The organism is Streptomyces sp. MNU89 (assembly GCF_020982505.1).
Classification (GTDB): Bacteria; Actinomycetota; Actinomycetes; order Streptomycetales; family Streptomycetaceae; genus Streptomyces; species Streptomyces xinghaiensis.
Genome location: NZ_JAJKLL010000001.1, coordinates 166,912 through 219,869, shown reverse-complemented (window position 1 = coordinate 219,869; position 52,958 = coordinate 166,912). Strand labels below are relative to the sequence as shown.

Here is a 52,958-nt window from a genome sequence, read left to right as displayed (position 1 = left end):
TTGGTGGTGGCGAGGAACGGCAGATAGCGGTCCAGCTCGCGGGAGACGACCGCGGGGAAGGCGCCGAACTCGTCGAGCACCGTCAGGAACGTCTCCAGCAGGCCGTCCAGGGCGAAGAACGCGTCCGGGAGGGCCACGCGGCGCACCACGGAGCAGGACACGTCGCCCTCGTTCCACTGGTCGCCGGCGAGCTCGCCGGTCATCGAGGCGTAGCCGCGCAGGATCACCATGAGGCCGCCCACCCGCTCGCAGGAACGGGTGTTCATCTTGTGCGGCATGGCGGAGGAGCCGACCTGACCGGGCTTGAAGCCCTCCGTGACCAGCTCGTGCCCGGCCATCAGCCGGACCGTCTTGGCCAGTGAGGACGGCGCGGCGGCCAGCTGCACCAGCGCCGTCACGACGTCGTAGTCCAGCGAGCGCGGGTAGACCTGGCCGACGGAGGTGAAGGCCCGGCCGAAGCCGAGGTGGCCGGCGACCCGCCGCTCCAGCTCGGAGAGTTTCGCGGCGTCGCCGCCGAGGAGGTCGAGCATGTCCTGCGCGGTGCCGACCGGGCCCTTGATGCCGCGCAGCGGATAGCGGCCGAGGAGGTCCTCCAGCCGGCCGTACGCCACCAGCAGTTCGTCGGCGGCCGTCGCGAACCGCTTGCCGAGGGTGGTCGCCTGCGCGGCGACGTTGTGCGAGCGGCCGGCGATCACCAGTTCCGCGTGCTCGGCGGCGAGACGCCCCAGCCGGGCCAGCACGGAGACCGCGCGGTCCCGCACCAGCTCCAGGGAGAGACGGATCTGCAGCTGCTCCACGTTCTCGGTGAGGTCCCGGGAGGTCATGCCCTTGTGGACGTGCTCATGGCCGGCGAGGGCGTTGAACTCCTCGATCCGGGCCTTCACATCGTGCCGGGTGACCTTCTCGCGTTCCGCGATCGACGCCAGGTCCACCTGGTCGAGCACCCGCTCGTAGTCGGCGAGGGCCTGTTCCGGCACCTCGATGCCGAGATCCTTCTGCGCACGGAGGACGGCCAGCCACAGCCGGCGCTCCAGCGTCACCTTGTACTCGGGGGACCACAGGGCGGCGAGCTCCGCGGAGGCGTAGCGGCCGGCCAGAACGTTCGGGATACGGGGCTTGGAGGTCACGTGACGGCATTCTACGGGCCGGTCCGGCGGGGCCTCCGCCCGCCTCCGCGCCCCGTCCGCCGGCCTCCTCGGTCGGCCTTTCCCGTTCCCGGGCGGCCGCCGCCCGGGAACGGCACCGCCGGGAGCGCGCTCAGAGTTCGTACGGGTACGGCAGGAGGTCGCCGCGCTTGGGCATCAGCCCGTCGCCGGAGGAGCGCCCGGTCAGCCGGCGGCCGATCCACGGCAGCAGATGCTCGCGGGCGAACCGCAGGTCGCTGCTCCGCCGCCGGTACCAGCTCACCGGCTGCACCGGCGGCAGCGGTTCGGTCCAGTCCCGGCGCGGCTCCAGGCCGATCGTCTGCCAGACCGCCTCCGAGACCCGCCGGTGGCCCTCGGTGGTGAGGTGGAGCCGGTCGACGGCCCACAGCCGCGGGTCGCCCAGCGCCCCCGGGCCGTAGAGGTCCACGACGAGGGCGCCGTGCGCCTCGGCCAGTTCGTCGATGAAGCCGAAGAGCTGTTCCATGCGCGGCCGGAAGCGTTCCATCACCGGGCCGTTCCGCCCGGGGCTGCGCATCAGCACCAGCCGGCCGCAGTTGGGGGCGAGCTTGGTGACGGCCTCCTCCAGCCGGGCGCGGACCATGCCCATGTCGCACTTGGGGCGGAGGGCGTCGTTGAGCCCGCCGACGAGGGTCACGAGGTCCGCGTTCATCGCCGCCGCGACGTCCACCTGTTCGTCCACGATCTGGCCGATGAGCTTTCCGCGCACCGCCAGGTTGGCGTAGCGGAAACCGGGCGTCCGGGCGGCCAGGTCCGCCGCGAGGAGATCGGCCCAGCCCCGGTAACTGCCGTCCGGCAGGCGGTCGGACATGCCCTCGGTGAAGGAGTCGCCCAGGGCGACAAAACTGGTGTAGGAGGCATTCATCTGCATGACGCCGGAAATCCTACGCCCGCCGGGGGGCGGGGAGGATGCCGGGCGGGATGAGTCACGGGTCACAGCGGGCCGCGCGATTCGGGTCTATTGTCGCCCGACCGGTACCGGTATGGGTGCTGTTCCCCGGCGCTGTCCGGTACCCCGGGCCGTCCCCGTCGCCGGTCCGTTTCCGCAACCGTCCCGCCGGCCCGCGCCACCCCGTGGCGGGGCCGCCCCGGCGGGACCGATCGGCAAGGAGTGTGCGCTGATGACCGCTGCCGCTGTCGTGGCCGCCCGTACCGGCGGACCGTCCGACGACGACCACCCGCTGCTGGAGCAGATCGCGGGCTGGGTGCTGACGATCGTGCTGGCGATGCTCATCGCACGGTTCGGTCCGCTCTGACCCCGGGGGGACCTGACCCCGGGAGGCTCGCGGCCTGCCCGGCGATGTCCGGCGGAGCGTCAGGAACAGATCGGTCATGAACGCTTTACTTCCAGGTAAACGCATTTTATTGTTTTACGCGGAAGTAACCCGCAGCTTTTCTCTGCCCGGAGTTCCGGGCGGAACAGCCGCGTGGCAGCCTCGCAGCGTCGCGAACCTTCCCGTGCCGCACACGGCGCGCTCGATCCGCTGAGCCCTTGTCGTCCGGACAGCCGGGCCGTAGTGGAGATCCCATGTACCACCCCCACCCCGGTGGACCCGCCGAGGCCGCGCTGGCCCAGCCGCCCCGTGCCCGTGTGCCGCCCGGCCTCCGAGCCGGCGGCACCGGAGCCCGACACCGGCCGGGCCGGCCCCTGGCCGCTGCCGCGGTCGGGCGAGGCGTGCGCGCTCGCCCGCAGGGCCGTGCGCCACACCCTGTCCCGGTGGGGGCTCGGTGATCTCGCGGACACCGCGGAACTCCTGGTCAGCGAGCTCGTCGCCAACGCGCTGCGCCATGCGCACGGCCCCGTCCACCTGACCCTCGTCCGCGGCAGGTCGGTCTGCTGCCAGGTCGGCGACGGAAGCCGGGAACTGCCCCGGGTCCGCCGCGCCACCGCGGACGACGAGGACGGGCGGGGCATGTCGATGGTCGACCTCATGGCCTGCGACTGGGGCGCGGACCGCACCCCCTGGGGCAAGGAGGTCTGGTTCTCCCTCCCCGCTCCGGCCCTTCCCGCTCCGGCCCTTCCGGCCACCGCCGTCCCGGCCCCGGCGCCGCCCGCCGAAGAGCGGGACTGAGCCCGCGCGCCGGCTCCCGGCGCATACCCCGGACGCCTGCCCCGGGCCGGGCACCGCGCCCGGGCGCCCGGCACCCCGGGGCCCAGGCGCCGGCGTTCCCGCCGGACGCCCGGGCCCCCGGTGCTCCGCGATCAGGCGGGCGTGCGCCCGACCAGCTCCCGCAGCACGTCCTCCATGGTGACCAGACCGGCCAGCCTGCCGTCCGCTCCGATCACCGCGGCCAGATGGGTACTGGAACCGCGCATCGCTCCCAGCGCGTCGTCGAGCGGCGTCTCCGCCCGGACCCGGGCGATCGGCCGCATCGCCGCCACCGGGAACGGCAGATCCCGCGGCCGGGCGTCCAGCGCGTCCTTCACATGCAGGTAGCCCAGGATCCGGCGGCCCGAGTCCACGACCGGGAAGCGGGAGAACCCCGACTCCCACGCCAGCTTCTCCAGGCCCTCCGGCGTGATGCCGAGCGGAGCGGCGACCACATTGGCCACCGGTTTGACGACCTCCTGTACGGGCCGCCGGCCGAGTTCCAGGGCATCCCGCAGACGCTCCGTCGACCGCTTGTCCAGCAGCCCGGCCTCACGGGAGTCGGCCACCATCCGGGCCAGCTCGTCGTCCGAGAACGTGGCCGCGACCTCGTTCTTCGGCTCGACGCGCAGCAGCTTCAGCAGCGTGTTGGCCAAGGCGTTGACGGAGAAGATCACCGGGCGGAGCGCCCGGGACAGGGCCACCATCGGCGGGCCCAGGGCGAGCGCGGTCCGCACGGGCGCCGCGAGCGCGATGTTCTTCGGGAGCATCTCGCCGAAGAGCATGTGCAGATACGTCGCCGCCGCGAGCGCGATGACGAAGGAGATGGGGTGCACCAGGCCGTGCGGCACGCCCACCGCGTCGAACAGCGGCTCCAGCAGATGGGCGATCGCAGGCTCGGCGACCACACCCAGCACCAGGGTGCACAGCGTGATGCCCAGCTGCGCGGCGGCCATCAGCGCCGAGACGTGCTGCAGTCCCCACAGCACACTCCTGGCGCGCCGGTTGCCCTCCTCGGCGAGCGGTTCCACCTGGCTGCGCCGGACCGAGATCATCGCGAACTCGGCACCGACGAAGAAGGCGTTCGCGACCAGGGTCAGCAGACCCACGAAAAGCTGGACCGCGGTCATCGGGAGGCCTCCTCGGGGTGCTGTTCGCCGTGTACGGGCAGCGGCGCGTGCAGCAGCACGCGGGCCGCCCGGCGTCCCGACGCGTCCACCACGTCGACGCGCCAGCCGGCCACCTCCACCCGGTCGCCCTCGGCCGGTATCCGGCCGAGCTCCGTGGCGACCAGCCCGGCCAGGGTCTCGTACGGCCCCTCGGGGGCGCGCAGGCCGATCTTCTCCAGCTGGTCGGTACGGGCCGCGCCGTCCGCCGCGTAGAGCTCCCGGCCCTCCGCGTCCGTGCCGGCCGGCGCCAGGTCGGGCGCCTCCAGCGGGTCGTGCTCGTCCCGGACCTCGCCGACGACCTCCTCGACGATGTCCTCCAGGGTGACGACACCGGCGGTGCCGCCGTACTCGTCGATGACGACGGCCATGCTGCGCTTGCCGGAGAGCCGGTCGAGCAGCCGGTCCACGGTCAGCGACTCCGGCACGAGCAGCGGCTCGCGCAGCAGCTCGGTCACCGGATGACGCGCGCGCCGCTCGGCGGGGACCGCCAGGACGTCCTTGATGTGGGCGATGCCGACGACCGTGTCGAGGCTGCCCCGGTAGACGGGGAAGCGGGAGAGGCCGGTGGCGCGGGTCGCGTTGGCGACGTCCTCCGCGCTGGCCTGCACATCGAGCGCCATGACCTGCACCCGCGGGGTCATGACGTTCTCGGCGCTCAGCTCCGAGAGGTTCAGCGTCCGCACGAACAGCTCGGCCGTGTCCGGCTCCAGGGCCCCCTCCTTGGCCGAGTGCCGGGCCAGGGCCACCAGCTCCTGCGGGCCGCGGGCGGACGCCAGCTCCTCGGCGGGCTCCAGGCCCATCCTCCGGACGAGGCGGTTGGCGGAGTTGTTGAGATGGCCGATGAGCGGGCGGAAGGCCGCGCTGAAGGCGCGCTGCGGTGTGGCGACGGCCTTGGCGACCGGCAGCGGGCTGGAGATCGCCCAGTTCTTCGGGACCAGCTCGCCGACCACCATCAGCACGAGGGTCGACAGGGCCGTGCCGGTGACGAGGGCGACGGAGCCCACGGCCCCGTCGGGCACCCCGGCGGCGGTGAGCGGTTCGCGCAGCAGCGCCGCGATGGAGGGCTCGGCGAGCATACCGATGACCAGGTTGGTGACGGTGATGCCCAGCTGGGCGCCGGAGAGCTGGAAGGTCAGATTGCGGACGGCCTTCAGGGCGCTCTCCGCGCCGCGTTCACCGTTCTCGACCGCCCGTTCCAGGCTGCCGCGCTCCAGGGTGGTCAGCGAGAACTCCGCCGCCACGAAGGCGCCGCAGGCCAGTGAGAGGAGGAGAGCCAGGGCGAGAAGCAGGAATTCGATCATCGGGTTCACCTCCTCCCATGGTGGGCCGGGGAACGGAGGATCGCGCGATGGTCACTACTGGGAGGCTCGCCCATGGGCGGACGCTCACACCTTTCGTCATGCGGGCGGGGGGCCGCGAGGCCCGGGGGAACCACCATAGTAAAGGCTCAGCAAAACGGCGGGCGGAGCGGTGGCGAACGCGCTCCGCCCTCCGGGGCCGGGCCCGGCGGTATGGCGGCCCGGGCTCAGCTCTCCGGTCCGCCGCTCTCGCCGGGCGGCGGGGGACCGGGGGAGAAGAGGCGCATCCGCTGGAGCACCCGTTCGGCGGTCGGCTCCGCCATCTCGTCCACGATGCGCCCGTCGGCCAGGAAGAGCACGCGGTCGGCATGGGCGGCGGCGTTGGGGTCGTGGGTGACCATCACCACCGTCTGCCCGAGCTCGTCGACGGCCTCGCGCAGGAAGCGCAGCACCTCCCGCCCGCTCCGGGAGTCCAGGTTGCCGGTCGGCTCGTCCGCGAAGATCAGCTCGGGGCGGGAGGCCAGGGCCCGCGCACAGGCCACCCGCTGCTGCTGGCCGCCGGAGAGCTGGGACGGGCGGTGTGAGAGCCGGTCCCGCAGCCGGAGGGTGTCGATCACCCGGTCGAGCCAGGCGCGGTCCGGCTTGCGGCCCGCGATGTCCATCGGGAGCGTGATGTTCTCGGCCGCCGTCAGCGTCGGCAGCAGATTGAACGACTGGAACATGAAGCCGATCCGGTCGCGCCGCAGCCGGGTGAGATCCCGCTCCTTGAGCCCGGTGATCTCGGTGCCGCCCAGCCAGACCCGGCCGGCCGAGACCGAGTCCAGTCCGGCCAGGCAGTGCATCAGCGTGGACTTCCCGGAACCGGAGGGGCCCATCACCGCCGTGAACCGGCCCCGTTCGATCGTGACGTCCACGGCGTCGACCGCGATGACCGCCGTCTCGCCGGAGCCGAAGGCCTTGGTGAGCGATTCGGCCCGGGCGGCCGGGGGCCGTCCGTCCGCGGAGTCGTGGGTGGTCTCCTGTGCAAGCGTGGGCATGGCCCTCTCCCGGCTCGGTGTGGCGTCCCCCGGAGGTCCCGAGGGTAGGGGCCCGCTGGACGGGCCGATACCCCTTGTTGATGATAGCGCGCAAGTGCTAGCTTGGTGGGGTGGCCAAGACCCAGCTGAACGTCCGTGTGGACGAGACGACCGCCGAGACCGCGCGGCAGCGCGCCCTCCAGCGGGGCGTGAGCGTGAACCGCTACATCGAGGAGCTCGTCCGGCAGGACGCCGGGGAGGCCGGCCGGGCCTTCGTCGAGGCGGCCGCCGACTTCATGAAGCAGTACGAATCGGTCTTCGCGGAGGAGTTCGGCGAGGAGCGCACCCGCCGTTGACCTTCCGTATCGATCTCTCCTGGCTGCTCATGGTGGCCGAGCAGAACACCCCCGGCGATCCGGCCGTGACCGACTGGGGCGCCCTGGTCGCTGCCGTCAGCCGGCACGAGGCGGAGATATTCGGCGTCCCGGTCTACACCGATCCGCAGAGCCGCGCGGCCGCCCTGCTGCAACTGCTGCTCCACGTGCCGGCGCTGGAGCGGTCCAACGCCGTGTTCGCCTCGGCCGTCGCCTACGCCTATCTCATCGCGAGCGGGCTGAAGGTCAGCACCTCGCCGGAGCAGGTCCGCGATCTCGCCCGCCTCGTCAAGGACGGGACCGCCGGTGTGGAGGCCATCGCGGAGGAACTGCGGAGCTGGAGCCTGGCGTAGCCGGCGGCCGGGCAGCGGCTCACCGCGGCGGCCGGTGGCGTGCGGTGAACTCCGCGGCGTCCCAGGTGCCCCCCAGCACGGGGTCGAGCCAGCGGCCGGCGCGGGCACGGAACTCCGCGGGCGGGAGGGCGCCGGCCCCGTGCGGGAGCGCGCCCAGCAGCGGGGCCCCGGCCGCCGCGGGCAGGTCGGCCAGATTGCAGCGCTCCGCCAGGCCCGGCTCGGCCGGCCAGCTGCCCAGGAGAACACCCGTGCAGTCCAGCCCCCGGGTGCGCAGGGCCTCCGCCGTCAGCGCGGTGGCGTTGAGGGTGCCCAGCCCGGCGGCGGCGACCACCAGCACCGGCGCGTCCAGCAGCCGGGCCGCGTCCGCCAAGGTCGCGCCCTCCCCGTCGTAGCGGACCAGCAGTCCGCCCGCGCCCTCGACCAGGACCAGATCGTGGCCGGCGGCCAGTTTCTCCGCCGCCTCGGCGATCTCCGCAGGCCGAACCGGGGGCCGCCCCGCCCGCCGGGCGGCCGTCGCCGGGGCCAGCGGTTCGGGGTAGCGCGCCAGCTCGGCCGTGGTGACGGGGCCGGCGAGGCGGGCGGTCTCCGCCGCGTCCCCCGGCTCACCGGGCGCCACGCCGGTCTGGGCCGGCTTGAGCACGGCGACGGTGCGGCCCGCCGCCAGCGCGGCGGCGGCCAGCGCGGCGGTCGCCACCGTCTTGCCGATCTCGGTGCCGGTGCCGCTGACGACGGTGACGGCCATGATCCCTCGCTCCGTTCCTGCCGCGCCGCGGTGCTGCCGCGCCGCCGTACGAGGGGCGCGCATTCCCGCGCGCCCCGTGTGTTCCGCGCCCCGGCCGCCTCGGCGCGGCCGGGCCGTGCGCGGGGTCAGCCCGCCGCTGCCGCCGCGTACACCGCCGCGCAGATCCGGGCCACGTCGTCCTCGCCGGTGACATACGGCGGCATCGTGTAGACGAGGTCGCGGAACGGCCGCAGCCACACGCCCTCGCGCACCGCGGCGCGGGTCGCCGCCCCCATGTCGATGTCGTGGTCGAGCTGGACGACGCCGATGGCGCCCAGCACCCGGACCTCCCGCACGCCGGGCAGCCGCGCCGCCGGGGCCAGCCCCTCCCGCAGCCCGCGCTCGATCCCGCGCACCTCGCCGCGCCAGTCCCGGGCCAGCAGCAGATCGACGGAGGCTCCCGCGACGGCCGTGGCCAGCGGATTGCCCATGAAGGTCGGGCCGTGCGCCAGCACCGGCACCTCACCGCGCGAGATGCCCTCGGCCACCTCCGCGGTGCACAGCGTCGCCGCCAGCGTCATCATCCCGCCGGTCAGCGCCTTGCCGAGGCACAGCACATCGGGTGCGACGCCCGCGTGGTCCGCGGCGAACAGTTCACCGGTCCGGCCGAAGCCGGTCGCGATCTCGTCCAGGACCAGCAGCACACCGTGTTCGTCGCACGCCTCGCGCAGCACCCGCAGATAGCCGGGGGAGTGGAACCGCATCCCGCCCGCGCCCTGCACCACCGGTTCGACGACGACGGCCGCCAGCTCCTCGGCGTGCCGCGCGACCAGCCCTCGCAGATGCTCCGCGTACGCCGGGTCCACGCCGGCGCCGAAGCCGGGCGGTGGCGCGTCCGCGAAGACCTGCCGGGGCAGCACCCCGGACCACAGGTGGTGCATGCCGCCGTCCGGGTCGCACACGGACATCGGCTGCCAGGTGTCGCCGTGGTAGCCGCCGCGCCAGGTCAGCAGCCGCTGCTTGCCGGGCTTCCCCAGCGAACGCCAGTACTGCAGGCACATCTTGACGGCCACTTCCACGGACACCGAGCCCGAGTCGGCCAGGAAGACGTGGCGCAGCGGCTCCGGGGTGATCTCCACGAGCCGGGTGGCGAGCCGTACGGCCGGCTCATGAGTGAGCCCGCCGAACATCACATGGCTCATCCGGTCCAGCTGCGCGTGCGCGGCTCCGGTCAGCGCGGGGTGGCCGTAGCCGTGCACGGCCGACCACCACGACGACATCCCGTCGACCAGCTCCTCCCGGCCCTCCGCCGGTTCGGCCAGCCGCAGCCGCACACCGGAGGCGGACTCGACGACCAGCGGGTCCGTACGGCCGGGCATCGGGCCGTACGGGTGCCAGACGTGCCGCCGGTCCAGCTCCAGCAGTTCGGCGGTGGACAGCGGCGCCGCCGCGGCGGGCCCGGCCGGGGCGGCCGGCGGTCGCGGGAGCGGCTCAGGCATTGGGCGGCAGATCGGTGCCCGCGCCGCGGCGGCGCACCGCCACCAGGCCGGTACGGGGAGCGCCCGCCGGTGCGGCGGCCGGTGGGGCCGGTGCACCGGCGGGCGCGGCGGCCGGGGCTGCGGCCGGAGCGGCGTCCGCACGCTCCGGGGCGGGCGCCCCGGCGGCCGGGGCCGCGGCCTCCTCCGCCGTCTCCCCGCAGGGCGCGCAGCCGCCGCCGTCGTGTCCGCCGCAGCCCGCCGCGGCCGCGCCCGCCCGGTGCTCCGGCAGGGTCACGGTGTCCGAGCTCTCCACCTCGAAGCCCGCGTCGGCGATCATGTCGAGGTCCGCCTGTCCCGCCTGCCCCTCACTGGTCAGGTAGTCGCCCAGGAAGATCGAGTTGGCGAGGTGGAGCGCCAGCGGCTGCAGGGACCGCAGATGCACCTCGCGGCCGCCCGCGAGCCGTACTTCCACATCCGGGCAGACGAAACGGACCATGGCCAGGATGCGCAGCGCCCGCTGCGGGGTGAGGTTCCATTCCTCGGCCAGCGGTGTGCCCTCGAAGGGGATCAGGAAGTTGACCGGCACGGAGTCCGGGTCCAGCTCGCGCAGGGCGAACACCACGTCGACCAGGTCCTCGTCGGACTCGCCCATGCCCGCGATCAGGCCGGAGCAGGCCGACAGCCCCGCGCCCTGCGCCTGCCGCACGGTGGAGACGCGGTCGGAGAAGTCATGCGTGGTGCAGATGTCCTGGTACGTCGCCTCGGACGTGTTGAGGTTGTGGTTGTACGCGTCCGCGCCCGCGGCCCGCAGCCGCTCGGCCTGACCGTCGGAGAGCAGCCCGAGGCAGGCGCAGACCTCCACGCCCTCGTTCCGCTCCTTGATGGCCGCGATCGTGTCCGACACCCGGTCCACGTCCCGGTCGGTCGGGCCGCGTCCGCTCGCCACCAGGCAGACGCGCTTGGCGCCACCGGCCACACCGGCGCCCGCGGCCGCGGCGGCCTCCTCCGGCTTCAGCCAGGTGTACTTGAGGATCTCCGCCTTCGACCCCAGCCGCTGCGAGCAGTACGAGCAGTCCTCCGGGCAGAGCCCCGACTTGAGGTTGACGAGATAGTTGAGCTTCACCCGCCGCCCGAACCACTGGCGGCGCACCCGCCCCGCGGCCGCCACCACGTCGAGCAGGTCGTCGTCGGACGTCGCCAGCACGGCGAGCGCCTCGTCCCGGGTGGGCGGCTCACGGCGCAGCCCCTTGTCCACCAGCGTTGTCAGCAGCTCCATGGCGGAGATCCTTGCCTACCGGAGGGGCCGCGGCCAAGGAGAGATCCCACAACACCGCAGGATCGGGGTGTGTGTATCGCCACACCGTGTCCCGTCCGGAGCCGGGCTAGGTTTTGGGCACACCCGACAGACGCGAGGGATGGCCGATGCCCCAGGACCAGGACGCCCAGGACCCGTTCGGATGGATCGACGAGGAGGCGGCCGCCCGGCGGCGGGCCGGTCTCGTCCGCACGCTGCGCCCCCGTCCCGCCGCGTCCCCGCTGCTCGATCTGGCGTCCAACGACTACCTCGGACTGGCCCGCCACCCCGCGGTGACCGCCGCGGCCGCGGACGCGGCCCGGCTGTGGGGTGCCGGTGCGACCGGCTCCCGGCTGGTGACCGGCAGCACCGGGCTCCACGCCGAACTGGAGGCGGACCTGGCGGACTTCTGCGGTTTCGAGGCCGCGCTGGTGCTGTCCTCCGGCTACGCCGCCAATCTCGCCGCCGTCACCGCGCTGACCGCGCGCGGCACCCTGATCGTCTCCGACGCCGCCAACCACGCCTCGCTGATCGACGGTTGCCGGCTCTCCCGGGCGGCCACCGCCGTCGTCCCGCACGCCGACCCCGGCGCCGTGGCCAAGGTGCTCGACGGGCACGAGGGCCGGGCCGTCGTCCTCACGGACGCGGTCTTCTCCGTTGACGGCGACGCCGCGCCGCTCGACCGGCTCGCCGCAGTCTGCCGCGAACGCGGGGCGGCCCTGATCGTCGACGACGCCCACGGGCTGGGCGTGCTGGGGAGGGCGGGCGCGGAGCCCCGTACGCCGCCGGGCTCGCGGGCTCACCGGACACGGTCGTGACCGTCACCCTGTCCAAGTCGCTCGGGAGCCAGGGCGGTGCCGTGCTGGGACCGGCCCGGGTGATCGAGCATCTCGTCAACACGGCTCGGGCGTTCATCTTCGACACCGGGCTCGCGCCCGCCGCCGCCGGCGGCGCGCTGGCCGCCCTCCGGCTGCTGCGCCGGGAGCCGGAGCGGGCGGCCCGTGCCCGTGCCGTCGCCGCCTCGCTGCACGAGCGGCTGTCGGCGGCCGGTCCGGCGTCCGTCCGCCCGGACGCGGCCGTGGTGTCCGTACGGGCGCCGTCCCCGGAGGCGGCGCTGCGCTGGGCGGCGGACTGCCGGGCCGGCGGGCTGGCGGTGGGCTGCTTTCGCCCGCCGTCCGTGCCCGACGGCATCTCGCGGCTGCGGCTCACCGCCCGCGCCGACCTGACGGAAGATCAGATCGACCGGGCGGTGGCCGTCATCGTCGCGTCGGCGCCCGCCGGCTGACCTGGCCGCCCCTTCCGCCGGCCGGTCCGCGTTCCGGCGTGGCGACGGCTGCGGGCGGGGCGGCCCGGCGGTGCTCAGCGCACCCGGCCGTAACGGACGCTCTTCGTCCAGATCTTCTCCAGCTTGACGACGGAGCCGGCCTTGGGGGAATGCCAGACCTTGCCGCTGCCGGCGTAGACGCCGACGTGGTAGACGCTGCCGCCGGAGTGGAAGAACACCAGATCGCCCTTGGCCCGCTTCGCGGCGGAGACGCGGCTGGTCTTGTTGTACTGGGCCTGGGCCGTGCGCGGCAGCTTCTTGCCGGCCTTCTTGTACGAGTACAGCGTCAGGCCGGAGCAGTCGAAGCGGTGCGGGCCCGCGGCGCCGTACTTGTAGGGGTCGCCCTTCTGCGCCGCGGCGACCGAGAGCGCCTTCGACCTGGCGGTGGCGGCCTGGGCCTCGGAGGCGGCGCCCGGTGCGAGGACGGTGCCGGCGACCGCGGCGAGGGTGAGCGCCGATACGGCGCCCGCGCGGGAGATGCGCGCGGTGGTGCCGGCGGACTTCCGGCCGGTGCCGGCGGTGCCAGTGGTGCTGGTGGTGCTGGTGGTGCTGTCGTGCGTCTGGACGTGAACGTGCGCGGACATGCGCAACCCTTCGTCAGCCGCCTGTGAAGGATGACCTGTCGGGTTCGGGCAGAACGAAGATGCCCGGCCGCGATCGCGGCTTCACCCCAAGGGCCGGCCGGAGGGTTCCGGCCGGGCCCGGCTTGCCCGGGTCCTCCACTCCTGCCGGTCCAGGGAATCGACCTGTCGCCCGGGACGGTGGCAGGACTCGGCGTCCGCCCGGACCGCCCCGCCTCGGCGGCGAGGGCTTGTCGTCTCAGCGATGGTTACGCACTCCAGGTCGAATTTCGTCACCGATCCGGCCGTATGTGAAAGTTCTCACTCTTGCCCCAACCAGGTGGAATGACCGTGTTGTTGGCGGCCAAACACGGTCCCCGGCCCCGCCCGGACCAGGCGCGATGCCCGGAACGGCCGAGGGTTCACCAACGCCGGGCGCACGCCGAACGGCCCGTCATGTCCCGCGGAGAGTAGCCCGGTCGGGGGAGGCCGGTCGGTGACGCGTGTCACGGGGCGCCGCGGCGTTCCGTCACCCGGGGTTCTCCGGCGGGAGGGTGACGCGCCGAGTCCTGCGTTCCCCGTCGAGGACGCGCAGGGCCCGGGCCAGGGTGGCCGCGTGCAGTTCCGTCTCGCCGCGTGCGTGCATCACGGAGAGCGCGTCGCGCAGCCGGACGGCCCGGTCGACCAGCGCCTGCGCGGCGCGCAGGCTGCCGTAGGTGTCGGTGCCCCGGGCCGGGTTGATCCGTCCCAGCAGGTCGGCCGCCTCCAGGTAACGGTCGATCAGCTCGCCCTCGGCGCGCGTGAGGGCGGGCAGCGGCGGCAGTTCGGGCAGGGACACGGCTCACCCCCGGTCCACGGAGGCGGCGGACCCCTTGCGGTTCGCGACGATCCGGTCGGCGAGTCCGTAGGCGACGGCCTCGCCGGCGGTGAGGATCCTGTCCCGCTCGATGTCCGAGGCGACGCGCTCGGCGGACTGCCCGGTGTGCCGCACCAGCATCTCCTCCAGCATGACGCGGGCGCGGGCCACCTCGCGGGCCCTGATCTCCAGGTCGTCCACCTGCCCCTGCACGGGTTCGGCCAGGGAGGGCTGGCGGAGCACGGCCCGGGAGCCCGGGAGCATCAGCCGCCGGCCGGGCTCCCCCGCGGCGAGCAGCACGGCCGCCTCCTCGGCCGCCTGTCCGAGGCAGATCGTCTCGATGGGGCAGCCGACGAAGAGCATCGTGTCGTAGATCGCGGTCATCGCGGTGAGGGAGCCGCCGGGGGAGTTGATGTACAGGGAGATGCCGCGGTCGGGCGCGGCGTGCTCCAGATGCATCAGCTGGGCGATGACGTCGTTGGCCGAGGTCTCGTCGATCTCGGTGCCGAGGAGGACGATGCGCTCCTCCAGAAGCCGGGAGTACGGGTCCAGCGTGCGGATCCCGCGGCTGGTGCGCTCGGTGAACTGCGGCAGCACGTAGCGGGCGGTCGGAGACTCCACGGCTGCTCCCCCTTCTTCCGTTGCGTGATCGCCGTTCCGGCGAAAATGTACGTCCTGTACGTCTCGTACGATGGGGAGCATGGCTTATGAGATTCCGGTGACGCAAGCCCGCGCGGAGCTGGCCGAGTTGATCAACCGTGTCGTCTACGGCGGTGAACGGGTGGTCGTGACGCGGCACGGCAAGCCGCTCGTTGCTCTGGTATCGGCCGCTGACCTGCAACTTCTGGAGCAGGAAGAGGCCGCCGCGGAAGAGCCGGTGATCAGCACGGTGTCAGCCCTCCGCCCCGGCCTCACGTCCGCTGCGGGCGAACGGAGCCGGTTCGGCATCGCGGCGGAGCACCGCGGCCCGGAGCCGGGCAATCCGCCGGGCGGGCACGGTCATTGACGGGCGCCGGCGGGGGGCCCGGTTGTGCCTCCGGGGCCGGGCCGAGCCGCCGGGAACCACCGCTGGGCCGGGCTGAGGCGGAACGGCGCGCCGCGCCGGGAAGTGGCCCGCACGTTCACCGCCGCCGTCCGGGGACTCATCGTCCGCCCGGCGCCGCCGGCGGGACACCTGCCGGGGAAAGGGAGGGCGCGGGGAAAGGGAGGACGGGGTACGTGGACCGCTGTCCATGGGCGTCCGGACCGGCACGGGCCGGCGCTCCGCAGCGCCGCGCACCCCGCGGGCGGGGAGTCTGTGCACCGCCGGGTTTCCCGGTGCGGTCAGTCCCGGGAGCCGGACCGGTCCTTCTGCTGCGCCTTGGCCTCGTTCGCGTAGAGGTCGACGTACTCCTGGCCGGAGAGCTTCATGATCTCGTACATGATCTCGTCGGTCACGGCGCGCAATACCGCCCGCTCGCGCTCCATGCCCGCGAAGCGGGAGAAGTCCATCGGCGCGCCGAAGCGGATCGTCACCCGGCCGGGCCGCGGCAGCCGGCGTCCCGGCGGCTGGATCTCGAAGGTCCCCTGCATGGCGCACGGCACCACCGGAACCCCCGCCCGGATCGCCATGACGGCCACCCCGACGCGGCCCTTGTAGAGCCGGCCGTCGTGCGAGCGGGTGCCTTCCGGATAGATCCCGAGCAGCTCGTCGCTTCCCAGCACCTTGAGCCCTTCGGTGATCGCGGTCTGCCCGGCCTGCCTGCCCGAGCGATCCACCGGGATCTGGCCGATGCTGCGGAAGAAGGCGGCCGTCAGCCGGCCCTTGAGCCCGGGGCCCGTGAAGTACTCCGCCTTGGCGAGGAAGGTGATACGGCGGTGGAGGATGGCCGGCATCAGGAAGTGGTCCGAGAAGGACAGGTGGTTGCCGGCGACGATCGCGGCCCCGTCCTCGGGCACATGCTCCAGGCCCTGGATCCGGGGGCGGAAGGTCAGCCGCAGCAACGGCCCGAGAAGCACGTACTTGAGCACGTAATAGAACACAGGTCGGCTCCCGACTGCACCGTATCGGCCCTGGGTCGCGTCCCGTGAGGTCCAGGGTGGAAGGAAGGGGATCAGTTTATGGGCAGGTGTTGCCGCGTGTGACCACTTCTGACCGGCCCCCTTCCGGGTCCGTTCGGCACTGGTCACGGGACGTCAGAAGTGCCGACGGCCCGGCCCGCCCGTGTCCGCTCCCGGACGGGCGGACACGGCGCGGAGCCGGGCAGGACGCGGCTCAGACCGTGGCGGGGAAGCGGTCCCACACCCGGTGCCGGGCCAGCAGCCGGACGACGCCGTCCAGGACGTCACGGCCGTTGTCGCCGCCGACCACCCCGTGCGCGCCCGGGTCGATGCCCGCCGCCTCCCAGACCCGCCCGGCGTCCGCCCAGCCGCCGACGGCCTTGGCGTGCCGGTAGGCCTCGGCGGTCATCAGCAGCACCCGCGGGTCGACCGGCGCACCGGCGCCGCCGTTCCCGGCCTTGGCGTCGCGCGCTCCGTGGGCGTCCGCCCCCGCGGCGGGGGCTCCGGCCAGCAGCAGGGCGTCGAACTCGACGGAACGGGCGTTGGCGAACGTGCGCTGGACGGTGACCGGCTCCCCGGCCCCGTCCTCCAGCACGCCGCCCCGGGGAGCGATGACCAGCGGCACCATGCCCCGGTCGAACACCGCCTGCCGGACGGCCCGTACGGAGTCCAGGTCACCGCTCTCCCCGGTGACGATGCCGACGACCCGCCCCGCGACCGGCCACTCCTGCCCGACCTGGGACAGCGCCGGGCTGGGCTCCACCTCGGCCAGGGGCTCGGACGGTTCCGGGGCGGGCAGGCCGAGCCCGTGCGCGACCTCCTCGCAGAGGCGGGGGTCGATGTTGGCCAGGGTGCGCAGGACCCGTTCCTTCACCGTGTTCTCGTAGCACTTGCTCAGCTCGAAGGTGTACGCGGCGATTACATGCTCACGCTCGACCGGTGAGAGGCTCAGCCAGAACTGCCGCGGCTGGCTGAAGTGGTCGTCGAAGGAGGCCGGTGCCTCCCGTCCCCGCGGCGCGGCCGGCACCTCCACCGGCACCTCGGTGTAACCGCCCGCGTCCGCTCCGGCGGTGAACGGGCAGCCGCCGTCGAGGGAGTTGGGCCGGTACGGTGCCACCCCGCGGTGCACGGCGGTCTGGTGCATCCCGTCCCGCAGCATGTCGTTGACCGGCGCGTGCGGGCGGTTGACGGGGATCTGCGCGAAGTTGGGGCCGCCCAGCCGGGAGATCTGGGTGTCGAGGTACGAGAAGAGCCGCCCGGCGAGCAGCGGGTCGTCGGTGACGTCGATGCCCGGGACCAGATGGCCCGGGTGGAAGGCCACCTGCTCGGTCTCGGCGAAGTAGTTCGAGGGGTTGGCGTTCAGCGTCATCAGCCCGATCGGCTGCACCGGTGCCAGCTCCTCCGGCTCGATCTTCGTCGGGTCCAGCAGGTCGATGCCCGCGAAGGTCTGGTCGGGGGTGTCGGGGAAGGTCTGGATGCCGAGTTCCCACTGCGGGAAGGCGCCGGCCTCGATCGCGTCGGCGAGGTCCCGCCGGTGGAAGTCGGGGTCGGCCCCGCCCACGATCTGCGCCTCCTCCCAGACCAGGGAGTGCGCTCCCAGCTTCGGCTTCCAGTGGAACTTCACCAGAGTGGTGCCGCCCGAGGCGTCGGCCAGCCGGAAGGTGTGGACGCCGAAGCCCTCCATCATCCGGTAGGAGCGCGGGATGCCGCGGTCCGACATGTTCCAGAGCGTGTGGTGGGTGGCCTCGGTGTGCAGTGAGACGAAGTCCCAGAAGGTGTCGTGCGCGCTCTGCGCCTGTGGGATCTCCCGGTCCGGATGCGGCTTGCCCGCGTGGATGATGTCCGGGAACTTGATGGCGTCCTGGATGAAGAACACCGGGATGTTGTTCCCGACGAGGTCGAACACGCCCTCGCCGGTGTAGAACTTCACGGCGAAGCCCCGGGTGTCCCGGACGGTGTCCGCGGAGCCCCGGGAGCCGAGCACGGTGGAGAACCGGACGAAGACCGGCGTCTCGGCGTCCTTGGCCAGGAAGGCCGCCTTCGTCACGCCGGCCGCCGTGCCGTAGCCCCGGAAGACCCCGTGGGCGGCGGCGCCGCGGGCGTGCACCACCCGCTCGGGGATGCGCTCGTGGTCGAAGTGGGTGATCTTCTCCCGCAGATGGTGGTCCCGCAGCAGCACCGGACCGCGCGGGCCGGCCTTCAGGGAGTGGTCGGTGTCCGGCAGCCGGAGTCCCTGGGCGGTGGTCAGATACGCGCCGCCCTGCGCCATCGCGGCACGGTCCGCGCCGGTGGCCCGACCGGTGGGGCCGACGGTCTCCGGGCCGCTCTGGTCGGGCTTGGGCGGCAGCGGTTCGCAGGGCTCGGTGGGCTCCTCCAGCGGGGGCGTCTCGCTGCCGGGACGTCCGGGAAGGGGGTGGCGCTGGTCCATCGTTCGTTCCTCCGTGCCTCACGACGACAACGCCTTGCGCGTGACCTGAGGGCGGTGCCCCAAACCCTGTGGCGGCCCGCGGGGTTCGGACGGCCGGCCCTGTTCACCGAGGGGGCCCGTGGGCCCCGGCTCACGGGAGACGCGGGCCGCCGCTCCCCGGGGCGAGGCCCCGGTGATCCGTCCGGCCCATCAGCGTGTGCGGCCCCACACGCCCTGTGAACACACTGGTGCGCATGGCAGCAGAGCAAAAGGTACGTACGCGGCGTACCGGTACGAAAACGTCCGAGCCGCGACGGGAGTCCCGCGCCGGCCCGGTGGAAGCGGCCCAGAACGCGTGCCGCGATCTGGCCGGTCTGATCGGTTACCCGGCGGAAGGCGTGTCCGCGGTGTGCCGGACCGAGGACGGCTGGCGGGTCGACATCGACGTCCTGGAACTCCAGCGCGTTCCCGACACCACCAGCTTGCTCGCCACCTACCAGGTGGATGTCGACCAGGCAGGAGAACTGCTCCAGTACCGCCGGGTCCGCCGCTTCCGGCGCGGTGCGTCGGACGACTGGCCCGCCGGCCACCCCTGAGAGGACCTCCCCTCATGACCACGACCACCTATAACGACGGCATGGTGTGTGTGCCGCGCGCAGGCACGCTCTACGACACCCTCGAACTGATCCTCGATCGCGGCATGGTGATCGACATCTTCCTCCGGGTCTCCCTGGTCGGCATCGAGATCCTCAAGATCGACGCGCGCATCGTGGTGGCCAGTGTCGACACCTATCTGCGGTTCGCCGAGGCCTGCAACCGCCTCGATCTGGAGTCCGACAACCGCAGCCGGACCGTCCCCGAGTTGTTCGGCGGTGGCGCCGGTGTGGCGGGCGCGGTCGGCAGGAAGAAGACGCGCAAGGCCGCCGGATCGCTCGGCGAGAAGGTACGGGACGTGGTCGGCGGCGAATCCGAGGCGGACGAGGGGAACGGGACGGAGGCGGAGGAGCGGCCCGCACCGCGCAAACGCACCGCCTCCCGCCGGCGCACCGAGTCAACGGCGAGCCGCGGCACCACCGGTACCCGCTCGTCGAAGAAGGGCTGAACCGTGAGCGCACCGGGTCTCTACGTCTACGGCGTCGTCCGGGCCGGACGCGCCCTGCCCGCCGGGCGGAGGGGGGTCGGCGACCCGCCCGGACCGCTGCGGCTGATCGGCCACGGCGGGATCGCGGCGGTCGTCAGCCCGGCGCCGCCCGGTCTCCGCGCACGGCGCCGCGATCTGATGGCACACCAGGAACTGCTGCTCGACCTCGCCGCCGGCGGCCCCGTGCTCCCGATGCGGTTCGGAATGGTGGCGCCCGACGAGGACACCGTGCTGCGGGACCTCGCCGCCGGCGAACGGGAGCGGTCCGCCGCGCTGACCCGGCTCGACGGCCGGTGCGAACTCAACCTCAAGGCGTCGCCGGTGGAAGGCGGGCTGGCCGCGCTTCTGCGGGAGGACGAGCGGGTCCGGCGGCTCCGGGACGAGGTGCGCGGCCGCCCGAGTTACCAGGGCAGCCTCCGGCTGGGCGAGTCGGTGGCCGCGGGGCTCGCCCGCCGGGCGAAGACCGCCACCGACCAGGTGCTGCGCGCCTGTGCCCCGCTGGCCGAACAACTCGTCGAGGGCCCCGAGGTACAGGGGTGCGTGCGGAACGTCTCCTTCCTTGTCGGCCGGGACCACGAAGCCCCGTTCCGGGCGGTGGTGGAGCGCCTTGCCGCCGAGCACCGGGACGCGGTGGAGCTGCGGCTCACCGGACCGCTGCCCTGCTACAGCTTCGTCGACCCCGCCTCCGTACCGGCGTCGGCCTGAGATGGGACTCCTGACCGAGCTGGTCCTGCTTCCGCTGGCCCCCGTGCGGGGCGTCGCGTGGATCGCCAACCGCATGACGGACGCCGCGGAGGACGAACTGCACGATCCCGCGGCCGTCCGCGCGCGGCTCGTCGTGCTCAACCAGGCACTGGAGAACGGGGAGATCGGCATGGAGGAGTTCGAGCGCGAGGAGGAACGACTGCTGGATCTGCTGGACCGGCGATCCGGTACGGCCGTGGTAGGAGCGGAAAGAGGAACGGGACACCACTGATGAACGAGAACACCAAATCCGCCCTGGCGGCGGGCGTCGTGGGGGGCTACCTCCTGGGACGCACCCGGAAGGCGAAGCTCGTCCTGGGGCTGGCCTCCTTCCTCGTCGGCCGGGGAATGGGGATCAGCCCGCAGAGCCTCGTCACCGACGGAGTGCGCAAACTGACGTCGTCCCCACAGCTCGGTTCACTGGGCGAGCAGGTGCGCGGGGAACTGCTGGCCGCGGGCAAGGCAGCGGCCGCCGCCGCGGCCAACCGCCGGCTCGACTCGCTGGCGGACGCCATCCAGGAGCGGACCCGCGCCCTCCAGGAGGACACCGAGGAAGGCGAAGAGGAAGAGGAACCGGAGGAGGAAGGCCCCGAGGCCGAGGAGGAAGAGGAGGAGCCCGAGGAGGAGGAAGAAGAAGAGGGCCCCGAAGCCGAGGAGGAGGAAGAGGAAGAAGACGAGGAAGAGGAGGAGCCCGAGGAGGAGGAAGAAGAGGAAGAAGAAGAGGAGCCCGAAGCCGAGGAAAAGCGGCGGCCCCCCAAATCCGGCGGAGAACGGGCACGGGAGAAGCCGGAGGCCCGGAAACCGGCCCAGAAGAAGCCCGCTGAGAAGAAGCCCGCGCGGAAGAAGGCACAGCCGAAGAAGGAAACCGCGGAGAAGCCGGCCGCCAAGAAGCAGGCCGGCGGGGGAGCCCGGAAGAAGGCCCCGGCGAAGAAGGCTCCGGCGCAGAAGAAGCCCCAGGCGAGAAGAGCTCCCGCCAAGAAGAGCGCTCCGGCGAAGAAGACCGCAGCGAAGAAGTCACCTGCTCGCAAGGCCGCGGCGGAGAAGTCGGCCGCCCGGTCCGGCCGTCGGAGGTAGCGGATCATGCCCGAGAAGGACCAGAACGGGAACGGCTCCGGTGTCGAGCGGCTCCGTAAGGAGTTCGGTGACTACCTCGGCGCCAAGTCGCAGCGGTTGGTGGAATCGGCGGGCGGCCGGTTGTCCGATCTCACCGGACGTCTCACCGACGCGGCCGAGAACGGCGGCTCGCTGCCCAAGGTCGGCGCCCGCGTGCTGGGCGGGGAATCCCCGGCGAAGGCATTCATGGGCGAGAAGGCCAAGGGAGTGAAGGACAACGTCGTGGGCAAGGCCAAGGAAGCGGTCGGTGCCGGGGGCGGCGAGAGCAAGGGCAAGAAGAAGCCCGGTGACGTCAAGGTCACGAATATCGTCGAGACCCTCGACGTCGGCCTCTCGCTGCGCACCTGCTACGACTACTGGTGCCAGTTCGAGGACTTCAGCGACTTCATGAAGGGCGTACGCCACGTCTCCAAGTCGGACGAGGTGACCTCGGACTGGAAGGCCAAGGTCGGCCCGTCGACCCGCGGCTGGCAGGCGACGATCGACGAGCAGATTCCGGACGAGCGCATCGTCTGGAACTCCGAGGGCGCCAAGGGCACCACCCGGGGATGCGTCTCCTTCCACGAACTCGCGCCGAATCTGACCCGCATCGTGGTCGTCGTCGAGTACTACCCCTCCGGCTTCCTGGAGAAGACCGCCAACATCTGGCGGGCCCAGGGCCGCCGGCTGCGGCTCGACCTCAAGCACTTCCAGCGGTACGTGACGCTGGGCGCGGAGGAGGAGCCCGAGGGCTGGCGCGGCGAGATCCGCGACGGCGAGGTGGTCCGCAGCCACGAGGACGCGATGGAAGAGGAGAAACGCGAGGGCGAGGAGGGGGAGGAAGAGCAGGAGGGCGAGGAGGAGCCGGAGGGCGAAGAGGGCGAGGAGGAAGACGAGGAGGAAGAAGAGGAGGACGAGGAGGACGAATACGAGGACGGAGAAGAGGACGAGGAGGAGGACGAAGAGGAGGAGTACGAAGCGGAGGACGAGGAAGAGGAGTGAGCGGGCACCATGACCACGACGATTGAGACCCCGCACACGCCGGGTTCCGGCGCCTGCTGCACCTACGGCCCCACCACGGCCAACCTCGCCGACATTCTCGAACGCGTCCTCGACAAGGGCATCGTGATCGCCGGTGACATCAAAATCGACCTCCTCGACATCGAACTGCTGACGATCCGCATCCGGCTCTTCGTCTCCTCCGTCGACACGGCCCGCAAAGCCGGCATCAACTGGTGGGAGACGGACCCCGCGCTCTCCACCCGCGCCCAGCAGGACCGGCTCACCGAGGAGAACCAGGCACTCCGGGACCGGATCGAGGCACTGGAACAGGGCTCCGGGGAGCCGGAGGAGCGGGGCGCCGGACAGAGGGGGCGTGCCCGGGCATGACCGCGATCCCTCCCCGTCCGCCACCGCTCCCGCCGGCGGCACCCCGAGATCCGGGTGGTGCCCGCCGCCCCGGCCCCCGCCGGCCTCCGCCGGGTCCACGCTCACCTGCGTCTTCGTGGTCTGCCGGGGCGGCGATCCCGCCCCGGCCCTCGCCACCACCCCGGCCACCACGGCGGAGGGCCCCTCCGGGCCCTCCCCGTGGGCGCGTTGACGGCGGTCGTCCAGGACGTGCCCGCTGCCGCGTTCTCGGAAGAGGCCCTGCGGAAGCGGCTGTCCGACCCCGGCGAGCTGGAGCTCTGCGCCCGGGCGCACCACGCCGTGGTGGCCGCGGTGGCGGACCACGCGTCCGCGATCCCCTTTCCGCTCACCACCCTCTACCGCGAGGACGGACGCGTCCGCGCGGCGCTGCGCGCCAAGGAGCCGCGGCTGCACGCCGTGTTCGACCGGATCGCGGGACGCGTCGAGTGGGGGGTCAAGGTCTACGCCGCTCCGCTCCCCGCCGCACCCGAGACCGGCGCCCGGACCGCTGCCACCCGGGACCCGGGAACCATCGCGGAAACCGGCACGGCCCCGGACCGGGGGACACCCGCCCCCGGCACCGGCCGCGCCTACCTGGCGCGGGTCCGAGGCCGGCACCGTGCGCGGGAGGAGCGGCAGAACGCCGCCCTCCGAGCGGCCGAGCAGGTGGATGCCGCCCTGCGCGGCATCTCGGCCGCGGCCCGGCGCCTGCGCGTCCACGACGTCCGGCCGGCCGGCGACCCGCGCACCCAACTGCTGAACGCCGCCTATCTCATCGACCGGGACCGCGACGAGACGGTGGCCGCCACCCTCCGGCGGCTGCGCGCGGACCCCGGCACCGCCGGCGTGCACATCGAGGTCACCGGGCCCTGGGTGCCCTACTCCTTCGCGGCCACCGGGGACGGCGACGATGACGGCTGACACGGCGGCCCGGACGGCCGCGACCACCGCGCTCTCCTGGGACGAACGCCCCGAGGGGGCCGCCGGCCCGATCGGCGTACCCCTGGTGGACCTCCTGGACCGGGTGCTTGCGACCGGTGTCGTCCTCAGCGGCGACATCGTCATCGCCATCGCCGAGGTGCCCCTGGTGCGGGTCTCCCTGCACGCGCTGCTCTCCTCGGTCAGCGAGCGGATGCCCGCCCCGTGGCCCGACGAGGGACCGCTGTGAGCGGCGGCCGGCGGATGGACGTCGAGCCCGACACCGTCGCCCGGGACCTGGTGGCCCTCGTCCTCACCGTCGTCGAACTGCTCCGGCAGCTGATGGAGCGGCAGGCGATCCGCCGTGTGGAGGAGGAGGACCTCACCGAGGACCAGATCGAGCGCATCGGGACGACGCTGATGCAGCTGGAGGAGCGGATGGCCGAACTCCGCGAACGGTTCGGGCTGCGCCCCGAGGACCTCAACCTCGACCTGGGCCCCCTGGGAACCCTGCTGCCCCGCGACTGATCCCGCCCCGTTCCCCGTTCCCGCGCCGTGCGGAACCGGGGACGGGGCACTGCCGCGCCGGGCCGGTTCGGCGCGATCTCTCCGGCGACGTCCCGCGGGGCGCTCCGTTGCGGACGTCCTGGGCCGCTGGGTCACTGGGCCGATGAGAACCCGCGGCGAACCACTCGTTCAGACGCTGCCCGGCCGGTGACCGGACGGCTCACCACCGGACCTTGTCGCCCGCCGTCCGCACCGGGGACAACGGCGGGCCCGGGGGCCCCGTACGCCGCCGCGGTGGCTCACCGGCTCCGCAGCGCCACCGCGCCGGCCGTGACCCCGGCCAGCACGATCCAGCCGAACCACAGCCAGCCGCTGCCGCCGAGGGCCGCCGTGTACGCGGTCACCACGACCAGGGCGGCCACCGTGGCGACCGTCAGGGTCTTCACCGATCCGGACATGCCGCATCCTCCTCCCGGCGGTCCCCGCGCGGACGCGCAGACCGCGGCCAGGAGTCCATCGTCACCCCGAAACGGCCTCCGCCGCTACCGACCGCGTGACTGGAGTGACGCCAGGTAGGCGTTGTAGGCGGTCAGCTCCTGGTCGCCGTCACGGTCCGCGGCCCGGTCGGAGCGCCTGGCCTGCCGCTCCTCCGAGCCGTGCCACTGGTAGAGCAGGGCCACCAGCACGATCACCGAGGGGATCTCGCTGAACGCCCAGGCGATGCCTCCCGCCGCCTGCTGGTCGGCCAGCGCGTCGAGCCCCAGCGACACGGGCGGATCGGCGTACGTCCCGACCATCGGCGCCGTCGCCATCATCAGCGCGATGCCGAAGAACGCGTGGAACGGCATCCCGGCGAAGAGCTCCAGCATCCGCATGATGTAGCCCGGACGGTGCGGTCCCGGGTCCACGCCCATGATCGGCCAGAAGAAGGCCAGGCCCACCGCCAGGAAGTGCACCATCATCGCGATGTGCCCGGCCGTGCTGCCCATCAGCCAGTCGAAGAGCGGGGTGAAGTACAGCCCGTAGAGGCTCGCGATGAACATCGGGATGGTGAACGCCGGGTGCGAGATGATCCGCACATAGCGGCTGTGCAGCAGCGCCACCAGCAGCTCCCGCGGGCCGCGGTGGCCGCGCCGCGCCGTCGGCAGGGCCCGCAGCGCGAGCGTCACCGGCGCGCCGAGCAGCAGCAGGATCGGCGAGACCATGCTGATCACCATGTGCTGCACCATGTGCACGCTGAACATGACCATGCCGTACTCGTTGAGCCCGGTGGACATCACCAGCACGATGCTGGCCAGACCCGTGACCCAGGCGACCGTGCGGGCCACCGGCCAGGCGTCACCGCGCCGCCGCAGCCGGAGCACGGCCCAGCCGTAGAGGGCCAGCGCCACCAGGCAGGCGGCGAGGAAGAACGGGTCGCCCGTGAACTCCATGCCCCGGGCGAGGGTGAAGGGCGGCAGGTCCATGGTCATGCCGTGTTCGCCGTGGTCCATCCGCTCTCTCCTCTTGCGCGGGAATACCGCTTTCGCGGGGGTTCCGCGCGATCCGCGCCCTCCGCAGCCACCAGAGTAGAACCGCCCCCGGCCGGAACCCCGGCCGGGGGCGGTCCGGAGCGTCCCGGCCGGTCAGAGCACGGTCTCGGCCTCGGCATACCGCTCCCGCGGCACGGTCTTGAGGGACTCCACCGCCTCGGCTATGGGGATCAGCCGGATGTCGGTGCCGCGCAGCGCGGTGATCCTGCCGAACTCCCGGCGGTGCACGGCCTCGACCGCGTGCCAGCCGAAGCGGGTGGCCAGCACCCGGTCGTAGGCGGTGGGGGTGCCGCCCCGCTGGACGTGGCCGAGGATGACCGGGCGGGCCTCCTTGCCGAGCCGGTGCTCCAGCTCGGTGGAGAGCTGCCGGGCGACACCGGCGAACCGCTCGTGCCCGTAGATGTCCTTGCCGCCGATGTCGAAGTCCATCGAGCCGGCGCGGGGCTTGGCACCCTCGGCGACGACCACGATCGCGAACTTCTTCCCGGCCAGGAACCGCTTGCCGACCCGGGCGGTCAGCTCGTCGATGTCGAAGGGCCGCTCGGGGACGACGATGGCGTGGGCGCCGGCCGCCATGCCGGAGTGCAGCGCGATCCAGCCGGTGTGCCGGCCCATGACCTCCACGATCAGCACCCGCTGGTGGGACTCGGCGGTGGTCTTGAGCCGGTCCAGCGCCTCGGTGGCGACGCCCACCGCGGTGTCGAACCCGAAGGTGACATCGGTGCCGGCGATGTCGTTGTCGATGGTCTTGGGCACCCCGACGATCGGCAGCCCGGCGTCGGAGAGCAGCCGCGCCGCCTTGAGGGTCCCCTCGCCGCCGATCGGGATGACGGCGTCCAGGCCGAGCTCCTCGACATGGCCCCGGGCCCGCTCCACCCCGTCCACCAGATGGGCCGGCTGGACGCGGGACGAGCCGAGGATGGTGCCGCCGCGGGCGAGAATGCCGCCCACCGCGTCCAGGTCCAGCGTGCGGTAGTCGGCCTCCAGCAGGCCCTTCCAGCCGTCGTTGAAGCCGATGACCTCGTCGCCGTGGTCCGCGACGGCGCGGTGCACGACCGACCGGATGACAGCGTTCAGACCGGGGCAGTCGCCGCCGGACGTGAGCACACCAATACGCATGGCGTATCCAAACCTCTGCAACTCAACCGGAGACCGGACGCCGTCGTCCGGTTGGATCCCCGCCACCCTACAAGCGCGGGGTGGCGGGGCGGGGCGTTGTCCGAGGAGCGGACCGGACTGTTCATCCCGCCGTCAACCGGCGCCGGGTCCCCGGCCCGCCCGGCGCCGGCCCCGGCTCAGGCGGGCTGGGTCGCCGCGGCGATCCGCTCCTGGCGCAGCGCCTCGTACCAGCGGTCGTCGGTCGGCGGCAGCGCGTTCACGTCGAGGGCCAGCTTGAGCAGCAGATCGGCGATCTGCGGATTGCGGGCCAGCACCGGCCCGTGCATGTACGTACCGAAGACGGTGTCGTTGTACGCGCCCTCGGTGCCGTCGCCCGTGCCGTTGCCGTTGCCGAAGCGGACCCGGGCGAACGGGCGCGCCGTCGGGCCGAGGTGGGTGACGCCCTGGTGGTTCTCGAAACCCGTCAGCGGCGGCAGGTTCAGCCGGCCGTCGATGTCGGCCAGGACGTCGCCGACGCACCGGGCGGCCTCGCCCCGGGTGCTCACCACGTCCAGCAGACCGAGCCCCGGCTCCTTCTCGCCGAGGTCGTTGACGAACTCGTGGCCCAGGATCTGGTAGCCGGCGCAGACGGAGAAGACGATCGCGCCGTTGGCCACGGCCCGGCTCAGGCCGCCGTCGCGGCGCAGCCGCTCGGCCGCCAGCCGCTGCGGCCGGTCCTCACCGCCGCCGATCAGATAGATGTCGCCGGAGGTGGGCACCGGCTGGTCGCTGCGGACGTCCACGCGGGAGACCTCCAGGCCCCGCTGGCGGGCCCGCCGCTCCACCACCAGGACGTTGCCCTGGTCGCCGTACGTGCTCAGCAGGTCCGGGTAGATCCAGACCAGGCGCAGGCTGCTGTCGCTCATGCTCGCATTCCTCAAGGGGTTGGGGCGGGGTCAGTTGCCCACGCGGCGGCGGAGGTCCTGGAAGGCCGTGTAGTTGGCGATCACCTCGATGCGTCCGGGCGGCGCCTGCCCCACGGCCTCGTCGACGTTCTCGCAGACGCGGAAGTCGAGCCCCGCGACCTCCAGCCGTACGGCCAGGTCCAGCTTGCGGTCGCCGATGACGAAGATCGGGTGGCCGGCGAGCCGGCCGTAGTCGACGTCCCACAGCCAGGAGGTGTCGGTGCCGTCCGCGCCGCGGGCGTTGACGGAGAGGATCACGGGGGTGGGCGGCGGGTCGATGAGGGAGAAGGTCTCCAGCCAGCCGGCCGGGTTCTTGGCCAGCAGCAGCCGCAGGTCGCGGTTCTGGAACTGCACGACGTCGTAGCGGCCGGCGACCGCCTGCACCTCGTACATCCGCTCCAGCGCCACCTGCGGGGGGACCCCGAAGTGCGCGGCGACGGCGGCGGAGGTCGCGGCGTTGGCCTTGTTCGCCCGGCCGGGCAGCCGCAGCCGGATCGGCCAGGCCGAGCCGTGCGGGTCCACCACCTGGTCGCCGGCCAGCGCCCAGCTCGGCATCGGGCGGCGGAAGCCGCACTCGGAGCAGAACCAGTCGTCGGAGGGCCGCTGGAGCACACCGCCGCAGGACGGGCAGGACCAGGCGTCGTCCTTCCAGGCCTGGCCCGCCGCGACCCACACCACGTTGGGGGAGGAGGAGGCGGCCCAGGCGATCAGCGGGTCGTCGCAGTTGGCGATGACCGTCGCCTTGTTGCCGGCCAGGCCCTCGCGCCACTTCTCGGCGAGCATCCGGGTCTCGGCGGCGCGGTCGAGCTGGTCGCGGGAGAGGTTGAGCAGGGCGATGGCCTTCGGCGTGACGTCCCGCGCAACCCCGGCGAGGTACTTCTCGTCGACCTCGATGACGCCGAACCGGGCGTCCGAGCCGCCAGCCAGCGCCGAGGTGATGCCCGCGGGCATGTTCGCGCCCAGCGCGTTCGACACCACGGGGCCGCTGGCGCGCAGCGCCTCGGCGATCAGCCGGGTGGTGGTCGTCTTGCCGTTGGTGGCCGAGACCAGGATCACGTCCAGATGACCCGCCAGGCGGGCCAGCAGGTCCGGGTCGAGCCGAAGCGCGACCTTGCCGCCGATCACGGATCCGCTGCCGCGGCCCACCGCCCGTGATGCCGCTGCCGCGGCCCTTCCCGCCGTCACGGCCAGCTTGGCCCGCGGCGTCAGCGGGTCCGAGTTGCCTGCCATCGTCCTTGCTCCTCCTCGCATCCGGCGCCGCACCCCCGCCACCCGGCCGGCCGGGTGGAACGGCCCCCTCCGCGCCGAATCACCAGCCGGGAGGGATCGGTCGCCGCTCAGCCTATCGAGATCCGGGCGCGGCCCCGAACCTGCCACCCTTCTGCCACCTTGCTGTTACCCGCCGTCCCGGCCCGGACGGGCCCTCCGTACGCTGGCCGCCATGCGACATGGTGCGATTCCCGGCAGTTCGGGCTCCGCCCGGCCGGTGCGGCTGCTGGGGGACCCGGTGCTCCGTACGCCCTGTGCGGAGGTCACGTCCTTCGACGGGGAACTGGCCCGGCTGGTGGAGGACCTCTTCGCGAGCATGTACGCCGCCCGCGGCGTCGGCCTGGCGGCCAACCAGATCGGGGTGCCGCTGCGGGTGTTCGTCTACGACTGCCCGGACGACGAGGACCGCAGGCACCTCGGTCATGTGGTCAACCCCCGGCTGGTGGAGACCGGCGGGGTGGCGGTGACCGGCCCCGAGGGCTGTCTGTCGCTGCCCGGCGTCGAGGCCGGCACGAGCCGCCTCGACCACGCCGTCGTCGAGGGCCGGGACCGCACCGGCGCCCCGGTGCGGGTGACGGGCAGCGGGTTCTTCGCGCGCTGCCTCCAGCACGAGACGGACCATCTGGACGGCGGGCTCTATCTGGACCGGGTCGCGGGTCTGCGCCGCCGCCGGGCGCTGCGGGCGGTCCGGCGCGCGGCCTGGAACCGGGATCCGGACCGGGCCGCGGCACAGGCGGCGGTCCCGGCCGGGCCGGGTGACTGAGCGGCTCCGGGCGGCCGGTCCGTCAGAAGCCGGGCCCGCCCACCCGGTCGTCGGCCTCGGCCAGCTGCCCCCAGAGCAGATCGGCGAGGTGGCGCACCAAGTGGGCGCGGGGAGCGGGGCGTTCCCGCAGCCACCAGTCGCCGGCGGCGTGCATCATGCCGACGATGCCGTGCCCCCAGATCCGGGCCCGCTCGTCGCCGTCGTCGCCGAGGACGACCCGCTCGGCGATGACCTGGGCGAGCTCCTCGCCCATCCGGCGCAGCAGCGGTGCGGAGTGGCGGGTGTCGAAGCCCTGCTCGGAGCTGCTCGGCTCCTCGCCCGGGTGCATGAGGAAGCGGTAGACCTGCGGCCGGGACTCGATGGCCGCAAGATAGGTGTCGAGGGTGCGTTCGACGCGTTCGCGGCGGTCGGCCGCCGGGGCGTCGAGGGCGGCCCGGAGACCGGCGAGCAGCGCGTCGGTGTGCCGGACGGCCAGCGCCCGGTAGAGGCCGCTCTTGTCGCCGAAGTGCCGGTAGAGGATGGGTTTGGTGATCCCGGCCTCGGCGGCGATGGCGTTCATCGAGGCCCCGGGGCCGTCGCGCAGGACCACCCGGTCCGCGGCCTCCAGCAGTTCCTTGCGCCGGCGGCGGGCCGCCCGCTGCTGGTCTTCCCGCTGACTGGTCTCCATGGCGTCTCTCCCACCCCGTCCTTCCGGCTCGGTCCCCGCGACGCAACGTAACACTTCACCCGGGCGGGGACGGGACGGGCGACTGGGCTTGACAGGGTCTACCAGCCGGTAACAGGGTATAGTTACCGCAAGTAACAAGCAGGTGGAGGGGACATGGCAGAGTTCGCGCTCGATCTCGACGACGAGCAGAAGGCCGTCCGGGAGTGGATCCACGGTTTCGCCGCGGACGTGATGCGGCCGGCCGCGGCCGAGTGGGACGAACGCGAGGAGACCCCGTGGCCCGTCATCCAGGAGGCCGCCAAGATCGGCCTCTACTCGCTGGACTTCTACGCCCAGCAGTTCTTCGACCCGACCGGTCTCGGCATCGCCATGACGATGGAGGAGCTGTTCTGGGGTGATGCCGGCATCGGCCTCTCGATCGTCGGCACGGGCCTCGCCGCCGTCGGCGTGCTCGCCAACGGCACCGAGGAGCAGATCGGCACCTGGGTGCCCCAGATGTACGGGGACGCGGACGACGTGAAGGTCGCCGCCTTCTGCTCCTCCGAGCCGGACGCGGGCTCCGACGTCTCGGCCATGCGCACCCGCGCGGTCTACGACGAGGCCAAGGACGAGTGGGTGCTCAACGGCACCAAGACCTGGGCGACCAACGGCGGCATCGCCAACGTCCACGTCGTCGTGGCCGTCGTCGACCCGGAGCTGGGCTCCAAGGGCCACGCCTCCTTCATCGTCCCGCCGGGCACCAAGGGCCTCTCGCAGGGCCAGAAGTTCAAGAAGCACGGCATCCGCGCCTCGCACACGGCGGAGGTCGTCCTGGAGGACGTCCGGGTCCCCGGCAGCTGCCTGCTGGGCGGCAAGGAGAAGCTCGACGAGCGGCTGGCCCGCGCCCGCGAGCGCGCCAAGGGCGGCGGCGAGCGGGTGAAGAACGCGGCCATGGCCACCTTCGAGGCGTCCCGCCCGGCGGTCGGCGCCCAGGCGGTCGGCATCGCCCGCGCCGCGTACGAGGTCGCCCTCGACTACGCCAAGACCCGGGTGCAGTTCGGCCGCCCGATCATCGACAACCAGGGCATCGCCTTCCAGCTGGCCGACATGCGCACCCAGATCGACGCGGCCCGGCTGCTGGTCTGGCGGGCCTCCTGGATGGCGGCCTCCGGCAAGCCCTTCACCGCGGCCGAGGGCTCGATGTCGAAGCTCTACGCGGGCGAGGTCGCCAAGACCGTCACCGCCCAGGCCATGCAGATCCTCGGCGGCAACGGCTACACCCGGGAGTACCCGGTGGAGCGGATGCACCGCGACGCGGCGATCTACACGATCTTCGAGGGGACCAGCGAGATCCAGCGGCTGGTCATCGCCCGGACGCTGTCGGGGATGCCGATCCGCTGACGGATCGGCTCCGGCGGCGCGGCCGGCCGCGGGGTGTTCCGCGGCCCGGCCGGCCCGGGAGAGGGCTCAGGCCGCCCGGGTGATCTCCTCGCGGAGCGCGCGCCGCCACTCCGTGCGGAGCCGGTCGAGCTCCGCGAGATCGGCCGCCGACCACGAGGTGCGGCCCGCCACGAAAGCGCGGATCGCCGCGTTCGCGTGGTCGGCGGCCGGACGCGTGGGGACAGAGGGTCCAGGGGTAGACATGTCCCCCAGAATACGGTCCCGGTGTGACAACCGGTTCTCCACCGGTTTCCGGCCCGCGACCCCGCAAAGAGTTTCCCGGAGACCGGAACCTTTGCCCCGCCCCGGCCGTTCTCCAGAGTGAGGCCCCGCGTTCTCCCCCGTGCGCGGGGCCTCGCCATTGCCCGGAACCGGGTGCCGCGCCCCCCGGGGGGTGCGGTGTTTCACCTGGTCGGAGGCGGTGCGGAGTCCTGGTACGGATTGACCGGCTCGGGCACCGGGCGCACCATCTCCGCGTCGATCGCCACCTCACGGGACGCGGGCCCGGGGTGCCGGCGGCCGGTGACCCGCACCCAGGAGTCGGCGGGTGGCGGAACCGCCCCGCGGACCCTGATTTTCACCGCCCGCGAGTCCGCCGCACAGCAGCTGACCAGCAGTCGGGACAGAAACCACCCCCCGTCCGGTGCGGGTGTGACGAATCCCATGAGCGCCACCGTGCGGTCCTCCAGGCTCCGCGACCGGTCCTGCCGGGCGCGGAGCTGGAACTCGGTCAGCGTCAGCGGCACGGGCGACCCCTCGGGCAGCGGCGGGAAGTTCCGCACCGGCCCCTGGGCGGGCGCACCGGTCTCCCGGGCCGCGGTGTACGCGCCCAGTGCGGGCGGGGTGAAGAACAGCAGGCTGAGCGCGGGGAAGAAGAGCAGCCAGGCGATCCCCGGGCCCCGCGTGTGATCGTGGCCGTGGCCGCCGTCACCGCCGTGGCCGCCCGCCGGCGGCCGCCGGTCGTACGGGAAGCCGTCCCGGGCCGCCGCCACCAGCCCCAGCAGCACCAGGACGACTCCGGACGCCACGAGCGCCGGGCGCAGTCCCTCCTTCACGAACCGCAGGCAGACGTCCGTCAGCAGCGAGATGTGCAGCACCCCCGCGCCGGACAGGACCAGCAGCAGCACCTGGACGTTGCGCCTCACAGCAGCCACCACCCCGTCAGTGCGCTCGCGGCGACGGCCACGACGGCCGTCGCGGTCGAGAACCGGACGGCGAAGGCCCGGCCGAAGGTGCCGGACTGGAGCGCGATCAGCTTCAGGTCGACCATCGGCCCGACCACCATGAACGCCAGCCGGGCGGTGGGGGAGAAGCCGGTCAGCGACGCGGCGACGAAGGCGTCGGCCTCGGAGCAGACCGCCAGGACGACCGCCAGCGCGGCCAGGAAGAGCACCGACAGCCAGGCCGAGTCCGCGAACGCGTCGAGCACCGAGCGGGGCACCGCCACGTTGAAGGTCGCGGCGGCCATCGCGCCCAGCACCAGAAAGCCCCCGGCGTGCAGGAAGTCGTGCTGGAACCCGAGCCGGAACTCCTCCCAGCGGCCACGTCCCGGCCGGTGCCCGCCGCGGCGGGCCGGGAGCCGCAGCCACTCCTCGCGGCCCAGCCGCAGCCAGAGCCAGCCCATGACGGCCGAGACCAGCAGCGAGGCCAGCAGCCGGGCCGCCACCATCTCCGGCGAGCCGGGGAAGGCCACGGCCGTGGCGGTGAGTACGACCGGGTTGACCGCGGGCGCCGACAGCAGGAAGGCCAGCGCGGCGGCCGGCGTCACCCCGCGCCGGATGAGACTTCCGGCCACCGGTACGGAGGCGCACTCGCAGCCCGGCAGCACCATTCCGGCCGCGCTCGCCACCGGTACGGCCAGCGCGGGCCTCCGCGGCAGCATCCCGGTGAACCACCGCTCCGGCACGAAGGCGTTGATCGCCCCGGACAGGGCCGTGCCCAGCAGCAGGAAGGGCAGGGCCTGCACGGCGATGGCTACGCTCACCGTGCGCCACGCCTGTACCGCCGGATGGGTGGCCCACGGTGAGGCGGCGACGATCAGGACGACCGCCGCGGCCCAGCCCGCGAGGGTGGTGGTCCCGGGCAGCCGCCCGGCGAAGCCGGTGAGGGCGCGGCCCGCCGCGCCGCCCCGGAACGGGGGGTCGGGAAGTCTCGCGGCCGGGGGTGTGGACGGCGGTGGCTCCGGGCTCACCAGCTCTTCCGCGCTCTGCACACTGACCTCGAACGTCGGTGACGGGGGGTGCTCAGCGTAGTCACGGAGCGGAGCGGGACCGGGTGGTTCGGCCGGGTTTCAGCCGATCGGGGAGGGCTCCGTGCTGCTGTCCGGAGCCCGTCCGGCGGCCGGGGAACACCGGGGACGGCGGGGAGCGCGGGCGTTCCCGAGCCGGGCCACCATTGGCGTAAAACCGAATACGTTTTTGCCGCATAAGACGGCCGTGATGCGGTAGAAAGGTCATGTGCCCGTCCGGTGTGCATCCCCCGTCGCACCGGACGGGCCACTCTTGTGCCGGGCTCCTCGCGCACGGCCAGGCGCCCTCGCGGCGGTCCCGGAGGCCGTGGGCGGGTGATCGCGCCGCAGGCCCCGCGCGCCCGTGTCTTACGAATCCGTGACCACCGGGCGCGGAGCGGCCCACCGGGCGGTTCCGTCGCCTAGCGTCACGGTCATGCGCGTACTCGTCACCGGAGGAGCCGGGTTCATCGGCTCGCACATCGTCACCGCCCTGGCCGCCGCCGGGCACGAACCCGTCGTTCTGGACAGCCTGCATCCACGGGCCCACGCCGGCCGGCCGCCGGCCGGGAAGGCCCGCCTGGTCCGGGCCGACGTCCGGGACCGGGCCGCCGTCGCCGACGCCCTGCACGGCGTGTCGGCCGTCTGCCACCAGGCCGCGATGGTCGGACTGGGGAAGAACTTCGCCGACGCGCCCGAGTATGTGGGCTGCAACGACCTCGGCACGGCCGTCCTGCTGGACGCCATGGCGGCGGCGGGGGTGTCGCGGCTGGTGCTCGCCGGGTCGATGGTGGTCTACGGCGAGGGCCGCTACGACTGCCCCCGGCACGGGACCGTGCGCCCCGGCCCCCGCGAGCCGGCCGATCTCGGCGCCGGGCGCTTCGAATGCGCCTGCCCGGAGTGCGGTCTGCCGCTGGAGCCCGGACCGGTCACCGAGGACGCGCCGGCCGATCCGCGGAACGTCTACGCGGCGACCAAGCTGGCCCAGGAGCACCTCGCGGCCGCCTGGGCCCGGGCCACCGGCGGCAGGGCGGTCTCGCTGCGCTACCACAACGTCTACGGGCCGGGGATGCCGCGCGACACCCCCTACGCCGGGGTCGCCTCGCTGTTCCGCTCGGCCCTCGCCCGGGGGGAGGCGCCGCGGGTCTTCGAGGACGGCGGACAGCGGCGGGACTTCGTCCACGTCCGCGATGTCGCCGCCGCCAACCTCGCCGTACTGGCGGCCCTGCCCGGCCGCCCCGCGGGGACCTTCCGGGCCTACAACACGGGCAGCGGCACGCCCCGCACCATCGGGGAGACGGCCGCCGAGCTGGCCCGCGCCTGCGGCGGTCCGGAGCCGGTCGTCACGGGGGAGTACCGGCTGGGCGACGTGCGGCACATCACTGCCTCCTCGCAGCGGCTGATGACGGAGCTGGGCTGGCGGCCCGCGGTCGGGTTCGCCGAGGGGATGGCGGAGTTCGCCCGCGCGCCGCAGCGGGAGCCGGTCACGGCGGGGCGGCCGGCAGGGTGACCTCGAAGCGGCAGCCGCCGCGCACGTTGCGCACGGCGGCCCGGCCCGCGTGCGCCTCGACCAGGCCCCGGACGATGGCCAGGCCGAGGCCCGCGCCCGCCGGGGGCCCGTCGCCCGCGGGAGGGGTCCGGGCGTGGGTGCCGCGCCAGCCGGTGTCGAAGACCCGGGGGAGGTCCTCCTCCGGGATGCCGCCGCACCCGTCGGTGACGGAGAGCACCACGGAGGTGTCGTCGCTGCCGCGCCGCGCGGACACCGCGACCGTGCCGTCGGCCGGTGTCCGGCGGATGGCGTTGATCATGAGGTTGCCGAGGACGCGGGACATGGCCTGGGCGTCCACCTCGACGGCCACGGCCTCCTCCCGCTCGCCGACCAGCCGCACGCCGTGCTCCCGGGCCAGCGGGCTCACCCCGTCGAGCGCCTCGCCCACCAGTTCGGCGGCGGAGACCCGCACCGGGCTGAGCGGCAGCGCGCCGGCGTGGATGCGGGAGAGCTCGAAGAGGTCGCCGACCATGGCGTTGAGGCGGTCCACCTCGGTGCGGATCTGCCGGAAGAAGCGGTCCGGGTCGGCCGCCATGCCGTCCTCCAACGCCTCGGCCATGGCCCGCAGCCCGGCCAGCGGCGTGCGCAGATCGTGCGAGATCCAGGCGACCAGTTCCCGGCGGGAGGCCTCCAGGGCCCGCTCGCGCTCCCGGGAGGCCTCCAGCTTCTCGCTGGTGGCCGCCAGCTCGCGGACCAGCGCGTCGATCTCCGCCGTGCCCGGTGCCGCGGGCGGGACGAAGCCGCCGTCCTCGCCGAAGGAACGGGCGGCCAGCGTGAGGGCGTTGCTGCGGGCCACCACCCAGCGGCCGAGCAGGAGGGCGGTGGCCAGGGAGACCACGGCGGCCATGGCGCACACCGTGGTGACCACCCACAGGTCGTGCGGGGAGAGGAACATCGCCCAGGCCACGGCGAGGGTCCCGGCCAGCATGGCGGTCACCGCCACGGCGGCCACGACGGTCAGTGAGAGGGTGAGCGAGCGGTGGCGCAGCAGCCGCAGGGCGAGCGCGCCCGCCAGGCCGGCGGCGGCCGCGCCGAGGAAGGCGAACAGGGCGATCAGCAGGGTGTCGGTCACGGCCGGGTCCCGCTCTCCACCGGCGCCGGGTCCGGCGGCGGGGCGTCGAAGCGGTAGCCGACACCCCACACCGTGGTGATCAGGCGGGGCGCGGCCGGGTCGGCCTCGATCTTCCCGCGCAGCCGGCGGACGTGCACGGTGACGGTCGACAGATCGCCGAACTCCCAGCCCCAGACGGCCCGCATCAGCTCCTCCCGCCCGAACGCCTGTCCCGGGTGCCGCATCAGAAAGGCCAGCAGGTCGAACTCCCGTACGGTGAGCGACACTTCCGTGCCGTTCCGCACGACACGCCGTGCCGCCGGGTCCAGTCCGATCCCGGCGTGCGTCAGGGCCCGGCCGGGCGGCGGAACGCTGCCGGCGGTGCCGCGGCGGAGCACCGACCGCACCCGCAGGGCCAGTTCCCGTGGGCTGAAGGGCTTGGTCACATAGTCGTCCGCCCCCACCTCCAGGCCGAGGATCCGGTCGTCCTCCTCGCCGCGCGCCGTCAGCATGATGACGGGAACGGGGCCGCGTTCGCGCAGGCCCCGGCAGACGGCGAGCCCGTCCATGCCGGGGAGCATGAGGTCCAGGACGACGAGATCGGGCCAGCGGGCGTCCGCGCGGGCCAGGGCCGAGGGGCCGTCGGCCGCCCGGTCGACGACGTGGCCGTCGCGTTCGAGGTAGCCCGTGACGACCTCGGCGACGGTGGGGTCGTCGTCCACCACGAGGACCCGGGCTCCCGGTGAAGTCTGCTGCATGGGGCCAGACTCGCAGCCCGGGGCGGCGACCGGGAGCGGATGAGGGCCGCCGGGGGCCGATGTCCGGGTTTCGTAAGAAGTCAAAGTTCTATATGCCGCTTTTGTCTTCGTAGTGTGGTGGCCGTGACCGATTCGACAACGCCTGTAACCAGCCACCCGCGCGTGGACGTCGTGCTGCCCTGCCTGGACGAGGCGGAGGCCCTGCCCTGGGTCCTCGCCCGCATCCCGGCCGGCTGGCGGCCCCTGGTCGTGGACAACGGCTCCACCGACGGCTCGGCCGGCGTCGCCCGGGAGCACGGCGCCACGGTGGTGACGGAGTCCCGGCGCGGCTTCGGCGCCGCCTGCCACGCCGGACTGCTCGCCTCCGACGCCGACATCGTCTGCTTCTGCGACTGCGACGCCTCCCTCGACCCCGGCCTGCTGCCCGCCCTCGTGTCCCGGGTCACGGCCGGGGAGGCGGACCTGGTGCTCGGCCGCAGACGGCCGACCGGACGCGGGGCCTGGCCGCTCCACGCCCGGGCGGGCAACGCCGTCCTCGCCCGGATGATCCGCCGCCGCACCGGAGCCCGCCTGCGCGACCTCGGCCCCCTGCGGGCCGCGCGCCGGGAAGCCCTCCTCGGACTGGGCCTCACCGACCGGCGCAGCGGCTATCCGCTGCAGATGGTCGTACGGGCCGCCGACGCCGGCTGGCGGATCGCGGAACAGGACGTTCCCTACCGGCCCAGGACCGGCGCCTCGAAGGTGACCGGCACCTGGCGCGGCACGATCCACGCGGTCCGCGACATGCGCGCCGTCCTGCGGGAGCCCGCGCCGGAACACCGCGCCCCGGCGGCCGCGGGGGCGGGGAGCCGATGAGCCCGCCACAGGCCCCGACCACCCTGCTCGTCATCGCCAAGGAGCCGGTGCCCGGCCGCGTCAAGACCCGGCTGACACCGCACTACACCCCCGGCGAGGCCGCCCTGCTCGCCGCCGCGGCCCTCCGCGACACCCTGCGGACGGTGCTCGGCGCACCCGCCCGGCGGCGGGTCCTGGTGCTCGACGGCCGCACCGGACCGTGGCTGCCGCCCGGCATCGAGGTCGTGCCCCAGTGCGCGGGCGGGCTCGACGAACGGCTCGCCGCCGCCTTCGCCCACTGCGACGGCCCGGCCCTCCTCATCGGCATGGACACCCCGCAGGTCACCACCGGCCTGCTGGCCCCCGCCCTGGCGCCCGGTGCCTGGGAGGACTGCGACGCCTGGTTCGGGCCCGCCGAGGACGGCGGCTTCTGGGCCCTCGGCCTCGCCCGGCCCGAGCCGGAGCTGCTGCGCGGCGTCCCGATGTCCACGGCCGGGACCGGCGCCGCGCAGCGACGGAGGCTGACGGACGCCGGGCTGCGGGTCCGCGATCTGCCCGTGCTGCGCGATGTGGACTCCCCGGCGGACGCGGTCCTGGCGGCGGCCGCCGCACCGGGCGGCCACTTCGCCGGTGTCCTGGCCGGACTGCACCGGGCGCCCGTCCGATGAGCGCTCCGAACCCGGCCCCGGAGCCCCGTACGGACGCGTGGCACGCGGGACCGTACGACACCGCGCTCCGCTCCGGCGGCGGCCCGCTCTTCCTGCGCCGGGACGACGGCGGGCTCGTCCCGCTGGAGGTGGAGCGCTGGTGCTCGCGCGCCGACGCCGCCGACATGACCGTGCTGCGCCGCTGCGAGGGCTCCGTCCTCGACATCGGCTGCGGCCCCGGCCGGCTCGTCGCGGCCCTCACCCGGCTGGGGCGGCCCGGGCTCGGCATCGACCCCAGCCCGGCGGCCGTCGCGCGCACGGTGCGCGCGGGCGGCGCTGCGCTGCGCCGGTCGGTCTTCGACCGGCTGCCGGGTGACAGCCGGTGGGGCACGGCGCTGCTCATCGACGGCAACATCGGCATCGGCGGCGACCCCTCGGCGCTGCTGCGGCGGGTCGCGCAGATCGTCGCCCCCGGCGGGCTGCTGCTCGTCGAAACGGCGGGCACGGACGTCGACGAGCGCGCCTGGGTCCATCTGGACGACGGCGACGGGGCCCGGGGAGCCGTCTTCCCCTGGGCGCGGGTCGGCGGCCCCGCCCTGGCCCGCAGGGCGCGGGCCGAGGGGTGGCGCGTCACGGAGGAGTGGACCGCGTCCCACCGGCACTTCACCGCCCTGCGCCGCGCGCCCTGAACGACGCGGGACTCTCCCGCCTCCGGGACGACCGGGGCGGGAGGATCCCGTACGGCGGCGGGTCCGGCCCGTCCGGCCCGTCGGTCCGTCCCGTCCGGCCGGCCCCGGAGGCGGGGACGGACGGAGGGAGGTACCCCGCGCGCCGGGGCGCGCGGGGCCCCTCAGCGCCGGGCGCGGCGGCGCAGCGCGGAGAGCAGGGCCCAGCCGGCGGACAGCGCGAACAGGGCGGCGGTCATCACCAGCCAGCGTTCGGTGAAGCCGTCGGCGCTCAGACCGGTGTTCCCCTCGTACCGCGCCGGCGGGCCGCTGACCAGCGGCCACCAGACGAGCAGCAGCAGCCCGGACAGCAGGGCGGGAATCCGCAGGTGGTTGATCCCCGGCCGGTACGGTGCCGGGGCCCCGGCGGCGTCCGGCGCGGCACCGTCCGCCCCGGACCGGCGGCGCGGGGGCGGCAGAGCCCCGGCCGCGCGGTCGGCCGCGGTGTACAGCGGCAGCAGCACCAGGTCGTGCAGGAGCGCGGCTCCCACGACCCACAGCACGACGCCGAGCGGGTCGTCGCCGCCCAGCAGGCGCGTCCCGGCGTACGCCGTCAGGGCGAACGAGCACAGCAGCAGCGGCGGGTACCACGGCGGCTCGCCGGCCCGGAGCGGCGGGAGGCGCCTCACGGGTTCCCCCCGAAGGTGAGCCGGGTGACCCATTTGGTGTTGTGCACCCCGGGGTTCGCGGGCACGATCACCCGCGCCGGATACCCGTGGTCGGCCGAGAGCCCGGCTCCGTTGACCCGCAGCGCGAGCAGGGAGAGCGGGTCGCGCACCTGGTTGGCGCGTAGCCCGGCCGACCGGAACGTCCCGGCGCGCTGCGCCGACTCGACGAACACCCCGGGCGCGTCCCGCTCCCAGCCGGCCAGAGCCGCCAGATCCGCCAGCCGGACCCCGCTCCACATCTGGTCGGAGGTCGACCAGCCCTCCACACAGGCGATGGGCAGCGCGGCACGGTGCTGCGGCAGCTCCAGCAACTCCGCCCGGGTGAACACGAGTTCGCGAGGCCCGCCGCGTACCGTCAGCCGCCAGTCCGCGCCGATGTCCGCGGCGCGGATGCCCGCGGCGGCCGCCGTCTTGTTGATCTGGAAACCGTTCGGGCCGCCGCCGGGCTCCCGTCCGCGCGGGGCGAGGACGGCGGTGGACCGCAGCGGCCCGCCGAGGCTCTGCCCCGCCGTGGTGGCGGCCAGCAGCAGCGAGCCCGCCCCCACCGCGGTGAGCGCGCCCCGGCGGGAGAGGGTGGGCGCGGCCGGCTCCGGTGCGGCGAGGGCGGCCATGGCGGCGGCCTCCTCCTCCGTACGGGCGCGGCGGCCGCGCAGCACCCGCAGGGCGCGCGGCACGCGGAGCGCGGCGTGCGCGGCGAAGGCTGCCGTGAAGACCCAGGAGCCGTAGAAGTGCAGCGGGTAGAACGAGCCGGGGAAGACGTACTCCAGCTGGATGTTGAGAAGGCCGGTGGCGAAGACGAACAGCCCGCCGCCGACGAGCAGCAGCAGGGACAGCCGGTCCAGGGCATGGGTGACCGAGCGCACCGGGGGCCAGGTGAACAGCCGGGGGATGACCGACCAGAGCTTGGCCAGCAGCACCGGCACCAGCGCGACGCCCAGCGTCACATGGACCCCCTGGGTGAGCCGGTAGAGCCAGTGCGGCTCCGTGGGCCAGGGGAACAGGAAGAAGCCGAGCAGCCCCTTGTCCGGGGTGCGGTCGTTCCGGGCCAGATCCGGGTTGTACGCCGCGTACGACAGCAGCCCCGTCACGAACAGCACGGGGATCCCGACCAGCAGCACGATGCCCAGGACGGACGTCAGCCGGGGCCCGCGCAGCGGACTGCGCCAGAAGCCGGGCCGGAAGGGCCCGCCCGGCCCCGGGCGCCCGGCCCGCCGGGCCGTGCCGCCGCCCCTCCCCGCGGACGGGACGCGCCCCGCCGGACCCCCGTGCCGTCTTCCCGCCGTCTTCCATCGCGCCGCCCTCCGTGGTGTTCCGCGGGACGCGCGCAGAAGGCCCGCGTCCGCCGTCCACGACCGTAGGCCGGGCCGCCCCCGGAACCCCGCTCCCACCCATGACGAAACGCTGACATCACACCGGGGGCGGTGAGGATCTGACGGAACGGTGACACTGGGCGTGTGTCCGGCCGTACGCGCCGGGGCGGCCCCTAGCGTGACGGCGTGACCCACCTCCGCACCCCCGCGCCCGGCCGCGAGCGTCTGCGCCCGCGGCGGTCCGCCGCCCGCGCGGACCTCCTCACCGCGGCCGCCGCCGCGCTCTTCGTCACCGCGGTCGCCGTCGCCGGCATCCTGATCCAGCGCTCCGTGGACGTCCTGTACGTCGAGTGGCCGCCGCTCTACGCGCACTGGATGCCGCACGCGGGCCCCGGCACGGTCGCGGCACCCGCCGTGGCGGCCGCCGTCATCGCCTACGGCCCGGTGCTCGCCCGCCGGCTGCCCTGGCGCCGGCTGCTGCTCCTGACCTGGGCGGCCTCGCTGGCCTGGACGCTGTCGCTGGCGCTGATCGACGGCTGGCGGCGCGGTGTCGCCGGCCGGCTCACCGCCAAGCACGAGTACCTGCTCGCCGTCGACCGCATCGCCGCCGACCCGGCCGCGGCCGTGCGCACCTTCACCGACCACATCCTGCTCACCTCGCCCGACTACTGGCCCGCCCATGTGGCGGGCCACCCGCCGGGCGCCGTGCTCACCTTCGTCGGCCTCGACCGCATCGGGCTCGGCGGCGGCGCCTGGGCCGCCGTGTGGGTGCTGATCGCGGGCAGCTCGGCCGCCGCGGCCGTCCTGGTGACGCTGCGTGCCGTGGCGGGGGAGCGGTGGGCGCGCCGGGCCGCGCCGTTCGCCGTGCTCGCCCCGGCGGCGGTGTGGGCGGGCGTCTCCGCGGACGCCTACTTCTCGGCCGTCGCCGCCTGGGGGATCGCCCTGCTCGCTCTGGCGTGCCGTCCGGCGGCACGCCGTCCGGCGGCCACCGCGCTGGCCGCAGGGCTGCTGCTCGGCCTCACCGTCCATCTCTCGTACGGGCTGGTGCTGATGGTGATCCCCGCGACCGCCGTCCTGCTGCACGGCCGGACCGTGCGCCCCCTGCTCCCCGCACTCGCCGGCGTGGCCGCCGTCACCGCCGCGTTCACCGCCGCCGGCTTCTGGTGGTACGAGGGCTACGACCTGCTGGTCACCCGCTACTACCAGGGGGTGGCCCGGATCCGCCCGTACAGCTACTGGTTCTTCGGCAACCTAGCCAACGCCGTGATCATCGCCGGGGCCGCTTCCGTCGCCGGGCTGCGCCGCGCCCTGGCCGGCACCGCCGAGACGGTCCGCCGGCTGCGGTCGGGGCGCTCGCTGGACGCCTGCGGTGTCGTGCTCCTCGCCCTCGCGGGCCTCTGCATGATCGCGGCGGCCGACCTCTCCGGGATGAGCAAGGCCGAGACGGAACGGATCTGGCTGCCCTTCGCCCTCTGGCTCCTCCCGGCCGCCGCCCTCCTCCCGGCCCGCCACCACCGCCGCTGGCTGCTGCTCCAAGCGGCGACAGCGCTCTTTCTCAACCACGTTCTGCTTACGGGTTGGTGACGAGACGTCGCCCGGGTGTTGACCGGTATCGCCCCCGAGGGGGACCTTGCCCCCTTTTTGGTTTCATGCCCGGTGCGAACGGAAAGCGACGCCTTGTCACATTCCTGGCAGAACAGGAGTTGCCCATGTTCCACACGCTCAGGTCCCGCTCCGCGGGACTCGCGGCCGGTGCCGCCGCCTCGGCCGTTCTGGTCGGCGGTTCGCTGCTCGGCGCGACATCCGTCCAGGCCGACTCGCAGAACCATCCGCACAAGCCGTACGGGGTCGTCAAGGCCGGGACGCTCAACGAGCGGCAGTACCCCAGCACCGACTCCTCGGTGGTGGGCCAGCTCCACCGGCATGACAAGGTCGGCATCAAGTGCAAGGTGCGCGCCCAGCTGATCCACGGCGACCCCATCTGGTACCACCTGCGGCACAAGGAAGCCTGGGTGAGCGGGAAGTACGTGCACGTTCACGGTTATGTGAAGTGGTGCAAGGACGTCGACCGTCACCACCACCCGCTGACCAACAGCAGGAAGGCCCGTATGGCGAAGGGGTGACCGCACCTCTTCACACCCGGGTGTGAGAAAGGGCCCGGTCCCGGCGGAGGCAGTCCGCCGGGACCGGGCCCGCCGCCGTTCCGCTGGCCGCCGCGGTGCCGCCCGCGGCTGTCCGCCGCCGGGTCCGCGGCCGTCAGCCGAGGCTCTCCGGCCGTTCCCCCTTGGGTCCGATGCCGCGCGTGGTCCGCGGGCCCCGGCTGCGCATGGACGGGTCCTTCTGGAGGGTCTTGTCCGCCGCCTTGGTGGCCTGCTGGTCGGGCACTCCGCTGTCCTCGGCCTCCTTGCGCAGCTTCGCCCGTTTCCGGTCGTACTTCTTGCTGCCGGGCTCCGGCATGGCCGTCACCTCCTCGGTAGTGCGGGCAGGGCCCGCCGACGCCGGACGGGTATCCGGGGCAAAGAGCGTGAAACGGGGCGGATCCCTCCGGCTGCCGCCCGTTCGAAGGGCGCCGGCGCCCCCGCTGCCCCGGCGCCCCGAACCTCGGAGCCGGGTGCCGCCGTGCTTCCGTGCGCCGTCCGGTGTGGGATGTACCGCAGGGTGATCGGCTTGTCCTCCTCACGCGCGGCGCACTACTGTCACAGGGCCTTGGTGCACGGGAAACCGGTGAAGAACCGGTGCGGCCCTCGCCACTGTGATCGGGAAGTCCGGTTCCACCCTCTGGGAGCCACTGGGATGCCGCGGAGCGCCGCGGCACCCGGGAAGGCGGAGTCCGGGCGGCATGACCCGTAAGCCAGGAGACCGGCCAGGGCGCGTCGTCCATCCACGAGGTGCTGGAGAGGTCCGCTTTCCCATGCATATAGCCGAGGGCTACCTGCCCCCCTGGCACGCGGTCGCCTGGAGCGCCGCCGCCGCCCCCTTCGTTCTCCACGGCGTACGGTCGCTGAGCCGCGAGGTGAGGAAGAATCCGGAGAACACCCTGCTGCTCGGTGCCTCCGGTGCCTTCACCTTCGTCCTGTCCGCGCTGAAGATCCCCTCCGTCACGGGAAGTTGCTCACACCCCACCGGCACCGGGCTCGGTGCCATCCTGTTCCGGCCGCCGGTCATGGCGGTGCTCGGCACCATCACCCTGCTCTTCCAGGCCCTGCTGCTGGCGCACGGCGGGCTCACCACCCTGGGCGCCAACGTCTTCTCCATGGCCGTGGTGGGCCCGTGGGCCGGGTACGCCGCCTACCGGCTGGTGAGGGGACTCGGCGCGCCGCTCGCCGCCGCCGTGTTCGCCGGTGCCTTCACCGCCGATCTGAGCACCTACTGCGTCACCAGTGTCCAGCTCGCTCTGGCGTTCCCGGACCCGGCCACCGGACTGCCCGGTGCCCTGGCCAAGTTCGGCTCCGTCTTCGCCGTCACCCAGATCCCCCTCGCCGTCAGCGAGGGCATCCTCACCGTGCTGGTGATCCGGCTGCTGAGCCAGGCCGACGGGACCATCCTGGCCCGGCTCGGCGTGCGGACGGCCGCCGGCGGCCGCCGGCCGGAGCGGTCCCAGGAGGCGGTGACCCGATGAGCCGGAACACCCGGACCAACCTGCTGCTGCTGGCCGTTGTCGCCGTCCTGGCCGCCCTCCCGCTCGTCCTGGGACTCGGCGACGGCATGGAGGAGCCCTTCACCGGCAGTGACGCGCAGGCCGAGACGGCGGTCGAGGAACTCCGGCCGGGCTACGAACCCTGGTTCGCCCCGCTCTACGAACCCCCGTCGGCGGAAGTGGAGTCGGCGCTCTTCGCCCTCCAGGCCGCGATCGGCGCCGGGGTGCTGGCCTACTGCCTCGGGCTGCGCCGAGGACGCCGGCAGGGGGAGGCACGGGCCGCCGCGAGAACGCCGGGAACGGCCGGTCCCGGCACGGCCGCGGCGGGCAAGGCCGAGACGGCGGGTACCGGGGACTCCGTGGGAGGTGCGGCCCCTGACGCGAGGGCGGCCGCGGAGGCGCCACCGGCCGGCGGGGCCCCGGACGTTGCCGGGGACACCCCGGCGCCCGCGTCCGGCGAACGGGGTGGCGGGGGGCCGTCCGGTCCCGGCGGCCGCCCGGCCGCGTAGTCCCGCGTGCTGCCCATCGACGCGGCGGCGCACAGCAGTTGCTGGCGCCGCCGCCACCCCCTGGACAAGGCGGTCCTCGCCCTCGGCCTGACCGTCCTGGCGGTGAGCCTGCCGCCCTGGCCGGGCGCGCCGCTCATCGCCGCCGCCGCGCTCACCGCACTGCTCGGCCCGGCCCGGGTGCCGCCGCGCCGGCTCTGGCGGGCGTACCGGGTGCCGCTCGGCTTCTGCGTCACCGGCGCGCTGCCGCTCCTCGTCCAACTGGGCGGGGAGCGCGGCCTGCTGTCCCTCGCACCGGACGGCCCCGCGCAGGCCGGGCAGCTGCTGCTGCGCACCTCGGCCGCCTCGCTGGGCGTCCTGCTGTTCGCCTTCACCACACCGCTGTCGGATCTGCTGCCGCGTCTCACCCGGGCCGGCGTGCCCCCCGCCGTGACCGACGTCGCGCTGGTGACCTACCGCATCACCTTCCTGTTGCTGGACACCCTCGCGCAGGTGCGGCAGGCCCAGGCAGCGCGCCTCGGCCACACCACGCGCGCCGCCGCCTGGCGCTCGCTGGCCGGGCAGGGGGCGACGGTCTTCCTGCGCGCCTTCTCGCGCGCCGCGCGGATGCAGGACGGACTCGCGGGCCGCGGCTACGACGGGACGCTCCGTGTCCTCGTCACCGGTGCCCCCGTGTCCCGGCGCTTCGTCACCGGCTCCGTCCTGCTGCTCGCCGCGCTGGCGGCGGCCACCCTCGTCCTCGAAAGGCAGCTGTTTTGACGTCCTCCCCTCCCCGCAGGAAGGGGATTCCTGGCTCAGGCCGCCTCCGGGAGCGGCGCTCCCGCAGGTCTTGTGCCCTCGGCACCAGCCGGGTTGAGACCAGCCCGGACGAGCATCACGCGGGCGGAGTTCTTGTCCCTGGGGGACACGGCTCCGCACGTGGTGCAGGTGTAGGTGCGTTCCGAACGGGGCAGTGCGTGCTTGGTTCTCGCTCCGCACGACGCGCAGTCCATGGTGGTGTGCGCGGGGTGCACGAGGCGGATGTCGCGCCCGTGCTTGCGGCCCATCTCGATCAGGGCCGTCTTGGTGGCGCCGACCGCGGCGTCCGCCGCCTTGCGGGCCATGGTGGTCTTGGCGAGGAACTTCGGCCGGAAGTCCTCAACTGCGATGGCATCGTGGTCGGTCACCACGCGCTTGGCCCACTTGCGGGCGGTGTCCTGCCGCTGCCGGGCGACCTTCCTGTACAGCCTGGCGGTCTGCCGCTTCGCCTCGTGGTAGCCCTTGGACGCGGCCTGCCCGCCTGCGGGCTTACGGCGGGCCATCATCCGCTGGTAGCGGGCGAGCTTGTGCGCGGCGTTCCAGCCGTGTTGGGCGTGCGGCAGGTCGTGGGCGTCACTCGTGGTGGTGGCGGTCTCCCTGACGCCCCAGTCGACACCGAGCACACGGCCCGTGGCGGGGAGCGGCTGGGCCTCGGTGGCGACGACGAAGGAGGCGTACCAGTGCCCCGCCGCGTCGCGGTACACGCGCACCGAGGAGGGTGTGGCGGGCAGCTCGCGGGACCACACCACCGTCAGGACGATGCCGCCCGCGAGGTGGAGGCGGCCGTCCTTCAACCGGAATCCCCGCACGGTGTAGTTCGGTGTGGGGAGCGCCTCGCGCTTCTTCTTGTGCCGCGGCATCCCGGCGCGCTGCCGCATGGGCAGCCGCTTGTCGATGTCCTTCAACGCCTTGGAGCGGGACGTGGCGAAGTCCCGGATGATCTGCTGCTGCGGCACCGAGGCACCGTCGCGGAGCCACGGCAGTTGGGCGCGGGCCCCGGTCAGCATCGTGTCGAGCTGCGCCGGGCCGCACGTCGACTTGCCCTGGGGGTGCGCCCGGTTGTGGGCGTGCACGGCACGGGACTTGGCCACGCACTCGCTCCACACCCAGCGGCAGCGGTCCCACTCGGCGAGCAGCGCCGTCCGGGCGGCCGACGACACGCGAAGCCGGTACGTGTACCGGGCGCGCCCAGCGTCTCCCGTCTGCCGATTCGCTGTCGTCACGACGTCAAACATGAGGCGACTCTGCGTAATGAGGCAACTACAGTGGCGGCATGGATGAAGACAAGCGCAGCACTGTCCGGCTCCCCCTGGAGCTCCACGAGCGTCTCGCCCAACTCGCGAAGCGAGACCGCAGGTCGGTCAACGGCGAGATCGTGCACCTCCTGGAGGCCGCGCTCGCCGGTCATCCGGCAGACACCGGATCGCCCTGACGGCGATTCAGCGTTCCCTGCCCTGCTCCGCAGAAGTCCGATTCTCCCCCGCAAGCGGGAGGTACCCCCACCCCGGCCCGAAAACCAGGGCATGCTCGGAGGAACCCGGTGACCGCCGTACCGCCCGTGGTGGAACTCGTCGACGCCGGATACTCGTACGAGAACGGCCCCCCGGTGCTCACCGGGGTCACCTTCGGGGTCCGCCCCGGCCGCGCCCTGGCCCTGCTCGGCCGCAACGGCAGCGGCAAGACCACCCTGCTGCGGCTGCTCAGCGGCGGCCTGCGGCCCTCGGCCGGGGAACTCCGCCTGGACGGCATTGCGGTCGGCCGCGGCCGGGCCGCGCTGACCCGGCTGCGCACCTCCGTGCAACTCGTCCTCCAGGACCCCGACGACCAGCTCTTCGCGGCCTCCGTGGGCCAGGACGTGTCGTTCGGACCGGTGAACCTGGGGCTGCCGGAGGAGGAGGTCGCGCGGCGGGTGGCGGAGGCCCTCGCGGCGCTCGGCATCACCGCGCTCCGCGACCGTCCCACCCATCTGCTCTCCTACGGCCAGCGCAAGCGGGCCGCCATCGCCGGGGCGGTGGCGATGCGGCCCCGGATCCTCGTCCTCGACGAACCGACCGCGGGGCTCGACCCGCACGGCCAGGAGCAGCTCCTGGAGGTCCTGGCCCGGCTGCGGGCCTCCGGCACCACCGTCGTCATGGCCACCCACGACGTGGACCTCGCGCTGCGCTGGGCGGACGACGCCGCGATCCTCACCCCGGACGGCCCGCGCACCGGGCCGGCCCACCGGCTCCTCGCCGATGGCGGGCTGCTGGCCGAGGCGGGGCTGCGCCGGCCCTGGGGGCAGGCGGCGGCCCGGGTGCTGCGCGCCCACGGGCTGCTGGACGGGGCGGCGCGGGGCCCCGGACGGCGGAGGAACTGCTGCGGTGGGCCGGTGGGGACGCGGAGACGGACGCGTACCCGGAGGCGGACGCGGGACGGGGCTCCGGGCCCGGACGGGAGCCGGGAAGAGGGGAGTTGGCAGGGGAGCCGGGACAGGAGAACGCCGCCGCCCGCGGCCCCGGGCCGGGCGGGCCGCCGGGCGGGGCCGGGGCTGCCGTACCGGACTGAGCGGCCGCCCACGGGGCGATCCGGGAGGGACCGCCGCGGCCGAGGGCCGTGGCGGCGTGGTCCGGCGGGGTGATCCCCGGCGGCCCGGGCCCCGGAACCGGGGGCGGAGGGCCGGGGAGCGGCCGGTGCCCCGGCGCGGGGACCGGCTGCCGACAGCCGTACCGGCGGCGGGGGCGGGGCGGCGCAGCCGTGCCCCGCCGCGCCGGGGCCGGGGGAAACAGCCGGCGGGCGGAGAGCGGCCCGGTCGTGACGGCCGGGGGAACAGCCCGGCGGAAGCGGACGGCCCTCTGCCGCCCCTCGCGCAACACCCCTAGCCTGTCGTGTACCTGACCACCCCTCACCCCGACAGGCGGGTACGCAGCATGAGCAGAATCCGTACCGGTGCCCTCACGGCGGCCGCCGCCGCGGCACTCCTGGCCTCTCTCCCCGCGGCGGCCGAAGCGGCGCCGGGAAGCCCCCGGGCCGCAGGCCCCTCCTACTCGGCCACCACCTCCGTGGGCGTGCACAACGCGTACGAGAAGGCGAAGTACCGGTACTTCGCCGACGCCCTCGACTCCGGCGCCTCGCTGCTGGAACTCGACGTCTGGACCAACGCCGCGGGCGCCGGCTGGCGGGTCTCCCACGAGAACCCGTTCGGCAACGACAACAACTGCGAGAACGCCGCCTCCGCCGCAGAACTGCGCACCAAGCCGCGCAACCAGAGCCTCGCCGGCTGCCTCGCCGACATCCGCGCCTGGCACGACGCGAACCCCGGCCACCGCCCGGTCGTGCTCAAGGTGGAGATGAAGGACGGCTTCGCCGACAACCGCGGCCGGGGGCCGGACGAGTTCGACGCCCTGCTCGGCGAGAAGCTCGGCGACGCCCTGCTCCGCCCCGCCGACGTCCGCGGCGGCCACGCCACCCTGGACGACGCGGTCCGGGCCGACGGATGGCCCGGCCGGGACGAACTCGCGGGCAGGTTCCTGGTCGAGCTCATCCCCGGGACCGTCGAGGAGAGGAACCCCCTCGACTCCCTGTGGACCGACCGCGAATACGCCACGCACCTCCGCGACCTCGCCGCCGCCGGCACCCTCGACCGGGCCGGCGCCTTCCCCGCCGTCCACCACGCCGAGGCCGGCGACCCGCGCACCGGCCGCTACGGCGACGCGTCGCTGCGCCCCTGGTTCGTCGTCTTCGACGGCAACGCGGGCGACTACGCCGGAGGCACCATCGACACGGCCTGGTACGACCAGCGGCACTATCTCCTGATCATGACCGCGGCGCACGCCGTCGCGCCCGCCATCGACGCCGTCAACCCCTCTGAGACGGAGGCCCGGGACCGCGTGACGATGCTCGCCTCCCGCCACGCCAGCATCGTCACCTCCGACTGGCACCCGCTGCCGCAGGTGCTGTCCCTGGTCGTCCCCCGGGGCTGAGCGCGGCGGGTCACGGGCGCGCCGGCCCCGCCCCGGCCGGGCCCGCCGGCGCGGCCTCCGGACGATCCCCACGGAAGCCGCGCCGGCGGGGCCCCGGCGGGCGCACACTGGAGCCATGTGCCGCAGCATCAGGACCCTCCGCCCGCCGTACACCGAGGACGCCGGGGAGGACGACATCCGGGCCGCCGCCCTGCAGTACGTGCGGAAGATCTCCGGCTTCCGCGCCCCGGCGGCGCACAACCGGGCCGCGTTCGACGAGGCCGTCGAGGCGGTCGCCGCCGCCACCCGGGACCTCCTCGACGCCCTGGAGGTCCGCGGCCGCACCGCCCCGGGCGCCGGGAACGCCCCGCCGCCCCGCTGACCGGGGGCCGCCGTTCGGCCGGTGGTGAACTCCCGTACCGCGGCGGGGAACAGCCCTCTACGGTCGGTCTCATGACCGATCACACCGTCGTCGCCACCACCACCGGTGTCCGGCTCGCCCACCGTACGGCCGGAGAGCCCGGCGCCCCGCCGCTGGTGCTCCTCCACGGCCTGGGGGAGACGGCGGCGGACTGGGATCCGGTGGCCGCCGGCTTCGCACGCCACTGGCACGTCCTCGCGCCGGATCTGCGCGGCCACGGGCGCAGCGACTGGCCCGGTGACTACACCCCGGAGGCCATGCGGGACGACGTGGCCGGCTTCCTCGACGCGCTCGGGCTCGGCCGGGTGGATCTCATCGGCCACTCCCTGGGCGGTGTGGTCGCGTACCTGCTGGCCGCCGCCCATCCGGAGCGGGTCGGCCGGCTGGTGCTGGAGGACGTGCCCGCGCCGTTTCCGCGCGAGCCGGCGCCCGTCGCCCGGCCCGCCGGCCCGCTGCCCTTCGACTGGGCGGCCGTGACCGCGGTGCGGAGCCGGATGGACCGGCCGGACCCGGAGTGGTGGGACCGGCTGGGGGACATCACCGCGCCGGTGCTCGCGGTGGCCGGGGGCCCGGAAAGCCCGGTGCCGCAGGACCGGATCGGCCTCATGGCCGAACGGATCCCGGACTTCCGGATGGTCACCGTTCCGGCCGGGCACCTGGTGCACGCCACCCGGCCGGCGGAGTTCACCGAGGCGGTACTGCGCTTCCTCCGGCCGGACGGCGCCGGACGGCCGGGACAACCTGCGGGGCCCGGCTGTCCTGAACCGGCCAGGGGAGATCGGCCGAAATCCGTCCCGTCCTGAGACCATGTCCGCATGGGTGTCGACGAGCTGGCCGAAGAGCTCTACGCGCTGCCACCGGGAGAGTTCATCGCGGCCCGGGACCGGGCCGCCGCCGCCGCGCCCCGGGGCGAGCGCGGCGCGATCCGTGCCCTGCGCCGCCCGACCCTGGCTGCCTGGGCCGTCAACCTGCTGGTCCGTGAGGACCGGTCGCGGACCGAACTGCTGCTGCGGCTGGGGGCGGAGCTGCGCACCGCGCACCAGCAGCCGGCCGGTGGCGGCCGGTTACGGGAACTCATCGGACAGCAGCGGCAGTTGGTGGCCGCTCTGGCGCGGCGGGCCGGCCAGCTCACCGCGGACGCCGGCCGGCCGGTGTCGGACGCCGTGCTGCGCGAGGTGGAGGACACCGTGCACGCGGCCCTCGCCGACCCGGACACGGCCCGGGAACTGGCCCGCGGCCGGCTGACGAGGGCCTTCCCGCCGCCGTCGGGATTCGGCGTGCTCCCCGAGGCCACCGTCCTCCAGCTGCGTCCGCCGTCCGCGGCGCCCGCCGCCCGCGAGCCCGGGTCCGGCCGGCGCACGGCGGGCGGCGGAGCCGGTGCGGAGGGGGCCGGCACGGGTGCGGACGACGCGGAGGGCGCGGACGGGAGGGAACGGCGGGCTTCGGTCACCGACATAACGGAACGGGCCCGGGCCCAGGAGCGGGCCGACCGCGAACGGCGGCAGCGGCTGAGGAAGGCGCGCGGAGAGGCCGAGGAACTGGCCCGCGCCGCGCGCGGCAGCGCTGAGGAGGCCACCGCCGCCGAGCGGGAACTCGCCTCAGCGCGGCGGCGGTTGCGGGAGGCGCGCGAGCAGGTGCACGGGCTCACGGAGGAGCTGCGGCGGGCGAAACGTTCGCTCTCGGCGGCGGAACGGACCGAGCGGGCGGCCCGCGGTCCGGCGCAGCGGGCGCGGCAGGCGGCCGAACGGGACCGGAAGCGAGCCGAGGCGGCACGGGCCGAGGCGGACCGGGCCGAGGCGGACCGGCTCGCCCCGGACCCGGCACGGCCTCCCGGCCGGCGCGGCCGACGGCGTCCGGGCGCACCCTCGTAGCGGGGCCGGGCCCGAAGCCGTAGTGGACGGCCCGCGCACACCGTCCCCTCCCGGCGGGGGAGCTGATCACCCGTTTGACACCGGGGCAGCGCGGCGGGTGCGGTGCTGCGTCAGGATCGGGTGTACGGCGGGCCCTCGGGTGCGCGGGGCTGCCGTCCCCTGCGCGCACCAACCCCCTCAGGGCCCGTTCGTGTCCCCGCTGCCGGGCCCGTCCCCACAGGAGGCAGTGAGTTGAAGCACCGTACCCCCGGCCCGCCCGGCGCCACCGGACCCGCCGCCCCCGGACCCCGCCGTGCTCGCGGGCGCGGGTGCCGCGCTCCTCGCCCTCACGGCGCCGGCCCTCCCGCAGGCCG

Annotated in this window: 60 protein-coding genes, 2 pseudogenes and 2 riboswitches (2 of these 64 only partly in view); of the genes and pseudogenes, 34 read left to right on the top strand and 28 right to left on the bottom strand. The window is 74.2% G+C overall.

Annotation, left to right across the window (positions count from 1 at the left end; translation table 11 throughout):
* Positions 1-1,127, bottom strand: the 5' portion of a protein-coding gene (purB, locus tag E4N63_RS01080; protein WP_125623375.1) for an adenylosuccinate lyase. The gene continues 307 nt to the left of window position 1, outside the view; 1,127 of the gene's 1,434 nt are visible here — the first part of the coding sequence; the start codon lies at positions 1,125-1,127; its stop codon lies off the left edge, out of view.
* A gap of 130 nt (positions 1,128-1,257) precedes the next feature.
* A complete protein-coding gene (locus tag E4N63_RS01075) occupies positions 1,258-2,034 on the bottom strand; it encodes an SGNH/GDSL hydrolase family protein (protein WP_125623374.1) in 777 nt (258 codons plus the stop codon).
* Between the two features lie 250 nt (positions 2,035-2,284).
* Between E4N63_RS01075 and E4N63_RS01070 the strand changes: the two genes are divergently transcribed.
* Positions 2,285-2,419, top strand: coding sequence for an SCO1431 family membrane protein (locus E4N63_RS01070; protein WP_019708318.1), 135 nt, complete (start codon positions 2,285-2,287; stop codon positions 2,417-2,419).
* 291 nt (positions 2,420-2,710) lie between these two features.
* Positions 2,711-3,235, top strand: coding sequence for an anti-sigma regulatory factor (locus tag E4N63_RS01065; RefSeq protein ID WP_230239663.1), 525 nt, complete (start codon positions 2,711-2,713; stop codon positions 3,233-3,235).
* Positions 3,236-3,366: 131 nt separating this feature from the next.
* Here E4N63_RS01065 and E4N63_RS01060 read toward each other — a convergent pair whose 3' ends face one another.
* The 3 genes from E4N63_RS01060 to E4N63_RS01050 form a co-directional block, all read right to left on the bottom strand.
* Entirely contained in the window at positions 3,367-4,383 is a 1,017-nt protein-coding gene (locus E4N63_RS01060) for a hemolysin family protein (RefSeq protein ID WP_125623372.1), read from the bottom strand.
* Positions 4,380-5,723, bottom strand: a complete 1,344-nt coding sequence (locus E4N63_RS01055) for a hemolysin family protein (RefSeq protein WP_125623371.1) — start codon at positions 5,721-5,723, stop codon at positions 4,380-4,382. Before E4N63_RS01055 ends, E4N63_RS01060 begins: the two co-directional genes overlap by 4 nt.
* 224 nt (positions 5,724-5,947) lie before the next feature.
* Complete coding sequence (locus E4N63_RS01050; RefSeq protein WP_125623370.1) at positions 5,948-6,757, bottom strand: ABC transporter ATP-binding protein; 810 nt, start codon at positions 6,755-6,757, stop codon at positions 5,948-5,950.
* Positions 6,758-6,867: 110 nt separating this feature from the next.
* Between E4N63_RS01050 and E4N63_RS01045 the strand changes: the two genes are divergently transcribed.
* Positions 6,868-7,092 carry an antitoxin gene (locus E4N63_RS01045; protein WP_230239662.1) on the top strand — a complete coding sequence of 75 codons (225 nt, stop codon included), beginning with the start codon at positions 6,868-6,870 and terminating at the stop codon, positions 7,090-7,092.
* Positions 7,089-7,463 carry a fic family toxin-antitoxin system, toxin component gene (locus tag E4N63_RS01040; protein WP_125623369.1) on the top strand — a complete coding sequence of 125 codons (375 nt, stop codon included), beginning with the start codon at positions 7,089-7,091 and terminating at the stop codon, positions 7,461-7,463. The genes E4N63_RS01045 and E4N63_RS01040 overlap by 4 nt, the downstream gene beginning before the upstream one ends.
* A gap of 19 nt (positions 7,464-7,482) precedes the next feature.
* Here the strand turns inward: E4N63_RS01040 and bioD are convergent, their stop codons facing one another.
* The 3 genes from bioD to bioB form a co-directional block, all read right to left on the bottom strand.
* Positions 7,483-8,205 carry a dethiobiotin synthase gene (bioD, locus tag E4N63_RS01035; RefSeq protein WP_125623368.1) on the bottom strand — a complete coding sequence of 241 codons (723 nt, stop codon included), beginning with the start codon at positions 8,203-8,205 and terminating at the stop codon, positions 7,483-7,485.
* Between the two features lie 125 nt (positions 8,206-8,330).
* Entirely contained in the window at positions 8,331-9,683 is a 1,353-nt protein-coding gene (locus tag E4N63_RS01030; RefSeq protein WP_230239661.1) for an adenosylmethionine--8-amino-7-oxononanoate transaminase, read from the bottom strand.
* Positions 9,676-10,938, bottom strand: coding sequence for a biotin synthase BioB (gene bioB / locus E4N63_RS01025; protein ID WP_125623366.1), 1,263 nt, complete (start codon positions 10,936-10,938; stop codon positions 9,676-9,678). The genes E4N63_RS01030 and bioB overlap by 8 nt, the downstream gene beginning before the upstream one ends.
* A 146-nt stretch (positions 10,939-11,084) precedes the next feature.
* On the opposite strand from bioB, the pseudogene E4N63_RS01020 reads away from it, so the two are divergent.
* Positions 11,085-12,241 (top strand): annotated as a pseudogene (locus tag E4N63_RS01020) (8-amino-7-oxononanoate synthase).
* A 74-nt stretch (positions 12,242-12,315) separates the two neighbouring features.
* Here the strand turns inward: E4N63_RS01020 and E4N63_RS01015 are convergent.
* From E4N63_RS01015 to E4N63_RS01005, 3 genes are all read right to left on the bottom strand, one after another.
* Positions 12,316-12,864 (bottom strand): C40 family peptidase, encoded by a 549-nt coding sequence (locus E4N63_RS01015; protein ID WP_230239660.1) that lies wholly within the window; start codon positions 12,862-12,864, stop codon positions 12,316-12,318.
* 3 nt (positions 12,865-12,867) lie between these two features.
* A riboswitch (cyclic di-AMP (ydaO/yuaA leader) is annotated at positions 12,868-13,037 on the bottom strand.
* A gap of 332 nt (positions 13,038-13,369) precedes the next feature.
* Positions 13,370-13,678, bottom strand: coding sequence for a hypothetical protein (locus E4N63_RS01010; RefSeq protein ID WP_230239659.1), 309 nt, complete (start codon positions 13,676-13,678; stop codon positions 13,370-13,372).
* A gap of 3 nt (positions 13,679-13,681) precedes the next feature.
* The gene (locus tag E4N63_RS01005) at positions 13,682-14,317 is read right to left on the bottom strand and encodes an ATP-dependent Clp protease proteolytic subunit (protein ID WP_230239658.1); all 636 of its coding nucleotides are present in this window, start codon (positions 14,315-14,317) and stop codon (positions 13,682-13,684) included.
* A gap of 79 nt (positions 14,318-14,396) precedes the next feature.
* On the opposite strand from E4N63_RS01005, the gene E4N63_RS01000 reads away from it, so the two are divergent.
* The gene (locus tag E4N63_RS01000; RefSeq protein WP_125623389.1) at positions 14,397-14,702 is read left to right on the top strand and encodes a type II toxin-antitoxin system Phd/YefM family antitoxin; all 306 of its coding nucleotides are present in this window, start codon (positions 14,397-14,399) and stop codon (positions 14,700-14,702) included.
* Between the two features lie 317 nt (positions 14,703-15,019).
* Here E4N63_RS01000 and E4N63_RS00995 read toward each other — a convergent pair whose 3' ends face one another.
* Together E4N63_RS00995 and E4N63_RS00990 are read right to left on the bottom strand one after the other, a co-directional pair.
* Entirely contained in the window at positions 15,020-15,718 is a 699-nt protein-coding gene (locus E4N63_RS00995) for a 1-acyl-sn-glycerol-3-phosphate acyltransferase (protein ID WP_230239657.1), read from the bottom strand.
* A gap of 232 nt (positions 15,719-15,950) precedes the next feature.
* On the bottom strand, positions 15,951-18,164 hold the full coding sequence (locus E4N63_RS00990; protein WP_230239656.1) for a catalase: 2,214 nt from the start codon (positions 18,162-18,164) through the stop codon (positions 15,951-15,953).
* A 233-nt stretch (positions 18,165-18,397) separates the two neighbouring features.
* On the opposite strand from E4N63_RS00990, the gene E4N63_RS00985 reads away from it, so the two are divergent.
* The 10 genes from E4N63_RS00985 (at position 18,398) to E4N63_RS00940 (ending at position 23,973) form a co-directional block, all read left to right on the top strand.
* Positions 18,398-18,739, top strand: a complete 342-nt coding sequence (locus tag E4N63_RS00985; RefSeq protein WP_230239655.1) for a gas vesicle protein — start codon at positions 18,398-18,400, stop codon at positions 18,737-18,739.
* A gap of 14 nt (positions 18,740-18,753) precedes the next feature.
* The gene (locus E4N63_RS00980) at positions 18,754-19,245 is read left to right on the top strand and encodes a gas vesicle structural protein GvpA (protein WP_125623358.1); all 492 of its coding nucleotides are present in this window, start codon (positions 18,754-18,756) and stop codon (positions 19,243-19,245) included.
* A gap of 3 nt (positions 19,246-19,248) precedes the next feature.
* Positions 19,249-19,989: a GvpL/GvpF family gas vesicle protein gene (locus E4N63_RS00975; RefSeq protein WP_125623357.1), complete on the top strand. Its 741-nt coding sequence runs from the start codon at positions 19,249-19,251 to the stop codon at positions 19,987-19,989.
* Position 19,990: 1 nt separating this feature from the next.
* Positions 19,991-20,260: a gas vesicle protein GvpG gene (locus E4N63_RS00970; protein WP_125623356.1), complete on the top strand. Its 270-nt coding sequence runs from the start codon at positions 19,991-19,993 to the stop codon at positions 20,258-20,260.
* Positions 20,260-21,102, top strand: a complete 843-nt coding sequence (locus tag E4N63_RS00965; RefSeq protein WP_230239654.1) for a histone protein — start codon at positions 20,260-20,262, stop codon at positions 21,100-21,102. Before E4N63_RS00970 ends, E4N63_RS00965 begins: the two co-directional genes overlap by 1 nt.
* Before the next feature lie 6 nt (positions 21,103-21,108).
* Positions 21,109-22,122, top strand: a complete 1,014-nt coding sequence (locus E4N63_RS00960) for an SRPBCC family protein (protein ID WP_125623355.1) — start codon at positions 21,109-21,111, stop codon at positions 22,120-22,122.
* 9 nt (positions 22,123-22,131) lie between these two features.
* A complete protein-coding gene (locus E4N63_RS00955) occupies positions 22,132-22,509 on the top strand; it encodes a gas vesicle protein (protein WP_125623354.1) in 378 nt (125 codons plus the stop codon).
* A gap of 198 nt (positions 22,510-22,707) precedes the next feature.
* Complete coding sequence (locus E4N63_RS00950; RefSeq protein ID WP_230239653.1) at positions 22,708-23,448, top strand: GvpL/GvpF family gas vesicle protein; 741 nt, start codon at positions 22,708-22,710, stop codon at positions 23,446-23,448.
* Positions 23,438-23,695: a gas vesicle protein gene (locus E4N63_RS00945; RefSeq protein WP_228430413.1), complete on the top strand. Its 258-nt coding sequence runs from the start codon at positions 23,438-23,440 to the stop codon at positions 23,693-23,695. Before E4N63_RS00950 ends, E4N63_RS00945 begins: the two co-directional genes overlap by 11 nt.
* A gap of 14 nt (positions 23,696-23,709) precedes the next feature.
* On the top strand, positions 23,710-23,973 hold the full coding sequence (locus tag E4N63_RS00940; RefSeq protein ID WP_043462743.1) for a gas vesicle protein K: 264 nt from the start codon (positions 23,710-23,712) through the stop codon (positions 23,971-23,973).
* A gap of 278 nt (positions 23,974-24,251) precedes the next feature.
* Here E4N63_RS00940 and E4N63_RS00935 read toward each other — a convergent pair whose 3' ends face one another.
* The 5 genes from E4N63_RS00935 to E4N63_RS00915 all read right to left on the bottom strand — a co-directional run bounded on the left by E4N63_RS00935 (position 24,252) and on the right by E4N63_RS00915 (position 28,777).
* Entirely contained in the window at positions 24,252-24,410 is a 159-nt protein-coding gene (locus tag E4N63_RS00935; protein WP_019708341.1) for a hypothetical protein, read from the bottom strand.
* Positions 24,411-24,494: 84 nt separating this feature from the next.
* Positions 24,495-25,445: a cytochrome c oxidase assembly protein gene (locus tag E4N63_RS00930; protein WP_019708342.1), complete on the bottom strand. Its 951-nt coding sequence runs from the start codon at positions 25,443-25,445 to the stop codon at positions 24,495-24,497.
* Between the two features lie 132 nt (positions 25,446-25,577).
* Complete coding sequence (locus E4N63_RS00925) at positions 25,578-26,603, bottom strand: 6-phosphofructokinase (protein WP_125624959.1); 1,026 nt, start codon at positions 26,601-26,603, stop codon at positions 25,578-25,580.
* A gap of 176 nt (positions 26,604-26,779) precedes the next feature.
* The gene (locus E4N63_RS00920; protein ID WP_125624957.1) at positions 26,780-27,508 is read right to left on the bottom strand and encodes a type 1 glutamine amidotransferase; all 729 of its coding nucleotides are present in this window, start codon (positions 27,506-27,508) and stop codon (positions 26,780-26,782) included.
* 30 nt (positions 27,509-27,538) lie between these two features.
* Positions 27,539-28,777, bottom strand: coding sequence for a MurT ligase domain-containing protein (locus tag E4N63_RS00915; protein ID WP_125624955.1), 1,239 nt, complete (start codon positions 28,775-28,777; stop codon positions 27,539-27,541).
* Positions 28,778-28,988: 211 nt separating this feature from the next.
* Between E4N63_RS00915 and def the strand changes: the two genes are divergently transcribed.
* On the top strand, positions 28,989-29,579 hold the full coding sequence (def, locus tag E4N63_RS00910; protein WP_125624953.1) for a peptide deformylase: 591 nt from the start codon (positions 28,989-28,991) through the stop codon (positions 29,577-29,579).
* A 22-nt stretch (positions 29,580-29,601) separates the two neighbouring features.
* Here the strand turns inward: def and E4N63_RS00905 are convergent, their stop codons facing one another.
* Positions 29,602-30,246, bottom strand: coding sequence for a TetR family transcriptional regulator (locus E4N63_RS00905; RefSeq protein WP_230239652.1), 645 nt, complete (start codon positions 30,244-30,246; stop codon positions 29,602-29,604).
* Positions 30,247-30,399: 153 nt separating this feature from the next.
* On the opposite strand from E4N63_RS00905, the gene E4N63_RS00900 reads away from it, so the two are divergent.
* The gene (locus tag E4N63_RS00900; protein ID WP_125624951.1) at positions 30,400-31,626 is read left to right on the top strand and encodes an acyl-CoA dehydrogenase family protein; all 1,227 of its coding nucleotides are present in this window, start codon (positions 30,400-30,402) and stop codon (positions 31,624-31,626) included.
* A 66-nt stretch (positions 31,627-31,692) separates the two neighbouring features.
* Here the strand turns inward: E4N63_RS00900 and E4N63_RS00895 are convergent, their stop codons facing one another.
* From E4N63_RS00895 to E4N63_RS00885, 3 genes are all read right to left on the bottom strand, one after another.
* The gene (locus E4N63_RS00895) at positions 31,693-31,869 is read right to left on the bottom strand and encodes a hypothetical protein (RefSeq protein ID WP_167466214.1); all 177 of its coding nucleotides are present in this window, start codon (positions 31,867-31,869) and stop codon (positions 31,693-31,695) included.
* A 200-nt stretch (positions 31,870-32,069) separates the two neighbouring features.
* Positions 32,070-32,819: a TIGR03943 family protein gene (locus E4N63_RS00890; RefSeq protein WP_308188622.1), complete on the bottom strand. Its 750-nt coding sequence runs from the start codon at positions 32,817-32,819 to the stop codon at positions 32,070-32,072.
* Entirely contained in the window at positions 32,807-33,706 is a 900-nt protein-coding gene (locus E4N63_RS00885; protein WP_374112855.1) for a permease, read from the bottom strand. The genes E4N63_RS00890 and E4N63_RS00885 overlap by 13 nt, the downstream gene beginning before the upstream one ends.
* Before the next feature lie 622 nt (positions 33,707-34,328).
* Here E4N63_RS00885 and E4N63_RS00880 point away from each other — a divergent pair.
* Positions 34,329-35,402, top strand: coding sequence for an NAD(P)-dependent oxidoreductase (locus E4N63_RS00880; RefSeq protein WP_230239650.1), 1,074 nt, complete (start codon positions 34,329-34,331; stop codon positions 35,400-35,402).
* Here the strand turns inward: E4N63_RS00880 and E4N63_RS00875 are convergent.
* Together E4N63_RS00875 and E4N63_RS00870 are read right to left on the bottom strand one after the other, a co-directional pair.
* Complete coding sequence (locus E4N63_RS00875) at positions 35,377-36,513, bottom strand: sensor histidine kinase KdpD (protein WP_125624947.1); 1,137 nt, start codon at positions 36,511-36,513, stop codon at positions 35,377-35,379. The genes E4N63_RS00880 and E4N63_RS00875 overlap by 26 nt on opposite strands.
* Positions 36,510-37,250: a response regulator transcription factor gene (locus tag E4N63_RS00870; RefSeq protein ID WP_125624945.1), complete on the bottom strand. Its 741-nt coding sequence runs from the start codon at positions 37,248-37,250 to the stop codon at positions 36,510-36,512. Before E4N63_RS00870 ends, E4N63_RS00875 begins: the two co-directional genes overlap by 4 nt.
* Before the next feature lie 114 nt (positions 37,251-37,364).
* Here E4N63_RS00870 and E4N63_RS00865 point away from each other — a divergent pair, with 114 nt between their 5' ends.
* From E4N63_RS00865 to E4N63_RS00855, 3 genes are read left to right on the top strand one after another with little or no spacing between them, the layout of a single operon-like run.
* Positions 37,365-38,105, top strand: coding sequence for a glycosyltransferase family 2 protein (locus E4N63_RS00865; protein WP_125624943.1), 741 nt, complete (start codon positions 37,365-37,367; stop codon positions 38,103-38,105).
* Positions 38,102-38,752, top strand: coding sequence for a DUF2064 domain-containing protein (locus tag E4N63_RS00860; protein ID WP_125624941.1), 651 nt, complete (start codon positions 38,102-38,104; stop codon positions 38,750-38,752). Before E4N63_RS00865 ends, E4N63_RS00860 begins: the two co-directional genes overlap by 4 nt.
* Positions 38,749-39,420, top strand: coding sequence for a class I SAM-dependent methyltransferase (locus tag E4N63_RS00855; protein WP_125624939.1), 672 nt, complete (start codon positions 38,749-38,751; stop codon positions 39,418-39,420). The genes E4N63_RS00860 and E4N63_RS00855 overlap by 4 nt, the downstream gene beginning before the upstream one ends.
* Positions 39,421-39,581: 161 nt before the next feature.
* On the opposite strand, the gene E4N63_RS00850 is transcribed toward E4N63_RS00855, so the two are convergent.
* Together E4N63_RS00850 and E4N63_RS00845 are read right to left on the bottom strand one after the other, a co-directional pair.
* Positions 39,582-40,118, bottom strand: a complete 537-nt coding sequence (locus E4N63_RS00850) for a hypothetical protein (RefSeq protein ID WP_221772651.1) — start codon at positions 40,116-40,118, stop codon at positions 39,582-39,584.
* Positions 40,082-41,278 carry a molybdopterin-dependent oxidoreductase gene (locus E4N63_RS00845; RefSeq protein ID WP_125624961.1) on the bottom strand — a complete coding sequence of 399 codons (1,197 nt, stop codon included), beginning with the start codon at positions 41,276-41,278 and terminating at the stop codon, positions 40,082-40,084. Before E4N63_RS00845 ends, E4N63_RS00850 begins: the two co-directional genes overlap by 37 nt.
* Positions 41,279-41,620: 342 nt before the next feature.
* On the opposite strand from E4N63_RS00845, the gene E4N63_RS00840 reads away from it, so the two are divergent.
* Together E4N63_RS00840 and E4N63_RS00835 are read left to right on the top strand one after the other, a co-directional pair.
* Positions 41,621-43,018 (top strand): hypothetical protein, encoded by a 1,398-nt coding sequence (locus tag E4N63_RS00840; protein WP_374112652.1) that lies wholly within the window; start codon positions 41,621-41,623, stop codon positions 43,016-43,018.
* A gap of 125 nt (positions 43,019-43,143) precedes the next feature.
* Positions 43,144-43,557 carry an SH3 domain-containing protein gene (locus E4N63_RS00835; RefSeq protein ID WP_125626486.1) on the top strand — a complete coding sequence of 138 codons (414 nt, stop codon included), beginning with the start codon at positions 43,144-43,146 and terminating at the stop codon, positions 43,555-43,557.
* 133 nt (positions 43,558-43,690) lie between these two features.
* Here the strand turns inward: E4N63_RS00835 and E4N63_RS00830 are convergent, their stop codons facing one another.
* Complete coding sequence (locus E4N63_RS00830; protein ID WP_125626487.1) at positions 43,691-43,891, bottom strand: hypothetical protein; 201 nt, start codon at positions 43,889-43,891, stop codon at positions 43,691-43,693.
* A gap of 233 nt (positions 43,892-44,124) precedes the next feature.
* A riboswitch (cobalamin riboswitch) is annotated at positions 44,125-44,317 on the top strand.
* 28 nt (positions 44,318-44,345) lie between these two features.
* Between E4N63_RS00830 and E4N63_RS00825 the strand changes: the two genes are divergently transcribed.
* Genes E4N63_RS00825 through cbiQ form a run of 3 tightly spaced genes read left to right on the top strand, consistent with a single transcriptional unit; the run spans position 44,346 to position 46,336 of the window.
* Positions 44,346-45,053, top strand: coding sequence for an energy-coupling factor ABC transporter permease (locus tag E4N63_RS00825; protein ID WP_125626488.1), 708 nt, complete (start codon positions 44,346-44,348; stop codon positions 45,051-45,053).
* Positions 45,050-45,580 (top strand): energy-coupling factor ABC transporter substrate-binding protein, encoded by a 531-nt coding sequence (locus E4N63_RS00820; RefSeq protein WP_230239649.1) that lies wholly within the window; start codon positions 45,050-45,052, stop codon positions 45,578-45,580. Before E4N63_RS00825 ends, E4N63_RS00820 begins: the two co-directional genes overlap by 4 nt.
* Positions 45,581-45,586: 6 nt before the next feature.
* Complete coding sequence (gene cbiQ, locus E4N63_RS00815; RefSeq protein ID WP_230239648.1) at positions 45,587-46,336, top strand: cobalt ECF transporter T component CbiQ; 750 nt, start codon at positions 45,587-45,589, stop codon at positions 46,334-46,336.
* Between the two features lie 35 nt (positions 46,337-46,371).
* Here the strand turns inward: cbiQ and E4N63_RS00810 are convergent, their stop codons facing one another.
* A complete protein-coding gene (locus E4N63_RS00810) occupies positions 46,372-47,610 on the bottom strand; it encodes a transposase (protein ID WP_230239647.1) in 1,239 nt (412 codons plus the stop codon).
* A 38-nt stretch (positions 47,611-47,648) separates the two neighbouring features.
* Between E4N63_RS00810 and E4N63_RS00805 the strand changes: the two genes are divergently transcribed.
* The 7 genes and pseudogenes from E4N63_RS00805 to E4N63_RS00775 all read left to right on the top strand — a co-directional run.
* Positions 47,649-47,807: an Arc family DNA-binding protein gene (locus E4N63_RS00805; protein WP_125626491.1), complete on the top strand. Its 159-nt coding sequence runs from the start codon at positions 47,649-47,651 to the stop codon at positions 47,805-47,807.
* A 129-nt stretch (positions 47,808-47,936) separates the two neighbouring features.
* A pseudogene (locus E4N63_RS00800) lies at positions 47,937-48,742 on the top strand (energy-coupling factor ABC transporter ATP-binding protein); the annotation flags it as partial.
* A gap of 539 nt (positions 48,743-49,281) precedes the next feature.
* Positions 49,282-50,334 carry a phosphatidylinositol-specific phospholipase C domain-containing protein gene (locus E4N63_RS00795; protein WP_230239646.1) on the top strand — a complete coding sequence of 351 codons (1,053 nt, stop codon included), beginning with the start codon at positions 49,282-49,284 and terminating at the stop codon, positions 50,332-50,334.
* A 115-nt stretch (positions 50,335-50,449) separates the two neighbouring features.
* Positions 50,450-50,695, top strand: a complete 246-nt coding sequence (locus E4N63_RS00790; protein ID WP_125626953.1) for a DUF2277 domain-containing protein — start codon at positions 50,450-50,452, stop codon at positions 50,693-50,695.
* 71 nt (positions 50,696-50,766) lie between these two features.
* On the top strand, positions 50,767-51,537 hold the full coding sequence (locus tag E4N63_RS00785) for an alpha/beta fold hydrolase (RefSeq protein WP_125626954.1): 771 nt from the start codon (positions 50,767-50,769) through the stop codon (positions 51,535-51,537).
* Positions 51,538-51,549: 12 nt separating this feature from the next.
* On the top strand, positions 51,550-52,605 hold the full coding sequence (locus E4N63_RS00780) for a hypothetical protein (RefSeq protein WP_230239645.1): 1,056 nt from the start codon (positions 51,550-51,552) through the stop codon (positions 52,603-52,605).
* 292 nt (positions 52,606-52,897) lie between these two features.
* Positions 52,898-52,958, top strand: partial view of a S1 family peptidase gene (locus tag E4N63_RS00775; RefSeq protein ID WP_228430411.1) — the 5' portion only. The gene runs 986 nt beyond the window's last position; only the first 61 of its 1,047 coding nucleotides appear in the window; it begins with the start codon at positions 52,898-52,900; its stop codon lies off the right edge, out of view.

What these genes read in the sequence shown, in the direction of transcription:
- E4N63_RS00825 (WP_125626488.1), top strand. Translation starts at nt 44,346, where the DNA reads ATGCATATAGCCGAGGGCTACCTGCCCCCCTGGCACGCGGTCGCCTGG.
- bioB (WP_125623366.1), bottom strand. Translation starts at nt 10,938, where the DNA reads ATGGAGCTGCTGACAACGCTGGTGGACAAGGGGCTGCGCCGTGAGCCG.
- E4N63_RS00990 (WP_230239656.1), bottom strand. Translation starts at nt 18,164, where the DNA reads ATGGACCAGCGCCACCCCCTTCCCGGACGTCCCGGCAGCGAGACGCCC.
- E4N63_RS00930 (WP_019708342.1), bottom strand. Translation starts at nt 25,445, where the DNA reads ATGGACCACGGCGAACACGGCATGACCATGGACCTGCCGCCCTTCACC.
- def (WP_125624953.1), top strand. Translation starts at nt 28,989, where the DNA reads ATGCGACATGGTGCGATTCCCGGCAGTTCGGGCTCCGCCCGGCCGGTG.
- E4N63_RS00860 (WP_125624941.1), top strand. Translation starts at nt 38,102, where the DNA reads ATGAGCCCGCCACAGGCCCCGACCACCCTGCTCGTCATCGCCAAGGAG.
- E4N63_RS01070 (WP_019708318.1), top strand. Translation starts at nt 2,285, where the DNA reads ATGACCGCTGCCGCTGTCGTGGCCGCCCGTACCGGCGGACCGTCCGAC.
- E4N63_RS00850 (WP_221772651.1), bottom strand. Translation starts at nt 40,118, where the DNA reads ATGGGTCACCCGGCTCACCTTCGGGGGGAACCCGTGAGGCGCCTCCCG.
- E4N63_RS01060 (WP_125623372.1), bottom strand. Translation starts at nt 4,383, where the DNA reads ATGACCGCGGTCCAGCTTTTCGTGGGTCTGCTGACCCTGGTCGCGAAC.
- E4N63_RS00790 (WP_125626953.1), top strand. Translation starts at nt 50,450, where the DNA reads ATGTGCCGCAGCATCAGGACCCTCCGCCCGCCGTACACCGAGGACGCC.
- E4N63_RS00925 (WP_125624959.1), bottom strand. Translation starts at nt 26,603, where the DNA reads ATGCGTATTGGTGTGCTCACGTCCGGCGGCGACTGCCCCGGTCTGAAC.
- E4N63_RS01030 (WP_230239661.1), bottom strand. Translation starts at nt 9,683, where the DNA reads ATGCCTGAGCCGCTCCCGCGACCGCCGGCCGCCCCGGCCGGGCCCGCC.
- E4N63_RS00945 (WP_228430413.1), top strand. Translation starts at nt 23,438, where the DNA reads ATGACGGCTGACACGGCGGCCCGGACGGCCGCGACCACCGCGCTCTCC.
- E4N63_RS00780 (WP_230239645.1), top strand. Translation starts at nt 51,550, where the DNA reads ATGGGTGTCGACGAGCTGGCCGAAGAGCTCTACGCGCTGCCACCGGGA.
- E4N63_RS00835 (WP_125626486.1), top strand. Translation starts at nt 43,144, where the DNA reads ATGTTCCACACGCTCAGGTCCCGCTCCGCGGGACTCGCGGCCGGTGCC.
- E4N63_RS00905 (WP_230239652.1), bottom strand. Translation starts at nt 30,246, where the DNA reads ATGGAGACCAGTCAGCGGGAAGACCAGCAGCGGGCGGCCCGCCGCCGG.
- E4N63_RS00980 (WP_125623358.1), top strand. Translation starts at nt 18,754, where the DNA reads ATGACCACGACCACCTATAACGACGGCATGGTGTGTGTGCCGCGCGCA.
- E4N63_RS00955 (WP_125623354.1), top strand. Translation starts at nt 22,132, where the DNA reads ATGACCACGACGATTGAGACCCCGCACACGCCGGGTTCCGGCGCCTGC.
- E4N63_RS00970 (WP_125623356.1), top strand. Translation starts at nt 19,991, where the DNA reads ATGGGACTCCTGACCGAGCTGGTCCTGCTTCCGCTGGCCCCCGTGCGG.
- E4N63_RS01055 (WP_125623371.1), bottom strand. Translation starts at nt 5,723, where the DNA reads ATGATCGAATTCCTGCTTCTCGCCCTGGCTCTCCTCCTCTCACTGGCC.
- E4N63_RS00810 (WP_230239647.1), bottom strand. Translation starts at nt 47,610, where the DNA reads ATGTTTGACGTCGTGACGACAGCGAATCGGCAGACGGGAGACGCTGGG.
- E4N63_RS01050 (WP_125623370.1), bottom strand. Translation starts at nt 6,757, where the DNA reads ATGCCCACGCTTGCACAGGAGACCACCCACGACTCCGCGGACGGACGG.
- E4N63_RS00940 (WP_043462743.1), top strand. Translation starts at nt 23,710, where the DNA reads ATGGACGTCGAGCCCGACACCGTCGCCCGGGACCTGGTGGCCCTCGTC.
- E4N63_RS00920 (WP_125624957.1), bottom strand. Translation starts at nt 27,508, where the DNA reads ATGAGCGACAGCAGCCTGCGCCTGGTCTGGATCTACCCGGACCTGCTG.
- E4N63_RS00960 (WP_125623355.1), top strand. Translation starts at nt 21,109, where the DNA reads ATGCCCGAGAAGGACCAGAACGGGAACGGCTCCGGTGTCGAGCGGCTC.
- E4N63_RS00895 (WP_167466214.1), bottom strand. Translation starts at nt 31,869, where the DNA reads ATGTCTACCCCTGGACCCTCTGTCCCCACGCGTCCGGCCGCCGACCAC.
- E4N63_RS00785 (WP_125626954.1), top strand. Translation starts at nt 50,767, where the DNA reads ATGACCGATCACACCGTCGTCGCCACCACCACCGGTGTCCGGCTCGCC.
- E4N63_RS00900 (WP_125624951.1), top strand. Translation starts at nt 30,400, where the DNA reads ATGGCAGAGTTCGCGCTCGATCTCGACGACGAGCAGAAGGCCGTCCGG.
- E4N63_RS00820 (WP_230239649.1), top strand. Translation starts at nt 45,050, where the DNA reads ATGAGCCGGAACACCCGGACCAACCTGCTGCTGCTGGCCGTTGTCGCC.
- E4N63_RS01000 (WP_125623389.1), top strand. Translation starts at nt 14,397, where the DNA reads ATGGCTTATGAGATTCCGGTGACGCAAGCCCGCGCGGAGCTGGCCGAG.
- bioD (WP_125623368.1), bottom strand. Translation starts at nt 8,205, where the DNA reads ATGGCCGTCACCGTCGTCAGCGGCACCGGCACCGAGATCGGCAAGACG.
- E4N63_RS00915 (WP_125624955.1), bottom strand. Translation starts at nt 28,777, where the DNA reads ATGGCAGGCAACTCGGACCCGCTGACGCCGCGGGCCAAGCTGGCCGTG.
- E4N63_RS00870 (WP_125624945.1), bottom strand. Translation starts at nt 37,250, where the DNA reads ATGCAGCAGACTTCACCGGGAGCCCGGGTCCTCGTGGTGGACGACGAC.
- E4N63_RS01015 (WP_230239660.1), bottom strand. Translation starts at nt 12,864, where the DNA reads ATGTCCGCGCACGTTCACGTCCAGACGCACGACAGCACCACCAGCACC.
- E4N63_RS00965 (WP_230239654.1), top strand. Translation starts at nt 20,260, where the DNA reads ATGAACGAGAACACCAAATCCGCCCTGGCGGCGGGCGTCGTGGGGGGC.
- E4N63_RS00880 (WP_230239650.1), top strand. Translation starts at nt 34,329, where the DNA reads ATGCGCGTACTCGTCACCGGAGGAGCCGGGTTCATCGGCTCGCACATC.
- E4N63_RS00830 (WP_125626487.1), bottom strand. Translation starts at nt 43,891, where the DNA reads ATGCCGGAGCCCGGCAGCAAGAAGTACGACCGGAAACGGGCGAAGCTG.
- E4N63_RS00985 (WP_230239655.1), top strand. Translation starts at nt 18,398, where the DNA reads ATGGCAGCAGAGCAAAAGGTACGTACGCGGCGTACCGGTACGAAAACG.
- E4N63_RS01075 (WP_125623374.1), bottom strand. Translation starts at nt 2,034, where the DNA reads ATGCAGATGAATGCCTCCTACACCAGTTTTGTCGCCCTGGGCGACTCC.
- E4N63_RS00795 (WP_230239646.1), top strand. Translation starts at nt 49,282, where the DNA reads ATGAGCAGAATCCGTACCGGTGCCCTCACGGCGGCCGCCGCCGCGGCA.
- E4N63_RS00805 (WP_125626491.1), top strand. Translation starts at nt 47,649, where the DNA reads ATGGATGAAGACAAGCGCAGCACTGTCCGGCTCCCCCTGGAGCTCCAC.
- E4N63_RS00855 (WP_125624939.1), top strand. Translation starts at nt 38,749, where the DNA reads ATGAGCGCTCCGAACCCGGCCCCGGAGCCCCGTACGGACGCGTGGCAC.
- E4N63_RS00935 (WP_019708341.1), bottom strand. Translation starts at nt 24,410, where the DNA reads ATGTCCGGATCGGTGAAGACCCTGACGGTCGCCACGGTGGCCGCCCTG.